Here is a 57671-nt window from a genome sequence, read left to right as displayed (position 1 = left end):
CCATATCCTGAACCGGCGCCGTATTTCGGGTCTTGTATACTTTGGTCGACGATTGGGTCGTGAGCAGCAGTCTGGCGTCTTCGGCGAGCTCGATATCCAGCTTGTACCGGTCACCGTCCACATACCCGCCGCCCGGGTTTAAAATATAGTAATGCGGCTGTCCGGATTCATCGGGATACAGTGGGCGAGTCAGCTTGAATGCATTTTCATAGTACAAATCCGTCGCTATGGTCTTCCCTTGCTTAGGTGCAACCGCCAGCCGCAGATATCCCGTCCATTCCATGGTTACTCCAAGCCTGCCAGCATGGCATTGTCCTTGATCCATTGGATTACTTCGTCGAGGCCCTTATTGTCCTTCAGATTGGTGAATACAAACGGCTTGTTCCCCCGGAACGTATGGGTGTCCTTAGCCATCACTTCCAGGCTTGCGCCGACATAAGGCGCCAAATCAATCTTATTGATAATGAACAGATCGGATTTGATCATGCCCTGTCCGCCTTTACGCGGAATTTTCTCGCCTTGCGCCACGTCGATAATATAGATGGAGAAGTCTACCAGCTCAGGGCTGAACGTAGCCGCCAGGTTATCGCCGCCGCTTTCCACGAATATAAGCTGAACGTCCGGATGCCGGTTCACAAGCTCATCAATGGCCGCGAAGTTCATCGACGCATCTTCCCGGATCGCGGTATGCGGGCAGCCTCCTGTCTCCACGCCAATGATCCGGTCTGTCGGCAGTACGCCGTTTTCCATCAGGAATTTCGCATCTTCCTTGGTGTAAATATCGTTGGTGACGACAGCCATGCTAATGTCTTCGCTCATGTAACGGGTTAATTTCTCGACAAGCATGGTTTTTCCGGCGCCGACAGGACCGCCGACTCCGATTCTGATTGCTTTCATATCCGTTCCCTGCTTTCTGTGATGGTATGATGTAACTGGCGATGTCTCTAGGACATAAACAATCGCACGTGCAGACGCTCATGGATCATTTGGGAGCATTCAAGGCCCGGAGATGCGATGCCCAGATCGTCCGGCTCTAATTGTCCGATTCTGTCGACCGCCTGGATCAGTTCTTCCTGAAGCTCATGAATGAGCTGCTGCCCGTCGGTTTGCCCAAGCGGAATGCCTCTGACGCCATTTTGAATTAAACTTGTCGTGCATGAGAATAAGTAAGACAGCAGCGCCTGGGATGGCGAAATTTCAAAATGCCTTGCTAGCAGAGCGAACACAATAGCCGGATGACCGAAGGAAAGCCGTGCCCGGACCCGCTGCTGGTAGTCAGCCAGAAGTGGCGACCGGTACAGATCGTTGCCAAGCTTCAGCATCCGCTCGCCCATTCGCTGGCTCGCCTCTCGAACCTCCTTCGGAAGAAGCTGGGCGAACAGGATGCGGTCAATCTCCCAGACCTTCTCCGGCTCGCCCGCCTGAAGCGCTTCGGATACAAGGCGGAAAGCCAGCCCATCTGAGTAGATGAGCTGCTCCCGAATATAGACTTCAAGCCACTTTTTGAAGCTGTGTTTGTCCGTAACCTTGCCTTCCTGCATATACGTTTCCAGCCCGAAGGAATGACTGAACGCCCCGGTCGGCAAATTCGAGTCACACCATTGAAGCAAAGTGAGCCATTGCTTATCCATGGCTGTGGCCGATATGGCGGAATGCCCGCTTGACCTGCGTCTTCTCGCGGGAAAATGGAATGCCCACCTCCTGCAGAAGCTCTTCCACCAGATAATCATATTGGATCAGCATCGCATCTCCTTCGAATTGAGCCGGCAGATGGCGGTTGCCAAGCTTATGGGCAATATCGCCCATCTCCTGCAGTGTCCGCGGACGGATGACAAGAAGATCATCCGGAACCACATCGATCATGATGAGGTTATGATCATCCATGTACAGAATGTCCCCGGCTACGAGGTCTTTCGCTTCCTTCAAGCGAATGCCCAGCTCCTTGCCATGGTCGGTTGTCACTCGTTGGATTCTTTTTACCAGATCGCTGCTTTCCAGATATACTTTTTCAATATGACGCTTCTTCAGCTCTTCGCTGCTTAGCTGATCAACATGGGTTACAACTTGTTCAATAATCATCGGGTTCACCTCAGAATAGGAAATAGCGCTGTGCCATCGGCACAACATCAACGGGCTCGCAGGTCAACAGCTCACCGTCCACGCGCACTTCATACGTTTGCGCATCCACCGTGATCTCCGGCGTTTCAGCGTTATGCTTCATATCTTTTTTGCTTACATGGCGAATGCCGTGAACCGGCAGCACCATTTTTTGCAAGCCCAGCTTTTCATGAACGCCAAGATCATAGGCTGCCTGGGACACAAAGGTGATGGAGCTGCTTTGCAGCGCTTTGCCGTAGGACGCAAACATGGGACGGTATAAAATCGGCTGCGGCGTCGGAATGGAGGCATTAGCGTCTCCCATCAAGCTGTGGACGACCATGCCGTTCTTCATGACCATCTCCGGCTTCACCCCGAAAAAGGCCGGTTCCCAAAATACGAGGTCCGCAATTTTACCTGCTTCGACGGAACCTACATAGCTGCCGATCCCCTGAGCGATAGCAGGGTTAATTGTATATTTGGCTATATACCGCTTGACCCGCTCGTTATCGCCAACGCCGGCATCTCCCTGCAGCTTGCCTCTTTGCTTCTTCATTTTGTCGGCGGTCTGCCAGGTCCGCATAATGACTTCCGCTACCCGGCCCATCGCCTGAGAATCGGAGCTCATAATGCTGATAATGCCAAGATCGTGCAATATATCTTCGGCAGCGATCGTCTCTCTGCGGATACGCGAATCGGCGAAGGCGATATCTTCAGGCACCTTGGGGCTTAGATGATGGCAGACCATCAGCATATCCAGATGCTCGTCGATCGTATTGACCGTGAACGGACGGGTCGGATTGGTTGAGGCGGGAAGGACATTGGCGTAGCCCGCCATCTTGATAATATCCGGGGCATGTCCGCCTCCGGCACCTTCCGTATGGAAGGTATGGATGACACGGCCATGAATCGCAGCAATCGTATCCTCGACAAAGCCGAACTCATTCAGCGTATCGGTATGGATCGCCACCTGAACATCATATTCGTCTGCGACACGCAGCGCATGATCGATGGTCGAGGCCGTTGCACCCCAGTCTTCATGGATTTTCAAGCCGATCGCTCCGGCACGCACCTGCTCGGCCAGCGGCTCTTCGGCTGATCCGTTCCCTTTGCCCAAGAAGCCGACATTGATCGGGAGACCTTCTGCAGCTTCAAGCATACGATAGATGTTCCACTCTCCGGGTGTGCACGTCGTCGCCTTCGTTCCTTCCGCAGGGCCTGTCCCTCCGCCGATCAGCGTAGTCAGACCGGAGGTTAGGGCAGCTTCGACTTGCATCGGGTTAATAAAGTGGACATGGGTATCGATGCCGCCTGCCGTTACGATTTTGCCCTCCCCGGCAATGATTTCGGTCCCTGCGCCGATAATAAGGTCCACACCATCCATCACCAAGGGGTTGCCGCTTTTGCCGATTCCGGCAATTTTCCCGTCGCGGATGCCAATATCCGCTTTATAGATCCCGGTATAGTCCACGATAATCGCATTGGTTATGACGACATCCATAACCCCTTCTGCGCGTACAGCCAGCGGATGCTGTCCCATACCGTCGCGTATCGACTTCCCGCCACCAAATTTGGCTTCTTCCCCGTACTGTGTATAATCTTTTTCGATCTCAATGAACAGCTCTGTATCCGCCAAACGGACGGCATCTCCAGTTGTCGGTCCGTACATATCTGCATATTGTCTTCTTGACATACTGAAACTCATGATTGTTCCTCCCTTATATTTCTGCTGTAAACTGTGCGATGCTGACCGCGTACGTCTATCTGTTCACTGAGCCTTCGGTTTTGTTATTGAAGCCATACACACGGCGTTCTCCGGCAAAGGGGATCAGCTCTATCGTTTTTGAATCGCCGGGCTCGAAGCGCACGGCTGCACCGGCCGGGATGTTCAGCCGCATGCCAAAGGCAGCTTCCCGATCGAATGTGAGAGCTGTGTTTACTTCATAGAAATGGTAATGAGAGCCTACCTGAATAGGACGATCCCCTGTATTAAGCACCTCGAGGGCGATACTCTTTTTTCCCGCGTTGCAAACGATGTCGTCATTCCGCAAAATATATTCCCCTGGGATCATATCCAATTCTCCTTCTCTTCCGAATGATGGATGGTTAGATTCAGATAAAACTATTTGATCGGTTCATGAACCGTTACAAGCTTCGTCCCGTCCGGGAATGTGGCTTCCACTTGCACGTCATGGATCATTTCGGGAACACCTTCCATAACATCCTCACGCGATAGCACCTTCGTGCCCTCTCTCATAAGCTGCGCAACGGTTTTCCCGTCCCGCGCTCCTTCCAGAATTTCATAAGTGATCAACGCGACCGCTTCGGGATAATTCAGCTTGAGCCCTCTCTCCTTCCGGCGCCTTGCCAAGTCGGCCGCTACCACAATCATTAATTTCTCCTGCTCTCGAAGCGAGAGTTTCATAGTCCATCCTCCTTGTGTGATGTCGAGCCTGATTGGAATGTTTTTCCTGTGAAACAAGATCATTCTAGCGCCGTGTTATTAAAATTAGATTAATGGAATATTATTCTAAGGTTAAATATTTACAATTAAATTAATTTTTTCACTTCTTCGACACAAAAGAGGGTGCCCCTCAGCCATTTTCATAGCTTTTGGAACACCCTCTTTTGCGTTACCGACATGATGCAAAATAACTTAGGCTTGCCGACGTATCCTTGCGTCGTTTACTTGATCTCGTGCCCTTTCAACGGATTGTAATTCGGATCCAACAAACGTGCCATGGATTCCAGAGAATACATGCTGGCGTAGCGAACTCCGAGCCCCAATGTTTCCCACACGTAGAACCGGCCGTCCTTCTTGCTCAGCGTATACAACACAAACCGATGCTGGTTCCGAAAATACGAAGTATCTGACGGTTTTTTCTTGTGCAGCACATGCCCCACCACATAATACACTCGGATAGTGTCCGTGCTGGCCAAAAGGTTGATTGGCACTGTGTTTGTTCCGAGAAAAGTAAAGTCCTCAGGGAACAGTTGGTACTCCAGATCGGCTTTTTTAAACTGTTCGGTCATTTCGATTCTCCTGGAGTTCAGGGAAGCAGGGTCGTAGGTTGCTTCAAAGGCTTTCATATCCTTGGCATCCATGGCGGATAACCTTGCCTCAAGCAGTTTACGAACCTCGCTTTTGTCCTTATCGGTAAAGGGTTCAAGTTCATAGCCGTCTTTGGAAATTGCACCATCCCAGTAGGGGTCAAGCTGGGAGAAGTCATTCCCTTCCATCTTCCAGTCGCCTTCGGTCGTCCGGACCAGCACATAATACAGCTCGTGCTTTCGCAGTTTTGAACCGATCCGGTACTGCTCTGAAACGGTAACGATTGCCATTCGATCGGTCATGTGAAGAAAAGCCATCTTCTCTGGCGTGACGTCTATTGGATGCGCCTGGAGATAGTCGGCGTTAGCCTTAGCAGCCTTCTGGTCGCTTGTATCGCTGATCGTGTTCAGGTAGAGGCCGGCATCTCCCTCACGAATCGCCTTCAGGTGGGTTGCGACCGTCGAAGCAATCTTGGACTCCTCACTCAGATCCATGCCTGCGGGAGGAGAGAGGCTGAGCCATCTTCCTTCTTCGTTAAAATACTTTAGCTCGATTTGGCCGGCGCCGTTCGCTTCGACGACAAAACCAGGATCAGGCTCGTTCACCTCATTGGGATTGGGGACCGAATATTGCTGAAGCAAGTGGTTCTCATACACGACTCGAATGTGTACTTCCTTCGCCCATTTTGATACTTTTCGATGCAAAGACATCGCTGTTTTGGGCAAGCGTTTTTCGGCGAGGGATATGTACTGAGCAAACGGATGGCTCACCCCTGCGGAGGAGCCGGACTTCAGACGACCGTCATTTAGCTCAATCGTAAACGTGATCAAGCGTCTTTGTTTGTCAAAGTCCATCGTCAGACTACGGTAGGGAAGCACACCTTGCTCTTCGTACCAATCCGGCTTGAGCATGTCGCTCAGCGCCTCCCCGAGCGTTTCGTCTGTAATATTTTGAATGAATACCGTTTTCGATGCGGCGTCCCACTTTACATGCTTGCCCGAAACTTCACCGACAAACCGCAAAGGCACATAGGTGTCGCCATCGATCAAGCGCGGCGGCAAGGACAAGGGAATCATTTGTTTATTGTCCAAAGACGCATAGGGCCAATCTATTCCCATACTGAGTGTTTTGCCTTGTTTTTCTGCGGAAATGACCTGCTTTTCCGGAAACCATTCTACACTATACCCGAGGTTCTCGAACAAAGTGCGCATAGGGACGAATACCGAGCCGTCGATGAGCACCGGGTCCGCAGGAAATGTCATTCGTTCTCCGTCCAGGATGACCTCGATCCGCTGTTCTTCCGCATGAGCCGTTCGCAGCGAATCCTCAAGCATGACCGACATCATGAAAATGATAAGTATAAAAAAATATCTCCGCATTTTTCTTGACCCGCCTATTCTTTTTTTGTCGAAGTTTGACATGATAGACTGTTTTCGACAAATTACCAAAAATTCCTTCATAAGATCGTGCTCAATAAAGCTTGTTTACAAGCCTTTTTTCCCATTCCCCTACTTTTTTAAGGTTCCTGTAAGGTTCCTATTAAAACGCTGTAAGGTGCGGCGAACTATAATCGTTCTTGTAGAGATACAAGGAGGATTGCTTCATGAAAACCATCTTACAAGCAAGCAACGTTCAAAAAATATACGGCACGAAGGAAAATCAATACAAAGCGCTGGAAGATATCGATCTGGAAGTGAAGGAAAGCGAGTTTATCGGCATCATGGGGCCTTCGGGGGCGGGGAAATCCACCTTGCTCAATATTTTGTCCACCATCGATACCCCGTCGTCCGGGGAAATCGTCATCGCCGGTCAACATATCGTGAAGATGAATGAGGAACAATTGTCGGACTTCCGCCGCAATCAGCTCGGCTTTATTTTTCAGGACTATAACCTTCTCGATACGCTGACGGTCAAGGAAAACATCCTGCTTCCGCTTGCCTTATCGAAGGTTCCGGCCAAGGAAATCGAAGCGCGCGTCCATGAAATCGCCGATACGTTCGGCATCCGGGATATTCTCGATAAATATCCCTATCACATCTCCGGGGGCCAGAAGCAGCGGACAGCCGCGTCGCGCGCCATTGTTGCCAATCCAAGCTTAATTCTGGCGGACGAGCCGACGGGCGCATTGGATTCGAAATCGGCCACCAGCCTACTCGAAAGCCTGACCATGCTCAACGAACGGCATCGATCGACGATCATGATGGTGACGCACGATGCGTTTGCCGCAAGCTTCTGCAAGCGAATCTTATTTATTAAAGACGGCAAAATGTACGCCGAAATTCATAAGCTCCAGCAATCGCGGCAGGAATTTTTCCAAAAAATATTGGATGTCCTCGCTTCGCTTGGAGGTGGGCGGTAAATGACGCTAATTCAGCTTGCCGGAAAAAACATCCGGAAAAACTTCACCAACTACTTCCTGTACTTTGCTTCGATGATTTTCAGCATCGTCATCTACTTTACGTTCGTTTCGTTAAAATACGATTCGACGATCTTGGCCACGTCGGACGCTTCGCCGAAAATCAGCTCCGCCTTTACCGGGGCTTCGGCGGTCTTGATGATTTTCGTCGCCATTTTCATCTGGTACTCCAATGCCTTCTTCACCCGCAAGCGTAAAAAAGAAGTCGGCCTATACTCGCTGCTCGGCGTGCGGAAGAAGCAAATCGGCCGGATGTTGTTCTACGAAAACTTGATGATGGGCCTCTTCGCCCTCGTGATCGGCATCCTGCTCGGGTCGTTATTGTCCCGAGGGTTTGTGACGATTTTGATGAAGGTCATGGGCTATGACGCGATGGCGAATTTTCATATTTCGCCGCAAGCGGTGATCAATACAATCGTCGTATTCACCGTAATTACCGTCATTACGTCGTTTCACGGGTACCGATTGATTTACCGGTTCAAATTAATCGAGCTGTTCCAGGCAGACAAAGAAGGGGAGCAAGAGCCAAAAGCCTCCCTAGCGATGGCGTTGTTAGCCGTACTCTGCATTGGCATCGGCTACTGGCTGGCGCTTCAAAACATATTGGAGTCCGCTGTTTGGCGAAAATTGGGCTTCATGGTGACGCCTCTCGTGATCGTTGTCACCGTAATCATAGGCACTTATTTACTGTACAGCACCTTCATCGTGTACCTGTTGAAGATGGCCCGGAAAAACAAAAAAAGATTTTGGAACGGCGTCCAACTCATCAGCACCTCCCAGCTTCTGTACCGCATGAAAGGAAACGCCCGCACGTTAACGATCATTGCCGTCCTGAGCGCGACGACACTGACGGCCGTCGGAACGGCGTACAGCTTCTATTACAACAACCGAAGCAGCGTCGCGCTTGCCGATCCGAACAGCATGATGTTTATAGCGAACGACCAGCGTACAACGAATGAAGTCCAAGACCGGATTTCGCGCGATCAGAAGCATGAGGTTGTTTATCATGAGCGCATTCCGGCTCTGCAAATGAAGGTAGATATTACGAGCCTTAACAGTAAAATTTCCAGCGATATTGTGAGCTATACCCTTATTTCCAATACAGCTTTTAACAAACTGGCGGAAATTCAGCAAAGAAAAGATTCGCTGTCGCTGAAAGGGCAAGAAGCAGCCGTATTGGATGCAGGGTATTACGAAGGACTCTCACCTGAATATGTAGGCTCGACGGTGTCCTTGAAGGCGAAGGAGCTTGCGGAGAACGTTACCTTCACAAACCTGAAGCAATATAACGTCCTCAATCTTCGGACGGCGAATACGACGGTCGTCGTTAGCGACGAGGTCTTTGCCAGATTACAAAAAGAAGCTCCCCTCGTTCATATGGAAGCTTACAAGATTACACACGAGGACGATGCGAAGTCCTTAACGAGCGAGATTCAATCCATGCTGCCGCGGGAAGCGCACTTTTCCAGCTTCTACACGGATTATGCCGCCGGTATGGAATCCACGGGATTAATCATTTTTATGGGCGGGTTTCTGGGATTGGTTTTTCTCGCCGCCACGGGAAGCATCATTTACTTTAAACAGCTCACGGAAGCCAACGCGGATAAGGACCGTTACATCATTCTGCACAAGATCGGCGTGAACAAAAAAGAAATTCGCAAATCGATCGCCAAACAAATCTTATTCGTCTTCGCCCTGCCGTTAATCGCGGGAATTGCGCATTGCGCCGTCGCATTAACTGCTTTATCCAGGCTCATTCAAACGAACCTGGTGATTCCCGTCTTGATCTGCATAGGCGCTTACGCTTGCATGTACATCGTTTATTACTTCTTAACCGTCAATACCTACTACAAAATTGTAACCAAATCGAATGCATAACAGGGAAGGGGAGAGAACTATGAAAAAAATAATCATTTCTTGCGTCGTCATCGCGGCTCTTTTACTCGGAGGCTTGTTCTTCCTACAGAACGTCAATCTGAACCGCTTAGGAGCGGATGTGTATTATACGCAGGTTCAAGGACAAGGAAAGAAGCTTGAAGATAAAATCGACAACGGAGAAATCATGGTCAGATACGAATACGAACTGCCAGCTTTTGACAAGAACGGGCAGCAAAAGACGTTTAAGTTCTCCGCCCCGAAACAGCTTCGGGAGAAAGCGTACCTTAGTTTGTTTGTGAAAGACGGAAAAGGCGTGACCTCCTACCAGGAAGTAACGAAAGAAGAGCTTCCGGGAAAAGCAAGTCAGCAATTGCAATAAATCGAACGATCGTAAGGAGCCAACCCATATGAACCCATCCATCTCTCAACAAGAAAGGATCGTAGCCCTAGATATTATTCGGGGGCTTGCGTTATTCGGAATCTTGTTTATCAACATCAAAGGATATATCGTCCTCACCGAAGGGATGATCATACCGGAGTATACCGGAATCAATCAAGCGATCGACACCCTGATTCTCATGTTCGTGGAAAAGAAATTTTTCTCCATCTTCTCGTTCCTGTTCGGCGTCGGCTTCTACATCTTCGCCTCGCGCGCCGAGCGCCGGGGGGACAAGCCGCTCTGGCGGTTTACCCGCCGCTTGCTGGTGCTCCTCCTCATCGGCATTATTCATGCCTTTATCTTCTGGGGCACCATCCTGCCCGTGTACGCGTTGATCGGTCTGCTGCTGCTTCCCTTTTACCGGGCCAAGGTGACGACGATCCGCAATTGGCTTGGCGGAATCACCGGTGTGTATTTGCTTGCGCTCATCTCGAAGCTCGCAATGGGAGCCGCGGTTCCTTTATCCAGTGTGGTCGATTTTGTGATCTCCGATACGACTTTAATCTTCATCATGTTTTTGGCCGGGTTCCTGGCGGCGAAGGCCGACTGGATCAGACGGATCGAAGAATTGAAAAAGCGGATTCGCTTGGTGCAGCTTGGGTCCTTGCCGATCTTTGCCGGGTTGTCGGTCTGGATCTGGACAGCGGCTCAGCATGGAACGGATGAGCTGAAGCTCATCATTTCCTTGAGCGCCATTCCCGGAGTCTTATTGTATGTGACCTCACTGTTTTTGCTGCTTGAGCACCGGCCAGCCCGGACGATCCTTCAGCCCTTCGCACGCGTGGGCCAGATGGCGCTGACGAATTACGTCGCCCAAAGCTTAATCGGATCGTTGTTCATCTCGCTCATGGGCCTGGAGACGGTATCTCCCGTCAATGTGGTCCTCATCGCCTGCCTGATTATGATCGTGCAGCTCGTCTACAGCAGCCTGTGGTTCCGCTTCTTTAAGATGGGCCCGCTGGAAAAAGCATGGCGGTTCATGACCTACGGCAAAAAGCAATCCCCCAAATAAATCCGGACAATGCGCAAAGAAGCTGATGCAGCATAGCTTTTTTGCGCATTTGTTTCATGCCGCTTGATAAATGAAAGAAAGTGCCGCATACTCACACATAACAAGAATTGCATTCCACACCTTTCCCTTCCCAGGAGGCACGATGACATGTCGATCAACAAAAAGGTTTTGATTATAGATGATGAGGAAGCCATATTGAAGCTTGTGGCTACGGTTCTGCGCAAAGAAGGGATCGAGCATGTCATCACGGCCACGACGGCGGAAGACGGTTTCGCTCAATTCCAGCTTAAGCAGCCGGATCTTGTGTTATTGGACATTATGCTGCCGGATGGGGAAGGCTATGACGTGTGCAGGCAAATTCGAGCGGTCTCGAAGGTTCCGATTTTATTTTTATCGGCCAAGACGGAGGAAATCGACAAAATTTTAGGCTTTGCCATCGGCGGCGACGATTACATCACCAAGCCGTTCAGCCCCAAAGAGCTGGCTTACCGCGTGAAAGCCCAATTGCGCCGAGCGGACTATATGCAGTCGGAGGCCGTGAAGGATACCGTCTTAACAGCGGGTCCCTTTGCGTTAGACGAACAAAAAGCGGAATTGCTAAAGAACGGGACGAGCATTGAATTAAAGCCCAAAGAGCTCAGATTAATGAAGTATTTTCTCCAGAACGTGAATAAAGTGATCAGCAAGGAAAGGCTTTACGACGCCGTCTGGGGGGAGGATTTTATCGGCATCGACAATACGGTCATGGTTCATATCCGGAGACTGCGGGAAAAAATTGAAGAGCAGCCTTCCCAGCCCCGCTATTTAGTTACCGTCAAAGGCTTGGGCTACAAACTGGCCGTCGAGGATGAATAGGCTATGAAATGGAAGTTAACAGTAAGATATCTGATCTCGGTTGTCTTCGTCGTCATCTTCATTATTTTCATAAACCTGTTCCTAACGCTTGGTCTGTTCACGGCTCAGTCTGTGTTCAATATCCCTATCTTTCAAGAAGAAGAGCACTCTCCCGAGCAATTTACACGACAGTTTGAGGATCGAATCACGATTTCCGGCGATGCGCTGACGATTGCCGATCCAGGCAAGGAAGAGCTAAGCAGCAGGAACGCATGGATTCAAATTTTGGATGAAACCGGCAAGGAGCTCTTCAGCTACAAGGCGCCGGAAGGGTTAAAGAAAAGCTACACGCCCTCGGAAATCGTGCAAATGTATAAGTACAAGGAAGTGAATGGCGAGACGACGGTTTTTGTCGGAGAAAAGAAAGCGGGCGGCCGCGCTTACAGCTATTTGATCGGGATGGAAAACCGCAATATCAACCGGTATTTTATTTTGTACGATAACCAATCGTTGTTTCGCACGGTGAAGGTCGGCGGCATCGTTTTGGTTGTTGATATTTTGATTACGTTACTGATCGGGTATTTCTTGAGCAAACGGCTGACCAAGCCGTTGTATACGCTAATCGACGGGATCAAACGACTGGCAAGCAATGAATATTTTCATGCCCGGCCGGCGGGCGTCTTTAAACAAGTATTCTCGAATATCAATCATTTGTCCAATCAGCTTAAGGCGAATGAGTCCGAACGAAAAAAATTGGACCGGATGAAAGAGGAATGGGTCACCAACATTTCCCACGATATTAAAACGCCTCTGGCCTCGATTCAAGGCTTTGCCGAAATGATGAAGGACCCGGATTACCGCTTTACCGAAGACGAAATCAGGGAATACGCCGACATTATCGAGAAAAAGTCGCTTTATATCAAAGAGGTCATTGAAGATTTAAGCTTAACGACCAGATTGAAAAACAAAGAGCTAAAGCTAAACAAGAAACAGGTTAATCTGGCCGCGCTCTTGCGAGATATCGTGATCGATATCGTCAATGACCCGAAATACGCCAAGCATCACATTGAATTCCATGCCGATCAAGAGAACATCCCGGCAGAGGTCGATGAAATTCTTGTGCGGAGAGCGATCCAGAATTTAATTTATAACGCGCTGATCCATAATGACGCCAACGTGAATATCGCCGTCCGGATTGAAAAGACCGATCGGACCCATATTGTCATCCAAGATAACGGCAAAGGCATCCGAAAAGAAGAGCTCGACAAAATCTTCGACCGCTATTACCGCGGCACCAACACGGGAGATGCGCATAAAGGCTCCGGACTCGGCATGGCGATAGCCAAAGATATTATCCAGGAGCACGGTGGAGAGATTGCGATTCACAGCGAGATCGGCCGCGGGACGACGATTGATATTCAATTGTAGATTCGGTTCGGTAACGAGGGGAAGGGAGCGCGGCATGGCCGGCTCCCTTATGGTTTATTTTACGAGGACTTTAAGCGGGGAAGATTTCGTCGTACCGAATGAGTTCACCAGCTCGCACGTATAAATATACGTTCCGGGCTTTTGGTTCGTGAAGGTTTTGGCCGCCGTCTGCGCTTGCGAGCTGTTGTCCGTCAGCTCTTCCTCGTAGACGAGCGTATCGTTTTCGTACAATCTCCACGTGTCGCCGTTATTGCCCCACCACATGTTCATCGTGATCGCATAGTTCTTCTCGTTGTTCCAATTATTGTGGCTCAGGCTGGGGGAGCCGGGAACGTCGGTCGCCTTCACCGATCCGCTCGCATTGCCGATTTTGACGCCGACCTTCATGGCGCTGCTTCCGGCACTGTTCACGTTTACGGAGACTTTCGTATCGGTGCCTTCATAAGTCGCGCTCGAAGGCTTCGTTTTCGGGCCGAACGACGTATTGAAACCGCTTGCGTAATAGTGGTCGTATGTGCCGCTCTTCTTCGTATCGAGCTGGCTGTAGCCGAGTGTGCCTTCGTTGGCTTCTTCGAGATCGACCAGCTTCCGCTGCTCATTCATATTGCCGCTCTGCGTCTCGTCCACGTGCCAGATCGCGATGCCCGGCTTGCCGCCCTTGAGCGACTTTTCCAGGGCCCGGTCATATCCCACAAAGCCGCGGTTTTCCAGCAGGAAAAACTGTCCCGGCGTGCTTGTGTTGATTTTGACGACGTTGTACGCATTCGGGTTGGACGGCTGAATCGTGTTGAGCGTATACGTATACGAGCCGTTCGCGCTCACTTCCGTCGGCTTCACCCACCCGAGCCGGTATTTGGACCAAGCGTCCATATGAACCGGTGTGGAACCCGCATAATTGTTCCCGTAAGAGCCCCATGACCCGCCGGCCATCAGGCTGTGCGGACCGACACCCATGGAGGAACTGTCCGTGTCATACAGATCGGGCAGACCGAACAAATGACCGGTCTCGTGCACGAGCACACCCATCGTCGCCATATGGTCGCCGTGGTTTTCGCCTTGCTGGATATACTCCAGGTTGACCGTTTTGCCGTCTCCCTGCCATGTTCCCGCCGACCAGCGGTGTGCCCACAGACTCGGCGTTCCGCCGGCACTGTAAGCGGCTTCATAACCTGCCGTGACGGTTACCAGAAACAGCTCGTCCCGTGTAACTTTACCATCGTTGTTCGTGTCGAAGCTGGCAAAATTGACGTACGGATCGGCAGCTGCTACGGCGTCCCTGACGATTTTTTGGTTGGCCGCTCCAGTGTTGCCCCCCGTATTCGGGTGAGGATAGCCGAGCTTGACACGAACGACGCCGTCGCCTGCCGAGCCGTACGATTCCGCCGCAGGGCCGATCGTCATTTTTCCTGCGCTGACCTCTTTGTAGTAGTGCTTGACCGTGCCTTCCTTATCGCCGAAGAATTTGTCGCTCCACTCGCTATCGGAATATTTCATGCCGATATCGGTGAAATCTACGAGCATCACTAGCAGCTTGCGGGAGCTGCCGGTGTTGATCGGCGCAAGGGACGGGCCAGGATCGGGCTCGCCGAGAAACGGCGCGACATTGGATTTGATCTTCTCCACGATCTGCTGTTCCTGCGCCCACTGCTTCACCTGCTCTTGCTTGAGCGTCTGATCCGGTTTCGGGTCAATGTTCACCCTTTTGCCGCTTGGTTTTAACGAGATTCCTTCAATTTCGGCATAATTCCAAAAACCGTTCTTGTCCTGCACTAATACGTCGTCATCCACCCCCTTCGTCCAGTTCAACCATTCGTCACCCTGCAGAGCCGCTTGAAACGTCTCCCCTGTCGGCTGCTTGAAGACTTCCGTTCCGCCATAAGCCGGAACTCCCAAGCTCACCGATGCGCTGCCGAAGTAGGCCAAACCGGAAATGATGAGACCGCATGTTAATTTCTTCAATTTACCATACCTCCCTTATTTTTACTTCGCTTTTAGTATAAGGGATACTCTAGCGGCTGAGATGAGTTGATAGAACTACTAGAGAGCATTTATTTTATACGCTAAATTGACTACTTTACCTTCGATTAATGGTAAATTTATCCTAAACTATCGACATCATGAGCGTTATCTGTCGCCTGAATGTCGAAAGAACCTATCGATTGTGTCGAAAAGGGATGGCCGACGGTCAATAAAAAAACCGGCCGCCTCCAATGGTCAAGGAACCATGGAAACGGCCGGCGGCGAAGGTCAAGCTGCGTGCCGGAAACGGGTATCGTTACGAAATGGAAAACTTGGCGGAGAAGTTCATTTTTTTCACAAAAGAGCTGTTCGCCCCGGCCTTAAACTGAACGTACAGCGGACCGTTCTTTTGCGCTGTAAAAATACGTCCGTAAGGGGTATTCGTATTATACGTGCCCAGCGCTTGACCGTCCGCGTCATACACAGTATAAGTAATGGGGAACCCCGAGTTATAGACGAAAACGGTGAGTTCTTCTCCTTGACTCAGGACAAAAGCTTCTTTTTCGGTTTCCTCGTAAGAAGCCAGCGAGTAATATTTTACAACCTCTCTTGCTTCCAAATTCGAATAGCCGCTAGACGCGGTTGTACCGGCAGTACTGATGTCCGTTGGACTGCTTGCCATAACCGAGGCGGAGAAGGACAGCACCAGGGCCGTCGATAATGCGGCAGATACAAGTTTCTTTTTCATAATTTCCCTCCAATGGATGATATTTGTAAATACAATCCTATTCTACCATTAACCTTTCTAGATTTCAATTTTTTGGTAGAAATTAGATCAAAGGAGGGAATTATGCATCCTGTCTGTCCGAGACTCCGGTCCCCGGCCGTTATTCACCCGTACGCTCCCCGTTACCCCGCCTGCTTGGCTTGAACCGCTCCTTGCCTTCTCTTGGCCGACCTCGCCCCGCGGATGGCGTCGAGGTTCACCAGCAGAATGCCGGCGATGATCGTGATACCTCCCGCGACGGCTTCCCAAGTGACCGCTTCCCCATACAGCAGAGCGCCTAACGCAAAGGCGATTAACGGCGAAATATAGAGCCACGTCGTCGGGAAGAACGGATTCGTCCGCGCCACGAGCCAGTAAAACAAGCTGTGTCCCATCATCGACCCGACCACGGTCAAATACAGCAGCGCTCCGATTCCTTGACCCGTGGCCAAAGCTTCCGTCGGCACCCGCTCCGTGAACAGGGACAAAGCGAGCAGCAGAATTCCCCCGTGCATCATTTGTATGGCATTCAACGCCAATGGCGACGTCTCCGGGTACCGCACGAGCGCCCGTTTGGCATAGAGCGCTCCCGACGCGTAGAACAGTTCCCCGACCAGAATCGCGGCGCAGCCCACCACCCAGAGCAGATTCGTCTCCACGGACAGGTTCGGCGCTACCAGCAGCCCCACTCCCACAAAGCCGAGCACGCATCCGCTAACGGAGCTGCGGCTGGCCTTGTTCCGAAGCACGATGCTTTGAATCAGCAATAAGAAAATCGGCCCCGTCGCGGATAAAATCGCCGCCAGCCCGGAGCTCACATACTGCTCGGCCCAATACAGCGTCGCGAACGTGCCGAACGTTAACCCAATTCCCGTCGGCAGCAGGTCCTTGCGCCAGAGTAACGAGAAGCGTACTTTTCCCGTCGCCAACGCCCAGACGAAAATCAGCGCGCCTGCAAGCAGGAACCGTACTCCGGCCGAGAAGAACGGAGGAAGTCCCGCGTCGATCCCTACCTTGATCATCAAAAACGTCGTGCCGAAAATCAAACACATGACAGTATAGCCCAACCACACCATGTCTCTCTCCTCCTTCTATTTCTCCATCATAGAAGAAGGGGCGCAGAACAGATCAACCATCGCAGAACAGATCACGAAAAAAAGTGCTACAATGGAGATAAAGAGAGGAGCGTGCGACGCGTGAGCAAAATTTACCCATCCGCCGCCCAGTCTGCCCGGCTGTACGAGAGCGTCTGCGACGATATCCTGAAACGGATCGACCGAGGGGAATGGACCGAGCGCGGCAAGCTTCCTTCGATCCGCGAGCTCGCCCAGGAGCTGGGCGTTCACCGGCTGACTGTATTCAAAGCCTACCAGTTGCTAAAGCAGAGCGGCAAAGCGTTCGTGAAAGACAAATCCGGCTATTATCTCAATACCGGCAGCTTGCCGTCCGACCTGACGGCGACGCCTGCCGTACATTCTCATATTCAGCAAAATCCGCTATCGGACATCCAGCGGGTTCCGGTGGTTTACCAGTTCTCCCAAGCGCTGCTTGATCCGAATCTGCTGCCGAATCAGTACCTCTCGGCCTACGTCAAGCAAGCCTTCGATCTGTATCCCAAAGTGCTCGGAACCTACGCGCCCGTTCAAGGCGATCAGGAGCTTCGCGAGGCGATGACCGAGTACTTGGCGGTCGAGCACCGCCTCGCTCTTACGCCCGGCGAGTTGCTGATCACTTCCGGGGCACAGCAAGCGCTGGACCTGCTGGCCAAGACACTGCTCAAGCCGCGGGATGTCGTGCTTGTAGAACGTCCGACCTACGGCGCGGCGATGGATATATTTCGCAGCTACGGCGCGCAGCTTGCCTCTGTGGATATCCATCCGCACGGCTATGATTTGGAGCAGGTGGCCAAGCTGATGAAGGAGCGCAAGCCCCGCTTCTTTTATCTCAACCCAACATTCCACAACCCGACGGGCTATACCGTGTCCGCAGAGCAGCGGAAGCGCCTGGTCGAGCTGGCGGCGGAGCACCGCTGTCTTCTGGTGGAGGACGATGCGTTTCACGACATCTACTTCAAGCAGCCGCCGCCACCGCCGCTGTTCGCCTACGATACGGAAGGGTATGTCGCCTACATTCGCAGCTTCAGCAAATATATCGCTCCCGGCTTGCGCATCGCCGCCGTGGCAGCCCGACAGCCGGTCATCGGCAATCTGCTGACCGCCAAGTCGCTCGCCGACAACGGCACGCCGCTGTTGAATCAAAAGATTTTTCTGCTGCTCTTCTTCTCCGACCGGATGCAGCGGCACTTGGAGAAGCTCCGCATCGCGCTGCACGTGCGGATGAACATTATGGAGGAAGCGTTGTCCGGCACCGGCTTGTCGTGGACCAAGCCCGCGGGCGGCTTGAACCTGTGGATCAAGCTGCCGGACGGGATCAAAGCGGGAACGCTGCTGGCGAAGGGCATCGAGCAGTCGCTCACGTTCGTGCCCGGCACGATCTGCGATCCGCTCGCAGAGTTCGACGACCGGATTCGCTTGAGCTATTCCTACGCCAATGAAAACCAGCTGCGCGAGGGAGTCCGGCTGCTGGCCGGGCTGCTGCGCTCCTTAGCCTGATGCGCGGCGTATAGTCAAAAACCCGCCGCTCCTCATTGGGAACGGCGGGTGAACCGGCGACATCGAAAAAAGATGACTCCTTGAATTCAGAAGTCATCTTTGGCCTTATTATTTAATTCGCTCCATCAATTACGGTGATATTGTTTTCAAAATTAACCGGCTGTTTCACGATTTCCCCTACAGCTCCGAGTACTCCGGACGTATTATTTCCCCAACCATAAACTTTGCCGTCGTTTTTAAGAGCGATAACAAAGTGATCTTTCACAACAATATCCGTGATGCCGGTTAAACCTGGAATTTTGGTTTTCACCGTTCTTTTCGTTGTGTCGCCAAGACCTAGTTGTCCATAATCGTTGCTTCCCCAAGACCACACCTCGCCGTTAGCATCCAAAAGATACATCGAGTTATCCCCTACAAATAATTTTGTGGTAGTGGGAGTAGGATTCGGAGTGACATCCGGAGCAACGAGATCCCCTGTTTCACTGATATCAATAGCGTCAATAACGAATAGCCCGTTATCATTCGACTGTACTTTGACTTTATGTTTGGCGTCGCTTAAACCCGTAACCTCAAAATTTAATACTTGTGCTATTAAACTAGAGGAGTACTGTGAGAAACTTCCTTTTAAGGCGCCGTCAATATACACTTCAATATTTGCCGACGTGCTTCTATTATTATAATTAGCGCCGATAAATCTCATTTTCGTTCCGGTAAAATAAAATTCGACCGAATCTTTACCCAAAACTCCGTAGCCGGTATCGTTATATAGTCCTTGTCCGCTGCTTTGATTTAGTGGAGTTCCATTATACTTAATCAACGGATTATGATCGTCAAACCTTTTCCAGCCTTGTTCCGGTGCTTTTAGTTGCTCTCCCACCGTAGCTGCTTTTGCCGTTGAAGCAAAACCAGGAAAAACTAAAATGCTCAAAACAATAAAAGATAATGCCATCAATAAAAGATATTACACCTCTTTGCTGTTTTTGATCATTATATACCATTTGTCCTATTTATTAAATGAAAAATAGTTCTTTTGTATTACAAATTACATTTTACTATACCTTACTTAATCTAAGATATTCCTCTATATCCTGCTGAATCTTTGTCATGGACTGCTGCCAAAATTCCGGTTGCACAAGATCGATATTGTACTAAGAAAACAGAACGGGCGATGAGCGCTTGTGGAAGAACATCGACATTTTTCGGATGTAACACCACTACGGGAAACAACAAAAAACCGCAGGGCGTGCCTGCGGTTGAGTGTGTTGAAAACCCTCGACAGGGTTCGAAGCCTTAACTGGGACGTTCGCAACCAAATCCAGGCTGCAATCCATCTCAGGCTTCATACACTTTAGCCCTCTCGTGCATCGTCTGGGAGTTCATTTTGCTTATTTCATCGAGGAGAGCTACACGGTAGCTGCCGTTTCCTTGTTGACCGGTTGTTTCATAAGCAATCTCCCCTGCCATACCCATGCACAAAATACCGGCGACGGCCGCCATGCGGTAATCCGCCGTAACGCCGCAGAAGGAGCCGATAAGGGAAGTGCTCATACATCCGGTACCGGTTATAGAGCCGAGCATGGGATGCCCGTTCTCCATACAAATTACGCTTCGGCCATCGGATACGATATCAGTCGCACCGGTGATTGCAACCGCACAGTGATATTGCTTCGCCAATTCGCTCGCAATATCGATTCCGCTTTGCAGACTGTTTTCCAAGTCCGCTTCGGAAGCGTCCACTCCTTTCGTTGTTGCGTGGAGCCCGGCGATATAACGAATTTCAGACATATTGCCGCGGATAACGCTGAATTGTAATTGTTCAAGCATCGTCCTAACCGTCTGATTGCGAAGCTTCGACGCGCCTGCGCCCACGGGGTCCAAAACGACGGGGATGCCCATCTCGTTTGCTTTCTTCCCAGCGGCAAGCATTGATTCCACGGTTCGGCTATTCAATGTCCCTATATTCAACACGAGCGCGGAGGATATTGCGGTGATGTCAGCGGCTTCCTCGATATCATCCGCCATGATAGGCGAAGCGCCGATGGCAAGCGTAATGTTGGCGCAGTCGTTGACGGTCACATAATTGGTAAGATGGTGAACCAAAGGCTTTGCTCGCCGGACGCTGCTCAATAAATCGCCGATATTTGAGATGAAGTTATTGTCCATTGCTGATCTCAGCTCCATTCTTTAAGCCGTTTTGGTAAAGCTCGTAAAAATGATGAGTCGGGCCGTGGCCCTTTCCGATTGACAAGGAATGCCGAATGGCGGTGGTGATATATTCCTTTGCCCGATGTACCGCTTCTTGTAAGCTGCACCCCAATGCAAGGTTGGAGGCAATAGCGGCTGAGTAGGTGCAGCCTGTGCCATGCGTATTTTTGGTCTCAATACGCTGTGCGTCGAACGTATAAAACCGCTCCCCGTCAAACAAAATATCCAGCGCGCTTCCTGACGCATGACCGCCTTTGACAAGGACATTTTTACACCCCATACGGTGAATCGCTTCGGCCGCTTTTTTCATATCTTCGATATTGTGAATGGGCATACCGGCGATTTTCTCCGCTTCCGGAATGTTGGGGGTCAGGAGGTCGGCGAACGGAATAACCTTTTGGATCAGTGTGTCTATGGCGCCGGGGTTCATAAGCGGGCAGCCGTTTTTCGCATACATCACAGGATCAAGAACAATATTAGCGGGAGCGTACTGTTTGAGCTTTCCAGCGACGGCCTCCATGCACTCGGGCTGTGAGAGCATACCGATCTTCACGGCGTCCACATCAATATCCTCAAAAATGGCATCAATTTGTTTTTCGATCATATCCGGCCTGACATCCTGAATGTCAATGACGCGGCTCGTATTTTCGGCGACCACCGAAACAATGACGCTCATGCCAAAAACGCCATGCGCCGAGAACGTTTTTAAATCGGCTTGAATGCCAGCGCCTCCACTGCAATCCGAACCGGCAATCGTCAATACTTTTTTCAAGTCTATCCTCTCCGCTCTGTTACATTGAAAAAATAAAAAGCCCTTGTCCTAAATCTGACAAGGGGAAATAACACGATGAATGGTTATTTGCTCCCTACGCCAGTATTAACTAACAGGTTCAAAGGGTCAGGTTTTAACCTTCTCAACTGCGAACAGTCCCCCCGCAAACAAAAAGCCATATTCAGTTCTAGCACATAAAAATAGAGCGCTCTCTCATTCGTGGGAAGCGCCCTAATCATATACATATAGAGATGTAATGATTCGCTTCCCTACGTCGGTATTAACCAACAGGTTCAAAGGGTCAGGTTTTAACCTTCTCAACTACCAAGTAGTCCCCCCGCAAATTAATTTCATTGAAACATACGCTTATCCAAAAGTCAAATGCATCGGACTTGTAACCTTCGAAGTGACGCAAATGGTACAGGCCTCTTAATCGTATATTATTTACAACCAATGGAGCAGGAGGGTGTGACCGTCCGTTGATCCAAATAGAAGAAGCAGTCTGGCCACTCCGGGCAAGTATCATATTAATTTTATGACCTTTCCTATGGACATGTGCTATAATGCAAAGAAGGATAACGGAGAACGATGGAGGAAGTGACCATGGCGCAGCCCCTCTGTAAAGGAGGTGATTGCTCTGGTCATTCTTGTGGCGCTGCTGGATATAGTCAAATGGATTGCAGCTATTCTCAGCTTATTGCTGAGCGGTAGGAAGCTTTTCAAATGGCTCAAACGGAAGCTAAGCAAGCGAAAAAACCACCGTCGTTAGGTTGGAGAGCCTGATCGGTGGTTTTTTCGCCTAGGTAATAACTTATGCGCGCCGTGGGATTCTTCCACAGCTTCGTTTATCCAAAGAGCCGTTTTAGTGTTCGCAGCACTAGCGGCTCTTTTTAGTATTCTCCGAATTTCCAAAAATCAGTATAACAAAGTACAACTCAGTATAACCCTTACTGATATCTATAATATCACGTATTCCCTGCATACGCCACATATTTAGTGTTTTCGAGACGCTCTTCTAACCTACGCTGGGGTCCTCCAAATTCAACCCGCCTCCTGCCCCCGTCCTCCGCCGGTGAACTGGCTGCGGTACAGCTCGGCGTAAAAGCCTCCTTGCGCGAGAAGCTCCTCGTGGTTGCCTTGCTCGATCACGCTGCCTTTGTTCATGACGAGAATCAAGTCGGCCTCGCGAATCGTGGACAAGCGGTGCGCGATGACGAAGCTGGTTCTGCCTTTCATCAGCTCGTTCATTGCCTTCTGAATATGAACCTCCGTCCGCGTATCGACGCTGCTGGTCGCTTCGTCGAGAATCAGAATCGCCGGGTCGGCGAGGATCGCGCGGGCAATGGTCAGAAGCTGCTTCTGGCCTTGCGAGATGTTCGACGCTTCCTCGTTCAAGACCGTATCGTAGCCGTCCGGCAGCGTCCGGATAAAATGGTCCGCATGCGCGGCCCGCGCGGCCTGCACGATCTCGTCCTCGCTTGCGCCTTCGCGGCCGTACGCGATGTTGTCCCGGATCGTCCCGTTGAACAGCCACGTATCCTGAAGCACCATGCCGAACAAGCTGCGCAGGTCGCCGCGCTTCATCTCCGTAATATTCGTGCCGTCGACGGTGATCCGGCCGTCGCCGACCTCGTAGAAGCGCATCAGCAGGTTAATCAGCGTCGTTTTGCCTGCGCCGGTCGGGCCGACGATCGCGATCGTCTGTCCCGACTTGACGTCAATGTTCATGTTGTCGATCAGCACGTCATCCGGCTTGTAGCCGAACCGAACGCCTTCGAACCGCACTTCTCCCTTCGCCGCGCCAAGGCGTTTCCCCTCGGCATGCTCCGGGTCTTCCTCCGGTTCGTCCAGCAGCTCGAACACGCGCTCCGCCGAAGCGATGGTCGATTGAATGACGTTGGCAATCGTCGCCAGCTGGGTGATCGGCATGAAGAACTGCCTGGAATATTGAATAAACGCCTGAATGTCACCGATCTCGATCGATCTTTTCGTAACCAGAAGCCCGCCGACCACGCTGACGAGAACGTAGCCGACATTGCCGATAAAGCTCATCATCGGCATGATGATCCCGGAAATAAACTGCGCCTTCCAGCCAGACTCGTAGAGCTTCTCGTTAATGCCGTTGAACGTATCGACCGACTGGCGCTCGCGGCCGAACGCTTTGACGATTTTGTGGCCCGTGTACATTTCCTCCACGTGCCCGTTAAGCTCGCCGAGCGCTTTTTGCTGCTCCTTGAAGTAACCTTGCGAGCGAGAGGCGACCGCTTTGGTCACGAGCAGGCTGCGCGGCAGCGTCAGGAACACGATCAGCGTCATAATCGGGCTGATCGTCAACATCATCGCGATGACGCCAACCAAGGTGATCAGAGACGTAATCAGCTGCGTCAAGCTTTGCTGCAGCGTGCTGCTGATGTTGTCGACATCGTTCACGACGCGGCTCAGAATTTCGCCGTTCGTCTTCGAATCGAAGAACTTGAGCGGCAGCCGCGCCAGCTTCTCGTTCACCTCTTTGCGCAGGTCGTACACCGTCTTCTGCGCTACGCCGGCCATCAAATACTGCTGCACATAAGCGAACGCCGCACTCACGATATACAATACCGCCAGCATCAGCAGAATATAATGCACATAGCCGAAGTCGATGTGCGCACCCGGCACGCCTTTCATTTTCTGCATCAGGCCCTCGAACAGCTTGGTCGTCGCCTGCCCCATCAGCTTCGGACTGACGATGCTAAATATGGTGCTGATAATCGCCGCAACAAACACGGCAAGCAATTGAAATTTGCGGGGCAGCACATACCGGATCAGCCGTTTCATTGTGCCTTTGAAATCCTTCGCCTTCTGCACCGGCATCCCCGGGCCTCTTCCGAACGGACCTCCGCCGCCGGGTCCCGGGGCTCTGCGTTGTTCATTCATCGGGCCTCCTCCTTTCCGGCGCGCAAAGCGACCGCGGCTTCATCCGTTTCTCCCGGTTCCTGGGCCGCGCCGCTTCCGGCAAGCTCGTCTTCGGAAAGCTGCGAGGATACGATTTCCCGGTACACCTTACAGGTGTCCAGCAGCTCCCGGTGACGGCCGATGCCCGCAATCCGGCCTTCGTCCAAGACGATGATCCGGTCGGCGTCGATAACCGTGCTGACCCGTTGGGCCACGATCAACACGGTAGCCTCTCCCGTCTCTTCCCGCAGGGCGGCCCGCAGCTTCGCGTCCGTCTTGAAATCGAGCGCCGAGAAGCTGTCGTCGAACACGTAAATATCCGGCTGACGCACCAGCGCGCGGGCAATGGACAGACGCTGCTTCTGCCCGCCCGATACGTTCGAGCCGCCTTGCGCGATAACGGACTCGAAGCCGTCCTTCATCTCGCTCACGAATTCCGTCGCTTGCGCGATGTCGGCCGCATAGCGAATTTCTTCCTCCGTCGCATCCTCTTTGCCGTACCGGATATTGTCCCGGATCGTTCCCGAGAACAGCACGGCTTTTTGCGGAACGAATCCGATCTTGGCGCGCAGCGCTTCCTGCGTCATCTCCCTGACGTCCGTGCCGTCCACCAGCACGCGTCCGCCGGCCACGTCGTAGAACCGCGGGATAAGGCTGATCAGCGTCGATTTGCCCGCGCCGGTACCGCCGATAATTGCCGTGACTTCGCCAGGACCGGCTTTGAACGTAATGTCCGAAATCGCCGGCTTTTCCGCGCCCGGGTAGCTGAACGACACCTGTTGAAACTCGACGTGGCCTTTCAGCGTCCCGCCGTTCTTGGCTTGCTCGGGGTCGTTCAGCGTGGGCACCATGTCCAGCACCTCGCGAATGCGAGCGGCGGAAACCGACGCGCGCGGAATCATGACGAACATCATGGACACCATCATCAACGAGAACATGATCTGCATCGCGTACTGCAGAAAAGCCATCAGCGAACCGACCTGCATATCGCCGCTATCGATGCGGAAGCCGCCGAACCAAATAATCGCGATGGTCGCAAAATTCATCGTCAGCATCATGACGGGCATCATGGCCCCCATAATCCGGTTCACCTTCAGCCCCGTCCCGGTCAGGTCGAGGTTGGCGTCGTTAAACCGCTGCTTCTCGTGCCCGGCACGGTTAAACGCCCGGATGACGCGAATCCCGGTCAGCCCTTCGCGCAGCACCAGATTCAGCTTGTCGAGCTTCTTCTGCATCTCTTTGAACAGCGGAATACCTTTGCTCGCAATGAGGAAAATCGCTCCGACCAGTACGGGGATAATCACGATCAGCACCAGCGACAGCTTGGCGTCCTGCGATACGGCCATGACAATCCCCCCAATACAGAGCATCGGCGCACTGACCATCATCCGCAGAATCATTGTAAGCACCTGCTGCACCTGCGTGATATCGTTGGTCGTCCTCGTGATCAGCGAAGCCGTGCCGATCCGGTCAAACTCCTGCAGCGAGAAATTCTCCACATGCTCGAACACGCTGCCGCGCAGCCGCTGGCCGAAGCCTGCGGCCACCTTGGAGGAGTAATAGCTCGCCACGACGGAACAGATCGTGCCCCCCGCCGCCACCAGCAGCATAAAGCCTCCGATCCGCAAAATATAAGGCGTATCTCCCTGCACGACCCCAATATCGACAATATCGGCCATGAGCGTAGGCAGATACAAGTCGGATAAAGACTGCAGGAAGATCAAAGCCAGCACGATAGCGATAGGCACACGGTACGGCTTCAAATAAGCAAATAACTTCAACATGCTTTATGATCATCTCCGCTCGCTTGGATCCGTCTCCGGCACCAGAAATGCCGGTTAGATAGATCGTTGAATATTTTAGACATCATTAATTAAACAATTTAATTTTATGCCTGGTTTTCGTCCATGTCAAATCCAAATTCGACTAAAAAAAAGAATGCCCCTCACCCGGTTCAGGCGGAACATTCTTCACTTACGACGATAGCCGAAGCACTATAATAATAGAAAAAAGGAGGGATTCGGATGCGGGACCGCACCGTGATCGTAACGGGGGCCAACTCCGGAATGGGGCTCGCGGCGAGTAAAACGCCGAGCGCCACGACCCACGTGACCCGTTTGATTAATTGCTGATGGTCTGACCCTTTTGCGGTAGCCATCCATTTCGTAGACGATGTCAACTTTTTTTACCGCCTTTTCACGTAATTTCAATACCCCTGTTTCGGCCGATGAAAAAAGCAGTGACGGGCCAGGCACCCGAAGGACCTGGACTACAACTGCTTTTATGGCGCTTATCGTTTCTATTAGAACGTCAACTATCCTTTTGATGTCCTCGAATGACCGCTTCTTCCGAGGTCATAGTGACAATTTGAAAGACTACGCCGAACTTGTCGATAACGACGGCAAGGCCAGGGCTAAAATGAGTTTGCTGCAGCGGCATCTCCACTTGACCTTCTTGCTTCAGCAATTCGTAAAACTTCTTGGTCTTCTCTATTTCGTCGGTCGTAATACAGATTTGAACTTGGTTTCCGCTTCGATGAGGGGTGCCAGGCTCCATATCGGCAACCATGATGTTTGCCATGCCGACTTTTAGAACGGCGTGCGACACGAAATCCTTCATATGTGCTGGCAGAGGGGATTCGGGGTTTTCCGGTGCGTCACCATACGTTTGGATGAAAAGGACGCTTGCCTCCAATGCTTCTTTATAGAACTCAATAGCTTGCTTTGCTTTTCCGTCCATCATTAAGAAAGTGGTCAATTGCACGGTCATCGTAAATACAACTCCTTTAGGTTTTGGGATATGTTCCAACACAGCTATCCAGTTGTTGGACTTGATTCTTATTGTAGCCTATAATAGTGACAACTATTGTCACAAATACAAAAATAAATCGGAGCCGGACCATGTCCAAATCGAAACGACTGATGGATCTGATGATGACCGTCAACCGAAAGAAGAAATTTACCGTCAAGGAGCTCGCGACCGAGTTTAACGTATCGACGAGGACGATTCTGCGCGATTTACAGGAATTGAGCGAGCTTGGGGTGCCGTTGTATTCGGAGGTGGGACCTCACGGCGGGTATCAGGTCTTGAACGAACGGATTTTGCCCCCGATCGCCTTTACCGAGGAGGAGGCTGTCGCGATCTTTTTCGCGTGTCATGCGCTGCGCCACTATGCCTACCTTCCCTTCGAGACGGAATCGTCCTCCGCCTTGAGCAAATTTTACTTTTACATGTCGGGGGATGTGCGCGACCGGATCGATGAGATGAAGAACCGGATCGATTTTGTGATCCCGTCGAGACAGGCGAAGTTCCCTTATTTATCGATCCTGCTGGACGGAGCCATCCGGCAAAAGGTGATCCGCATCGAATACGGATCGCGCGAAAGCGTGTCCGCCAGACTCATCCAGCCGGTCGGCATTTATGCCAGCAGCGGCTTATGGTACTGCCCCGCCTACTGCTTCCTTCGCGAAGATATCCGCTTGTTCCGGTGCGACCGGATCAGGTCAGCGGTGGAGGATACTTCCGGGACGCAGCCGCGCGACCTCCGGCATCTCCACCTCGGCAACCGGGAGGCGCTGCTCCCGTCGGAGCAGCAATTCACGAGTCTGTATGTGGAGCTGAGCGAGGAAGGTGTTCATCGATGCGAAGCCGAATATTGGTCGGCGACCAAGCTGCACCGCCGCGAGGACGGCACCGGGTGGCTGGAAGGCCGCATGCCGAAGGGGGACATTCCGTTTCTGGCGCAGTTTTTCATCGGTTTGGGCACGGATGCGACCGTGAAATGCCCGCCGGAGCTGATCGATGACATCAAGCGGAGGTTGGCTGAGCTGATGGCGAGGTACGGTTAGCCGGAAAAGGAAGAAGCGCTGTATTCTTCCATAAACTGGAGTTATAATCAAGAGACAGGAGGACGATAATCATGAAAAAGCTGCTGGATAAGTTATAACGTTTCGATCTAAAAGCATCCGATGTCGTCCGTATTCGCGGACCGCCTTCTTCGTTCGAATGCCGGACTCTGACTATATTCGATGGAGGTTGGAACGAGGATGAGAAGCGAACAGGAAATGATGAAGCTAATTCTGGATGTTGCTGTGAACGATAAGCGAATCCGGGCAGTCGGGATGAACGGGTCGCGAACGAATCCGAATGCGCCCAAAGATGTGTTTCAGGATTATGACATCGTGTTTATCGTTCATGATCTGCCTTCTTTTATGGAAGATAAGCAGTGGATCGACCGCTTCGGCAGCCGAATTATCATGCAGAAGCCGGAAGAGATGAAGCTTATTCCTCCCGAATTGGACGGAAAGTTCCCCTACCTGATGCTATTCACAGATGGCAACCGGATTGACCTGACCCTGTGTCCCTTTGAGCAGAAGGACAACTGGAACAGCGGCGATAAACTGGCTGTCGTTTTATTGGACAAAGACCATTGTCTTCCCAAGCTTCCGGCCCCGACAGACGAGGATTATTGGGTAGAACGCCCGTCGGCCAAGCTTTTTGCCGATTGCTGCAATGAATTTTGGTGGGTATCCACGTATGTCGCCAAAGGTTTATGGAGGCGAGAAATGCTTTATGCCCAGGATCATTTGAACGTGGCCGTGAGACCGATGCTTATTCAGATGCTTGAATGGCAGGTTGGCATCCGCACCGATTTTTTGATCAGCACAGGCAAAAACGGCAAATATCTGGAGAAGCATCTTTCGAGGGAGAGCTGGCACGAATTGATGTCCACCTTCCCGGACGCAACCTATGAAGGAGTCTGGCAGGCCTTGTTTGCCATGGGGGACTTGTTCCGCCGAACCGCGCAGGATGTGGCGAACCGCTTGAATTACGAATATCCTGTGGAAGACGATCAGCGCGTCACCGCCTATTTAAAGCATGTTCGGAATTTAGCTGCGGACGCTAGTGAAATTTTTTGATTGTTATGGGCTGAGCCTCCCGTCATGGGAGGCTTAGAGCTCGTTTAAATAATAAAAAAGTTTTGAATCCATTTAAAGAATTAAAATGGTTACGCCTGGGGCAACCTAATTCTAAAACGGAGGTTTTTTATGGAACTGTTTAGAGATGGCGAACCGCATCCTTTGTATGATGAGATTATGGGTTTGAAAGATGCAATAATGCGTAACGTTGCCATTAAAGCTGTTAATGGAGTAATTTTAGTATCTTACATTGACGATAAGTGGATTATCACTTTAAATGACCGCTTCCAGTTGGAAAGTGCTAATATTACCGAAATCATCGATCATGTGGACAAACTGCATGAAGATAATTCCAATGTATTCATTCGCTGAGTTGAGTTACAGAAAAAGACAAAGAAGGGGTAGAGGATGAATCTATCCTTTTTTGCTGTCCAAAGAAAAGGATTGGGGATTAAGCGAATGGGCAGCATTCCTGTAATGAATAAAAATCGTGTTTGAACATAAAAAGGGCCTCTTGGTATCATAAGTTTGTCCTGAGCTGGCCAGCAAAAAGGACGAAACTCATATACCAGGAGGCTGCTAAAATGAATTATAACCAAAATAACAAGATTGCTCAAATCACGCCACAAAAATTAGTTATTGGTGTGGATATTGCGAAGTACAAGCACGTAGCCCGAGCTCAAGACTTTAGAGGATTAGAGTTTGGGAAAGCCTTTCGGTGGGACTCCGTAGAATCACTGAACTGAAAGAAGCAGCCAAACAATCGATTGGCATTCGTGAAGGTTCAGTCATGGCAAAATTAGAGCTGCGCACGTTAATCGAAAAGTATGAACTGGTAAAACAACGGTTTGAAGAATTAGAATCGACCATAGATAATTTACTCGAACAGATCCCTGGTGTTCAGCAAATGCTGGCGATTACGGGAATCGGAAAAGATACGGTCGCAGGCTTCTTTTCCGAAGTGGGAGACCTTAGCTATTACTCCCATCCCAAGCAGATCATCAAGCTAGCTGGACTGAGCCTGAGGGAGAATACATCAGGAAACCACAAAGGACAAACTAGGATCACAAAGAGAGGGAGAAAAACACTCCGAGCTCTTTTATTTCGAGTAGCCATGCCCTTGGTGGCAAAGAACAGTGCATTTAGGGCTCTGCATCATTACTTTACTACACGATCAGACAATCCTTTGAAGAAGATGCAGTCCCTTATTGCCATATGTAATAAACTGATACGAATTTTATTTACCATCGGTACGAAACAATGTGATTTCAGTGAGGAACGAATGTTGCAGGACATTCCTCATTTGGCGGAACTTCCAAAAGCAGCTTAATTGATTTCTTAAGTGAAACGGCAAATCAGAAACATACATTTGAAGCACGGATTAGTCGGTAAAGCAACTATATTACGGGCATTACGACCCTGACGGGCAGCATGACCGACATCCACCTCATGGAAAGGTTGGACGAAGGAATTTAGGAGCGAAGACTCTGTGAGACTTGGGAGGGTTGACCTCCATGAGAGATGTGGACATCCACCAGTGCGACCATAACTGGACTTAACACCCACTTTTTTGGATACAAGTGGTATCATACCAATGAAGTCTTATTTTTCTCCAGTTCCAAAATTAACCTTAGTTACACCCTTATCCCAAACTTCAAATACTGAGAAACTGACTTCGCTACGAAAACTTAAGAAAACAAGAGAAAACGGGAGGTTCTGCTTTCTCCATAGAGGGAGAATAGCTGTGGGTACTGTTTCTCCATGTTCCCGAATGCTGCTGCGACTTAATCCAGCGCCTCGCTGACACTTGGTTGTATGCGCATTTAGGTATTTTCGTTTTATTTCGATGGCATATTAAGGTAAAATTTATCTATATTTCTAGGGGAGGGTTTCTTCGTGCGGGGTGTCAATCGTCCTTTGCGTTGGGAAATTGAAGACCAGATGAAACTGCACGGCTATAACCTCAATCAAGTGGCTGAGCTAACGGGGATCAACGCAGGAAATTTAAGCCGAGCCTTGAATGGTGTAGCCCGTTCGATCACAATCGGTCATTTGGATGCTTTGGCCAAGCTTTTTGGTAAAGCTCCCGGATGGCTGTACGAGCTGTATATAGAAGAATGCATTTCGGAGGAAAAATGGTCCCGGCGGCGGTTAATTCCTTATTTGGTACGATGTGCAGAGCTCGATCGTCATGATTGTATTGAACCGGTGATCTCCAAGCTTCTTGATAACCCGAAGAACGTATCCATTATTTTTGCCGTGGCAGAGCAGCTGTTCCAGACGGAGAGATTGCGGGAAGCAGAGCATTTCTACCAAGTCGTGATTGACGGGACCAAGGATAGCTTCTCCGAGATGCTGGCCGTGAGTCATTATCGATTATTTCTCATAGCTCAAGGTAGCGATGCGGAGAAGAATTGGAGAGCGGTCATTCGGTTTGAGCCGTTCCGAAAACGTCTGCCAGAGCATCACCAACTGGCAGCGCTTATGAAGCTGACTAAGGCCTGCTTTGCTTTGCAGAAGTGGGACGAGGTCGAGAAATTCGCGAATGAGCTAGCGGAGTTAAGTATGGCATTGTGCAGAACACGAGAGAAGATTGAGAGTGAGCGACATTTGATATACTACTACGGCATAGGACTCTTGTTTAAAAGCGTCGCATTAGAAAAGCAGGAGTTATACGATGATGCCAAAAAATATGTACACAGCTATGCTAATCTGGAGTGGCCGGAACCTCTCGATGAATCAGGTAAGAAAGAAGAAGAAACGTTTCGTATTTTTGCGAAAGCAAATTTATATACGCTTGAGGTGCTAACCGGGAACAAAGGCATTGTTGACGAATATGCCGATTATTTGGCGAGCCTTAACTGGTTTGAAGACATTCTGGCCGGATTAATCACGATCTTAAAATCAGCAAATACATTTGGTTTCTCTGTGGATCACGTACTGTCGCGTTTTTCTGAAGCCATTCATGCTTTTCATTCTTTTGACGACGATCTCATCCTTTCGGATCGACACATTCGTTTTCGGTATCATAAAGCTATGTATGAGTTCAGGTACGGACGAAACAAAGCAGGGCTGGATGAGACGTTACACTGTCTTTCCTTGGCCCACAAGATGAGCCGGAATGAGGATTATGTCCGCTGCACCGCCTTGTTTGAGCAATATAAGGACTATGCATCGGAACAACAAATAGAAAGCTTCCTCAAATATCCTATCAGAGCTGTTTAACGTTTCATTTAGACACTTTTGACAGCTGTTTTAGTAGCATTCGGGACGAAACGCTCCCGAATGCTTTTTTGTTGAAAAAAATTATTCCAAAAATCATAAATCCTGTACATGGAAAACGATCAATATAATAGGATTCGGGAATGGTTAATATGAATAAAAAGCGAAAACGGAAAATCAGGAAGCTGCGGCAGCGGTTGATGAGATTAGTTGAGCAAAAGCTTATTGTCAGACGAGGAGGAGTTCATCCGTTAATGAGTATCTGAATTTCCTAGAGCCTCTACACAGCTAAGAGATGATTCCTGTACTCGTCAGGGGTCATCTTTTTTTGATTCCGTTGGAACGCCCTGAAATCAGGTTACACATATATTCCATGGAAACCCTCGAAAAAAGGATGAGATGTAATGAAGGAACAAAACCCAGGTGAATATCGGTCCCAGACCGATGCTTGGAAACCGCGTCATCCCCAATCCTATTGGAGTGAGTTTTCGGAAGAACCGTTGGCGTGGTATTGGAAACTGTTGGGGTACGGGGGAAGAGGCCTAATCTATGCGCTAGGTGTCTGTTATGCCGCTCTTGCCATAGCCGCTATGTTCTATTATGTCATTGCGTTCGCTCGTTTCGTACTTCGTTAGCCATCCCCACCCGCAATGTCGTTTGCATTTCTCCATAGATTCACCGAAGGTTAATTTTAGTTTATTCCTCCCTAATTAAACCCAATCTATAAAAAAAGAGAAAAAATTCCTTTAAAATCAAGATTTCGCGAAAAGCAGCTAAAATTTTTTGATGAAAATTGTAAAATTAATCCTTATTTTCAACCAAACTATGAATATTTTCGTTTCATAGTAATGGTATATTGTGGTAAAATAAACTTATCAATTTGAGGAGGGCGCCTTTTATGCGGGTTGTTAACCGGTCTTTGCGCGTGGAAATTGAAGACCAGATGAAACTGCATGGCTATAACCTTAATCAAGTGGCTGAATTGACGGGGATTAATGTCGGAAATCTCAGCATGGCGTTGAATGGTGTTTCCCGCGCAATGACAATCCGTCAATTAGACGCTTTGGCAAGAGTGTTCGGAAAGGTTCCCGGATGGCTGTATGAGCTATATACGGAGGAATGCATTTCCGAAGAGAAATTGTCCCGGCCGCGATTAATTCCGTACTTGGTACGGTGTGCCGAGGTTGGCAGAAACGATTGTATTGAACCGGTAATCTCTAAGATTTTGGATAATCCGAAGAACGTATCCGTAATTTTTCCTGTTGCAGAAAAACTGTTTCAAAAGGCAAAATATAAGGAATCGGCACGCTTTTATCAACTTGTTGTCGACAATGTAAAAGATAGTTTCTCCGAGATGCTGGCTATGAGTCACTATCGATTATTTCTGATCGCTCAAGGCACAGATGCCGAGAAGAACTGGAAATCGGTTATACAATTTGAACCTTTTAGAAAACGCTTGCCGGAAAACCACCAACTCGCAGCTCTGTTAAAGCTGGCCAAGGTTTGTTATTCGTTGGAGAAATGGAACGAAGTCGAACGGTTTGCTGAAGAACTCACAGAACTAAGTTCTGTTCTTCATGAACTAAGAACAGTGGAAGAAGTAGCGATTGAGCGTCACCTAGTATATTATTTGGGCATGGGCCTTTTATTTAAGGGTGCTGTTTTAGAGGAAAAGGGCTTGTACGAAGAGGCTAAAAAAGTTGTACAAGATTACGCTCATCTTGAAAGGTTTGAACCTCTGGACAAAGAGGGATTGAAAGAGGTTGAAAAATTTAAAGTTTTCGCGAAAGCGAACCTCTACACCCTGGAAGTATTAACAGGCAATGATAGTATCCTGAACGAATATGTAGAATATTTGGAAGGGCTAGATAAACTTAATGAAATCTTGTCCGGACTGACTACCATTTTGAAATCAGCGAATACATACGGCTTTTGTATTGAACAAATACTTCAGCGCTTTTCCAGGTCTATCAACCGTTTCGATTCTTTTGACAACGATTTAATTAATTCCGGGAGACATCTTTGGTTTCGCTATCATAAAGCGGTTTATGAGTTCAGGAATGGGAGAATTGAACAGGGAATCGATGAGACTTTACGCTGCATTAGCTTAGCTAAAGAAATGAACCGACATGAGGATTTTGCCCGATGTGTTTCCTTATTTGAAAAATATCGAGGATATGCATCAAAGCGACAAATTAAGGATTACCAAGCAACAGTTATAAGAGAGGAGGTGGATAGAAAGTGAAAAAAATATTCCTGACTCTGGTTGTATGTTTCGGTTTGTTTAGTGGGTTGATAGGTCATCTCCAGACATCAAGCCCCGGTGAATTGATTATTAAAGCGCTTGTCCATGGCGTGGATTATTAGAACTATTACAATATTAAGCTTCGGATAAAGCATCCCAGTTGCTCTTGGGGTGCTTTTTGTCGAAAGCTTTGTTATTCAGCTAACAACAATTTCTCGAAGTAATACATCACAGAATAAAAGTACCCTTCCCAAGCCATCGTGAATAACCTATTTTATGCTTTGTGAAGGGAAGGAGTAAACCAAATGTTTTACTTTGAGTATATGTATCCATATCCCTACTACGTTAACGAACCAATGTATAGCTATGTAAGACAACCTGTGTACTGGGCGATTCCCCAAGAAATAGACCATTCATACCGATTCGGTCATCGGCAATCATCAAACATGAATGGCAGTATTGAGTTAAAAGATTATGGAAGAACACCATTTGTTGTGGATATTAACAAGGCTACCAAGCAAAACAATACATTTCGTACTGCCGTATGGACAGGGAAAAACTTACAAGTGACTCTGATGAGTATCAATGTCGGGCAAGACATCGGTTTAGAAGTTCATCCTACCGTTGACCAATTCTTGCGTATTGAAGAGGGGCAAGGTGTCATCCGCATGGGTGATACTAAAGATACCGTAAATTTTCAAAAAAGGGTATATGATGATGATGCAATCATGATACCTGCTGGTAAATGGCATAATTTAATAAACACGGGCAATACCCCGCTTAAACTTTATACGATCTATGCTCCACCTCAGCATCCATTTGGTACGGTTCATAACACGAAAGCAAACGCAATGGCTGCTGAATAGAACCATATACTTACAGAAGTTCTCTACTCTCATCCTCAATGAAACTTATTCCCACTTATTGGCGTTATGTTGGTGTAGGCCAATATGTTCATAGGGGGCATTATTTTGTCTAATAAATTTATGGGCTCAGCATCAGTAATATCGGATTCAGAAGGGCGCGTTTTGTTAGTAAAGCATAGCTACGGCAAGAACAATTGGGATCTCCCAGGTGGAAAAGCTGAAGTGAAGGAATCGGTCCAAGAAACCGCAAAGAGAGAAGTACTGGAGGAAACAGGGCTTGAAGTCGAAGTCGGTCAATTAACCGGCATCTATTATGACCCAAATCATGATATGCATCACTTTGTCTTTATAGCAACCAACAAACATAATAAAAGCCCCGAACCAAGCTCGCCTGAAATTTTGGAATGCAGGTATTGCCCGATTGACGATCTCCCCAAACCAATTAGTGACTTTACCGTGAAACGAATACAAGATGCCTTTAATCCGAATAGACAGCAACTATTTCACACCATAGGACCGAGACAATGGATTGAATGATAACCTCGCTTGATATTACCGCCTCCTCAAGGGGCGGTTTTGTTATGAGCGCAGACAAGGAAGCATTCTGGACAAAACGTACCAGGGTGCATTTTTTGTCGAAAAAAATATTTCTCAAATTCTAAGACCCTTAATATGGAAAAACGGCATTATTATAGAGATAAGGATGGTGGATATGTATGAGTATGAAACTAGAACAGAAAATCAGACAGCTACGGCAGCAGTTAGTGCGACTGGTTGAGGAGAAAGGTTCATTATCGCACGAGGAGGTGGTACAGCTAAGTCAACGTCTGGACCGGTATATTCTCATGGCTCAAAAGTCTTCTAAACTGAAAGTGTGTGGATGATACAATGCTGCATGATTATCTACTGGCTGGGGAAAGCGAGGAACGGATTCTCTATCTTGCCCGGATTGGCGCGATCTTTGAGAGACTATACGGCCTCAAGGATATACACGATGCTGAAAGCAGGGCGAGGGCGAATGCCGGTGTTACGGCCAAAATGCTGGCCGAGCTTGGTTATAGTAACGAGCAAATTGAAACCGTTTTGCGCGAGCGGCTGTTATTCCATAAGAAAAATAAAACGAACCACTAATATATCGATTCCAAAAGCAGCAAAACTCCATGCCATATTTCCAACGGAAAACAGCCGTTTAGTGCTGATTTAAAGGACCCTTGGAAGCAGGTCTTTGTGATTGGAACGGACTATGTGACTCCTTGGAGCTGATCTTTGGATCTTTAGGAGGATTCGATGAAATATATGAATTCTGCACAAGCCATTATGTTTTTGAAAGACAATCAGCCCTTTTCTAAAGATACGGAGGAAAAATTCGAAGTCATTAAGAAGTATAACGACGTGAGGGTACACTTCTTAAACCATCCTGATCCGCAGTGCATTCCATTATTTCTAAATTCATTTGGCGAAGGCAGCGGCTTCGGGGTCTATCAACTCATTGAAGATGTTTTGATGAAGTTTTCGATAGAACAGGTCGTTCCGCATTTAATTTCGGCACTAAAAAGTGAACATATCGGCGTCAGGTATTGGTGTACGCATATCGCTGCATCTTTTCCGACCCCAAGCTTAATTTCCCCTCTCAGCAATCTGCTTAGCGACCCCGATCCCGATATTAGATGTGCGGCGGTAACTGCCTTGTCCCAAATCGAGGATGACAGAACTATCGGCATATTAAAGGAAGTTCTGGAGAAAGAAGACGATCCAGACGTTCTTGATCTCATTCAAGAAGCTATGAATGAATCCAAAATCGATGCAGCCATACCCTAGTAACCTTGACTGGCATTTGCCCATCAAGGTTACTTTTTTTAAATAAAATTCACCAGATTTGATGCTAGGAATTTTTTTATTTCCCTGTTATTTTATGTTAATTCCCTGTTATGGTAGTATGGTTTTATAGATTTAGGGGAGGGTGTTCCGTGCGGATGGATGATCGCTCTTTGCGGCTGGAAATCGAAGACCAGATGAAGCTGCATGGCTACAGCCTAAATAAAGTAGCCGAACTGACGGGGATTAACGCCGGAAATTTGAGCATGGTTCTAAATGGCCGGTCTCGTGCCATGACAATCGGTCATTTGGACGCTCTGGCAGAAGTTTTTGGGAAGCCCCCCGGATGCTGTACGAGATCTACACGGAAGAATGCATCTCGGACAATAAGGTGTCCCGGCCGCGCTTGATCCCGTATCTGGTGCGATGTGCGGAGACTGGTCGAGTGGATTGTATTGAACCGGCTATTTCCAAGATTCTCGATAACCCCAAGAACGTGTCCATTATCTTCTCTGCGGCAGAGAAGCTTTTCGAGAACGGAAGGCTGGAGGAATCGGCGCGTTTTTATCAACTCGTGGTCGACAATATCAAAGACAATTTTCTTCTAAGCTGAAGCTGAAGGTGTGTGGATGATGCAGTATGAAAAGTTATTGGTCGGGGAAAGTCAGGAGCGGATTGTCTACCTTGCCCGGATCGGCGCCATCTTTGAAAAGCTTTACGGCATCAAGGATTTACATGACGCGGTCTACAGGGCATCGTCAGGTGCCGGATTTGCCGCCCGAAGATTGGCCGAGCTTGGCTATTCAGAGGAGCAAATAGAAAAACTTTTACACGAGAGAATGTTTTTTTATCGGGTGAACAAATTAGGAAACTAGACATTTAACTGAAACCATCTGCAATGCAGCTGTGATTAAAGACCTCCAACGCTTGTGGCTTTCGTGGCCGGGACGATCTTTCTATTCATTGGTAGACAATATGCCAATAGGAATTATTTCTAAGAAAATGAAACTTTTTCGTGCCGTCAATAAGACTGTAGAAAAGGTTCTACAAAAAAATCCAAGGAGATGAAAGTATGAAAAAAAAGATTTTTTTAATTACTTGCGCCCTCTCTATGATTACCGTTGCATCAGCTTCAGCATCTTCAATTAATTTAGAGCAGAAGCCAACAGAAGCATCAAAAAACGTAGTCCCGATGGATGTCCCGACTGGATATGGTGCAATGGGGTGGCAATGGCCAACTACTGTAACAACACTTTCTGACCCCTTTGGTTGGACGGGGAGGCGTTTTCATAAAGGGATTGACGTTTTAGTGTATAAACAAGATGTATATGCTACAGCAGACGGGGAAGTAATTGGTGTTGGTAAATATGGAAATGGGACAGAATATGTCACCATAAAGCATGACGACAAAGCCATTGAACCAGGAAAGACGAATAACAACCTCATCTCAAGATATCTACATCTAACCAAAGATTCCCAAAAGGTTAGTACGTATCAGAGAGTATCGAAAGGCCAGAATATTGCTGTATCAGGGAATACTGGGGCTGCAACTGGGGGTAAAGATAACAATTACCATTTGCATCTCGACATCAATAATGTAGCTAAGGATCTTCCTGCGGATAATGAAACGATAGATCCAATGCTATTTTACCCTAATCAGTTATCTTCCTTTAAAATGGACGGTAACGCAAGCAACGATAAGGAGCTCCATCTATATGAAGACGAGGAGCATTCTTTTGACGTGTCAATGATGAATCATGTTGGCAAGGAGAAATTCGACGCTTGGTTTGATAATCTTCAACCTCATGAGCGGACAAGAACTGCGTTTAAACAGCATTTCAATATTTCCGATCAACTATTAAACGAAATCTTGAAAAAAAATGATATAAGAAAAAGATAGTTGGTATAATGATACTAACTATCTTTTTCTTGTTATTTATGGAATTATACTTATGGAGGTGGATTATTGTGGGAATAAGGATGTTCTTATTGATAGCGTTCATGTGGGTATTAATTGGTTGTAATGCACAAAACGATTCGAGGGATCACAACGATAAATTAAAATCTCAGTCGATAGTAGCTATAAAAGAAGCGGCAATTAAGGGTCAAATGAAAGGTATGGAGGTCCCGTTAAAATCTACTTACTCAAAAGTTGTTGAAGTGTATGGGGAGCCTAAAGGAATCTCGAATGAAGAGTGCTGGACGTATTCGTTTGGTCATTCCAAAAGTGAGGCGGACTTTTATTTTAGTCATGATTCATGTGGCGAAGATCATAATGTTTTAAAACCGGAAACAATCCTTAACAAAATTTCAGTTCCGGTTGAGTCTCTTCAAATCCAGATGACGGCAGAGGACGTAAAGCTCGCATTAGGAAAACCCGACAAAGAGTATTGGAATGAAGCATATGATGGCTATTATCTTATATATGACTTAGATCAATACCATTTGGTGTTTTTTGCAAAAGAGAAGACCGATCCTATAAATATCAGCCGGGTGCAAGTAATCAGCACCAGCTAAAGTTATGACGCCCTTGGGGGATCTCCAAGGGCTAATTTATTTTCGATGGGGGTTACGGTGGGTTTCGCTTAGTTCATTAACTTTGCGCGCCCTGGGGATCGGCTGCATGAAATCGAGCTGTAAATGTCTATACCGGTGGTGAGTGAAGACGGCGAATCGATTAAGCCTCGGGCTCATGTTAATCGGTTGGAATGTGGTTCTGCTATCACAGAGCAATTTACGAGTTTACAAAAGAACGCTACGAAAACGGGATCAAGGAAACGATATTCTGCATTTCGCTATGCTTGGAGATGAAGCGATACGAGTACTTGGCCCGCTGCGTCGCTTTATTTGAGAAGCATCGGAATTATGCATCCGAAACCCAAATCCAGTATTACGAATCGATCAGGCTTTGGGTGGTTTAGCTGGGCAAAACGCCAGATTGGGTATCAATAGAATTATGTCTAAAGCATTCTGACGACAGGATGCTTTTTTATTGCGAAAAAATTTTCAAAAAACGAAGAACCCTTAAAATGGAAAATAAGTATTATTATTGATTCGAGGGGAGCGAGAATGAACACAAATTAAAACGGAATTCAGGAAGTTGCGCAGCATTTGGTTCCGAAAAAAAGGTTCATTCTCTGAAAAGGAGGTGGTACGTGCAATCAACGTTGAGATCAGATGCTTCTTCTAAGACTAAAGTGACGTGGATGATGAACTGAAGGATGACTACTTTTGTTCAAGACCGACAAAATAATAACCAAAACAATTCTAAAAACGGGAGTGAGAAGCTCTATGCTTAAGAAACGTATTTTAGGTGTAACCATGGTTGCAATACTCGCTTTATCCTCTGGACAGGCAATGGCTGCCAAAGAAGACGCAACGAGAGGTTCGGTAGATCTAACCAATGCCGATGTAACGCCGTTTGCCGTCTCCCCAATAACAATGGAAACCACTGAGAATGTTGGGGGCGGAACATGGGATTATGGTACTAAGTCGGAATGGCAGGGTTGGCTGGTGTGGAAAAAGCGAGTGTGGTCAAATTATAATCATCCGACCAAAGCTCATGCTTCCACAGCGTCGATAGGAACTCAGACTAACTTCAGCGGATATACATTATCTGGAACGACATCGTATGCTAGTGCTCTTGGAGATCTTTCTGCTCAAACGCACGCATACTGGCAAACATATGAATGATATGAAATAATATGGTATAAAATCATGAATTGGTAAAGAAAAGCATTATCATAAACTAAATAAGTTTATGGTAATGCTTTTTACAATATCATTCCTGGCCCGGCCTTCACCAGCGTTTTGGCGGGTTCTGCAGCAGTTTGCGGATGATGCAAACAACCTACTAAGGAGTTTGTTTAAATTGAAAAAAATCGTAGTAGCTTTTCTTATTATGGCATCCGTTCTCTCTTTTTATATCTCCTTCAAGCAAACCGATAATGAAGAAATCGGAACAATAGAATCGCTAGAGGAGAATATAGCAAAAGGATTCGTCATCCCGGATGACCCCATGCCGGGATCAGGCTCGTTCCAACTGGAGTCAGGGACGAAGGAGGCGGTGGCCTTGAGTCTTAAATATCCTTTGAGCTTCGGAATTGTTTTGGGCGTCATGCATTTCGTGTGGGGCTTGACGATTCCCGATGTTTGGAAAATCGTTTTAGCCGCTTGTTTAGTCATGGTGCTGGAATATCCTCTCGATAAAACGGGTATCACCAACCGTGTAATCCCGGTTCCTATGGGGATAGCGGCTTTCATCATGATCCCCATATTATTGTACATCATCACGCAATGAACGTTCGGCGGAACCAGTACAATATAACGGCCCTTGCCCGCAAACTTCGCGGCAAGAGCCGTTTGTTTAAACTATCTGTTATCCCGTTAACTACGCCTCGACCAGCAGCGGTACAACCTTGCCCGCGTTAACGTCGATCAGGCCCAGATCGGTAATTTTGAGCGCCGGGCTGACCGGGAGCGAGTGCGTGCTGATCGACATGATCGGGTTGTAGTGCTTATACCCGAGCGACTCCATCGCTCTTCGCAGCTTCTCCACTTCCTTCGCCGTCTCGTCGAGCGGCGCTTCGGTCAGGATGCCGCCGACGGGCAGCGGCAGGTGCGCCAGCACTTGGCCCGCTTCCACGACGCAGAAGCCACCTTGGCTGCGGATCACTTCGTTAGCCGCGAGCGCCATATCGGCCGGGTTGTGCCCGACCACGAGCAGATTGTGGTTGTCGTGCGAATACGTCGTCGCTACCGCTCCGCGCTGAATCGTATCGCCGCCGATCAAGCCGTACGCCCGGTTCCCGTTCTTGCCGTAGCGCTCGAACGTCGCGATGAGCGCGTACGGGCTTTCCTGCCAACACAGCTCGCCGTTCCGGATCTCGACCTCGCCTCGCACATCCTCCGTGAAGGTGGAGCCGTCCTTGACCTGCATCACGCGGCACGCATGGCGGCCGTCCGCCGCGCCTTCCGGCCGCACAACAAAGTCCGCTTCCGTCAGCAGCGGCAGCTGCACGCTATGGTAGTAGTGCGCCGGGAACGCGTGGCCGTTTTCCTTCGGAACATACGCCTCGCGCACGTCATACACCTTGCGGCCCTGCTTGTACACTTGATCGATCGTCAGCTCCCGCAGGTCCGACAGCAGCACGAAGTCGCCGATTTTGCCGGGAGCGATGGTGCCGCGGTCATGCATCTGCATCCGGCGCGCCGGGGTGAATGTCGCGGCGTAGATTGCCTTCTCCGGCGACATGCCCATGCGGATCGCTTTGCGGACAATATGGTCCAGATGGCCGCGCCGCTGGAACGAGTCGGCCATCACGTCGTCCGTCACGAAGCAGAAGTGCTCGGAGACGTCGTTTTGGATCAAATAGTTCATGACGTCATCGGTCATCGACTTTTCTTGAATCTCGATGAACATGCCCGCGCCGATGCGCGCTTCCATCCCTTCGATCGTCTGATGCGTGTGGTCCGAATCGACCCCGGCATAGATAACCCGGTGCAGATCCAGATCGAGCAGCTTCGGAACATGCCCCTCGATGACGAGCTTCGGATAATGCTTGCGGATATGCGCCAGAATCCGGTTCGTTTTGCAATCCGGGTCCGTGATAACGTCGACGTAGTTCATAATTTCGCCGAGACAAATGATGTCTTCCGTCCGCAGCAGCTCGTCCATGTCCTCGATCTCGATCGTGCCGCCGGTCGATTCCATCGACGTGGCCGGTACCGAGCTCGGAATCGCGTAGAACATGTCCGCCACGCAGTCGCGACTCGCCTCGATCATCTGCTTCACGCCGCTCAGGCCGAAGACGTTCGCCATCTCATGCGGCTCGGGGACGATGGTCGTCACACCGCTGCGGATCAGCCCGTACGAGAACGTCTCCGGCGTGACCATCGTGCTCTCGATATGCAAGTGAATGTCGACCAGACCGGGGATCATGTAGCGGCCTTGGCCGTCCACGATTTGACCTGCTTCGAACGTCTCTGTCCCGCGTCCGCCGATATAGAGGAACGATCCGTTCAAGACGGCGACATTGCCTTGAACGAACCTTTTAAAATAGCTGTTATATACGTGTACCTTCTCGATCAGTAAATCCACTCGCATGATGCCGGTACCTCCAAGTCGTCGTTAGTCTACCAGGACCAATTTGTCCGCCGGGAACAGCAAATGCACCTGCTGCCCGCTGATGTAAGGGACTTCCATCTCCTTGTTGACCGTAAAATCCCCAAGGTCCGTCTCGACGACGTACTGGTAGCTTCTTCCCAGAAACGTGCTTACCTTGATGCCGCCCCTCACCCGGTTCGGTCCGTGACCGATCTCCTCCGCGGTGCCGAGCTGCATATCGTCCGGGCGAATCGCGCCCTTCTTGCTTGTAGTTCCTTCCGCGCCGGGCTGTCGGGCGGCATGGAACGTATAGCCCTTCACCTTCAGCTCGATGCCGTCGCCGGCTTCGCGGCGTTCTTCGAACGTAATGAAGTTGTTGAAACCGATGAACCGGGCGACGAATTCGGTTTTCGGGTATTTGTAGATCGTGGAAGGCCGATCCAACTGCTCGATAATGCCTTTGTTCATGATCGCGACGCGGTCGGAGATGGAGAAGCATTCCTCCTGGTCGTGCGAAACATAGACCGTCGTAATGCCGAGCTCCTGCTGAATGCGGCGGATTTCGACGCGCATATTCACGCGCAGGTTCGCGTCCAGGTTGCTGAGCGGCTCGTCGAACAGCAGCAGATCCGGCTCGATGACGAGCGCGCGGGCAATGGCCACCCGCTGCTTCTGCCCGCCGGACAGCGCCTTAGGGAACCGCTGCTCAAAGCCCGACAAGCTCACGACCTCCAGGATGCGCAGCACGCGCTGCTTGATGTCGGCTTCCGGCACCTTCCGCAGGCGGAGGCCGAAGGCGACGTTATCGTATACGGACAGATGCGGGAACAGCGCGTAGCTCTGGAACACGAACCCGAAGTTCCGCTTGTTGACCGGCACCCGCGTGTAATCTTTGCCGTTCAGCATGAATTTGCCGTCTTTGGCTTCGAGGAAGCCGGCGATAAGCCGCAGCGTTGTCGTTTTGCCGCAGCCGCTTGGGCCGAGCAAGGAAATGAGCTGCCCCTTCTCGACCGTCAGGTTGAAGTTTTGCAGAATATATTGGTGATCATAGGCGACCGACACATTTTCCAAGGATAGCAATGCCATGGGTACGAGCCTCCGTTATCGTTTGGTAAAGTAAGAAAGGCCCATCAGCCTCTCGATCAGGAACATGAACACCGCCGTGAACAGCATGAGCAGTACGGAAATGGCGGCGATGGTCGGATCGAAATAATTTTCTACATAGGTCAGCATCTGAATCGGCAGCGTGCTGACGCCCGGGCCCGTCATGAAGACGGAAATGTCCACATTGTTGAACGACTCCAGAAAAGCGATCAGAATCGCCGCGATAATCCCCGACTTAATGTTCGGGAGGACGACCTTGAAGAACGTTCCGAGCCGTCCGGCGCCGAGACTAAGCGCAGCCTCTTCGATGGCGAAATCGAAGTTCGACAAGCTGGACGCGATGACGCGAATAATGAACGGAAGCATGATGACCGTATGACCGACGAGCAGCGCCGTGTAGAGCGGCAGATGATACGTGACGATCAGGTATTTCAGCATCGTAAACCCGAGCACAATACCCGGGATGAGCACGGGGGAAATAAAGAAGCCGTTCAGGGCGTCTTTTCCCTTGAAGTCGAAGCGGCTGAGCGCATAGGCCGCAGGCACGCCGAGCAAGAGCGCGAACAGGTTGCCGAGAATCGAGACGACGATCGACGTTTTGAACGTGCTCATGAACATTTCCACTTCGAAAATTTTCTCGTACCACTTGAGCGAAAAGCCCTGCGGCGGAAATTTCAGCACGGTTCCCGGCTCGAACGAAGCGAAGGCGATAATCACCAGCGGACCGAGCAAAAACATATAGACAAGCAGCGTAAACAGGCCGAGGCCCCGGTTGTTCTCCTTCATCCCTTCTACCCCTTCGGATTTAAAGTGTTGGCCAGTTTGTTCATCAGGCTGATAACCACGAACGTAATCGCCATCATGATCGTCGCGATGACGGAGGCCGAATACCAGTCATTCAGCGTAATTGCATTCTGGTACAGGAACGTCGAGATGACGCGCTGTTTCCCGCCGAGCAGCGCCGGAGTCGTGTACGCGGTCAAGCTGCCGACGAAGACGAGAATGCTCCCGATAATGAGACCGGGCACGCTGAGCGGGATCACGACTTTACGGAACGCGGTGAACCGGGACGCCCCAAGGCTCTCCGCCGCTTTGATCAGATCGGCATCGATGTTCTCCATGACGCCGACGAGCGTGATGATAATCAGCGGCAGAAACAGGTGGATCAGACCGATCATCATCGCGGTCGGCGTATACAAAATATCCAGCGGGTCCTGAATGATCCCCATCGCAAGCAGCGCCGTGTTGAGCAGCCCCTTCTTGCCGAGGACGATCATCCAGCTGAAGGAGCGGACGACCGAGCTGGTGAGCAGCGGGAAGATCGCGAGCGCGAGCAGCACGCTCTTTTTCTTCAGGCTCTGCCGGGAAATATAGTAGGCGACCGGAAAGCCGAGCAGAATGCAGATCGCCGTCGTCACCAGACTGACCTGCAGCGTCGTCAGCAAAATTTTGATAAAATACGGGTCCTTGAAGAAATGCAGGTACCCGTCGAACGTCACAGTCCCTTTCTGGAAAAAGGTGGACCCGATCGTAATGAGGATCGGAGCCGCCATAAATACCGTCAGGAACAACAGTCCCGGCAGCAATAGCAAATACAGATACGATTTCTTCATCGAACGGTTCTCCTGTTCCTGGATTGGGGGCTAACGGCTCAGCGTCTGGACGAACAGCCGGAGAAAAGCGTCCGCGTCCACATCGGTGCAGACCTGAACGTTCGGCTTCTGTCCGAGCCGGTTCTGAAAATCGCAGACCGTCTGGCCGTCGCACAGCTCGCTGCGGGTTTCCACATCGACGTAATAGGGCTTCGTCGTGACCACCTCACGGGTCAAGGCCACCCCGACGGCCAACGGATCGTGCAGCGCGCAGGCGCGGACGCCGTTGCGTTCGGCGTAGCGCTGCATGTAATCGGCCGTGCTCTCCTTCACGTAGCGGCCGATGGGCGTATCGCCGAGCGCGGCTATATGCTCGTCCTTGAGCAGCGCGCGCCGGGTCACATCCAGCCCGACAAGCGTCAAGGAAGGGAATCCGGCGCGCAGCACGAGCTTTGCCGCTTCCGGGTCGACATACATGTTGTACTCCGCCGTCGGGGTTACGTTCCCGAAGCCCGCGACGACACCGCCCATAACGACGACCTCTTTCACGTCGTTCACAAGGCCGGGATATTTCATCAACGCGAGCGCCAGATTGGTCAACGGAGCCGTCATAATCAGCGTCACTTCGCCCTGGTTTTCACGTACGCGGTCCACGATGTAGTCCGGCCCGAACCCCTTGGCCGCGCCTTGATGGACTTCCATGTCCCGCAGCGCCCCGCCGAGGCCGTCCGCCCCGTGAATCCGGTGTTCGAAATAATGGGGGCGCAGCAAGGGCCGATCAGCCCCCCGGATGACCGGGATGCTCGCTTCGGCGCCCAGCATCTGCAGAATTTTGCAGGTGTTGGCCGTCGCTTGATCCAGCGATACGTTGCCATTCACGGTCGTAATGCCGAGCACGTCGAACTGCCCGCTCTTGACCGCGAGCAGAATGCCTAACGCGTCGTCCACGCCCGTATCGACATCGAGGATTACTTTTCGTTTCATGCGCTCCGTTAGCTCCTTTCCATACTCCCGATATGAAAACAAGGGTACATGTCGGATCATATACCCTTGTCCAGCGTTTCGATTATGGTCATGCTATCGCGTTGCTTATTGCGTTACTTATTGTGTAACTTCGCGGTTCCAGCGGTCGATCCAGCCCTTGAGGTTCTGGTTGACGAATTTCATATCCAGCTTGCGCAGCTTGTTCACGACATCCGCGCCGTACGTAATGCCTTGCGCTTCTTCCGGCTTGAGCTGCAGCGTCGTGTTCACCGGCGAATCGATTTTAGACTTGGCCGATTTCTCCTGTACTTCCTTGCTCAGGTGCCAGTTGATGAAGTCTTCCGCCAGCTGCTTGTTTTTGCTGCCCTTCACGACGTTCACCGTGTTCATGATCGCGTACGCGCCTTCCTGCGGCGTAACGAACTTCGTATCCGGCACGGCGGCCTTCAGGTCCTTCACGTACATTTCCATGATCGGTCCGGCAGCGATTTCGCCTTGGGCGAACATGTTCACGAACTCGGACGTTTGACCGTAGTACTTCACGACGCTTTTATTCAGCGTCTTCAGCTTCGCGAATGCTTGATCCGCGTTGAATGTCGAGCTACCAGCCACAGTCGAAGCCGCATCCAGAATCATCGGGCCGCTCGTCGACGTAATGTTCGGCAGCGTCAGTTTCTTCGCCAGCTCGGGGCTCCACAGATCGTTCCACGATTTGATTTCCTTGCCCGTCGCTTTCGGGTTATAGGCGATGCCGAATTGTCCGATCGTATAAGCCGGACCGTAATCCTCGCCGAGCGGCGCTTTGGCGATGTCGTAAATATCCTTCAGGTTCGTGATGCGGCTACGGTCGATTTTCTCGAACAGCCCCGCTTCGATGCCCTGCTGCGCGTAATAGTCCGAGAGGTAGATCAGATCGACGTTCGAGCTGCCCTGCTTCACTTTATTCAGGCGCTCGGCGTTGTTGCCGATTTCCAGCACGATCTTCACGTTATGCTCTTTCTCGAATGGCGCGTATACTTCTTTCTTGAAGAAGTCCTCGGAGAAGCCCCAGGTGGAAATGACCAGCTTGGTCGGCTCCCCGCCGCCCGCTCCCGGTGCTGCGCCCTGCTCTTTGTTTCCTCCCGCTTGGCCGCATCCGGACAAAGCCAATCCAATCAGCGAAACGGAAAGCAAGCTGCGAATCATTCGTTTTTTCATCATCGTTCTTCATCCTCCAGTAGGAAACATTCCTGTATCCATGATTTAAGATTTGTAGAAACGTTTAGCAGTATACTCTCATCGGCATCGGTTCTTCTTGCATTTTATTTAAAAAAGAAAAAACGCCCTTAAATAGAAATAAATCTTCTACGTAAGAGCGCTTTTTCTTCGTAAACAAAGATAAGCGGCATCTATGGCAATGCATGCGGTCCGCTCGATGATAGATCAACGCCGCGGCTCCGGCCTGTTATTTCGGTTCGTGCAGAATCACATTCGTAATCGCCCATTGCGTCGCCGGGTCGTAATCCCTCAGCAGCGCTTCGATCTCCAGCCCGAATTCCTGCTCCAGCTTCTCACGAAGCTTCTTCTTATAGATCGAAGACATGTAAAAGTCGACCTCGTGCTTCAGCGTAGGCGCCTCGCCTTCGAGCGCATCCGAGCGCGGCGAACGACGATGCTTGGCATAATACGTGATGATCCGGTCGTCGATCGTAACCCGCAGCAATGTCGTTCCGAAGCCGAACAAGCTCTTCGAGATTTCGTTGTACAGGTGGCACAGCTTCTTTTTATTTTCATTCGTGTCGATCAGGGGCATTCGTTCACCTTCAAGAGCAACCGGCTTTTTGTGATGCGACGTAGTTTAATAATACATAAGAATTTGTAATTCTGCAAGCGATTGTTCGGATTTTTTGCCGGTAAAAACGATTTGAAATGCCTTTAATTAGCAAAAAATAGTCATTTTCCGAATAAGAGGTTAAACAGAATCAAGAGCCGAGTGCAATATATAATTTTTAATTTTTTTTATTAAGGTAAATAACAAGAAAATTAACTATCGACATTATCACTACTACAATAAACATAATAAAGGAAACAGGATCGCCACCGATTGCAAGTTCATCAGAAAGAATACCTATTTGATACGTCATATAAGCGGATACTACTAAACAAATAAATGAGATACTCGATATTGCCACTTCATTAATTGGTTTAAATTGTTTTTTCTGGGATATAGCCATGATCAATGAAATGGCTTGAATAATGATAAAGAAAATATATATTGGCCTAAAATTAGTAAAGATAATGACATCGTCCAATGCTATTCTCCCCCCTTAAAAGAGAAGTCCCATCCTATCATATATTATGGCATAGGGAGGGTACAACCGGCGAAAAAGCGCCGCGAGCCCTATTTCCAGGATTCGTGACGCTTGCTGCGGCGGGAGCGGCCCCCGCACGGTATGGGCCGTCCCGCCGACCGGCCGGCCTGTCTCCGCTAGTAAGACCTGACCGTCAGCTGGTCCAGGCTCTTGAATTCGTAGCCCTGCTGCCGGGCGCCGTCGATGATTCTTCCTAGCGCGTCCGCATTGTCCTTGGATACCGTGTGCAGCAGAATAACGGCTCCGGGGTGAAGCTGGGCCATGACTTGGTTGTAGGCGTAGTCGGCCCCCTTCTGCGCCCTCGTATCCCAGTCCTTATAGGCAACCGACCAGAACACGCTCGTGTACCCGAGCTCCTTGCTTACCGCGAGGCTGCGGTCGTTGAAGATCCCCCGCGGCGGGCGCAGGTAAATCATCGTCTGCCGTCCGGTAATTTGCGCTGCGTCCGCTTTTACCTTTTCCAGCTCGTCCTTGATTTTCCCGCTCGAAATCTGGGTCATGTCGGGATGGCTCCAGGAATGGTTGCCGATCAGATGGCCTTCGGCCGCCATGCGCCGCAGCAGCTCCGGCTGATCCTTGATGTAATGCCCGGTGACGAAGAAGATCGCGGGGACTTTCTTTTCCTTCAGCACGTCGAGCACGCGGGCAGTATACCCGTTCTCATAGCCGTTATCGAAGGTGAGATACAGCTCCTTCTGTGTCGTATCCCCTAGAAAAATAGCCCCGTGCTTCTCCACAATGGGCTTGAAGCCTTCTTCGTCGATGGAGGGACGGCTGCCGTTCTTGCTCTTCTTGAACCCGAAATGATAGGCGCCGTCCCCTGCGGCAGCCGCTTGGCCCGGGACGGCTGCCAGCAGACCGGCCAGCAGGATGGTAGCGATTGCGATACGTTTCAAGGGTTGGGCTCACTCCTTCTTCTTTTTGTCAGCTAGGAGTCATTATCCCTCGTCCCTCGAAAAATATGTGCACGAAATGTACAGCAGCCTTCAAACGACCCGAAGCGCGCTGAGGCTCTCCGCCAGCTTCCGGATCGGGTGCGTGCATTAGACCCTACGCTACTCCGCGATGACAAAAAAAAACCTTTGGCCGCAGGCTTTCTCAAGCCTTCGACAAAGGGGTAAAAACACGAAGATCCGCCATACCGGCCGGCTTTACAGCACGGCGTTTCCTCGGAGCAGCCGCTCTTGCAGCAGCTTCACGTCCAGCTCGCGGGCCGGCACGTCGAGTGTGCAGGCAAGCGCCGCCGCCGTACCGGCCGCCTCCCCGGTGGCCATGCAGCTCGGGGTCAGGCGCGTCGTCGCCAGCGCTTCATGCGTCGTCGAGATGCACCGGCCGGCTGCAAGCAGGTTATCCAGTCCCTGCGCGATCAAGCTGCGGTACGGGATGTCGTAAGCGCCGCTGCCCTTAATAAAAGCGGACGTTACGCCTTTCCCCGACGGATCGTGGAGATCGATCGGATAGCCGCTGCGGGCGATCGCGTCGTCGAAACGACGACCTTCGAGCACGTCTTCAATCGACAAGCGGTATAGCCCGTCGATGCGCCGTGTCTCGCGGATGCCGATCTGTGCGCCGACCGATGAGATGGACGCTTTGGCGAAGCCGGGAATGCTCTTTTGCAAAAACTCGGCCATCATGAGCACTTGCTTGCGGCCGATGGCCTCTGCCAGTGTCAAATCCTCAACGCTTGTGCCGTCCAACCCCTGCACCCGGGTGCAATTCACCAACACTTCGTCCTCGGCCGGTCCGGTAAAGAACAGCACCTGATCGCGGTTAATCGGGACTTGCCCCGCCTTCCATTCGGCATAAAAACCGGATACGCCGGTTAGCGGAAGGCGGTCGAGCTCGGCAAACGGCGTTTTGTGATAAAAGTTAGCCGGATTCTCGATCATCGCCCGCCGGACCGCTTCCAGGTCGACGCCACGCATACGGAATTTCATCGTCATCGGCTGCGTGCGCTGATCCTCCTCCCTGCCTTTCAGGGTCGGCGCTCCGGCCAAGTGCGCGATGTCGGCATCGCCTGACGTGTCAACGAACATGCGTCCGCGCACATCGATCCGGCCCGATTTGCCGGACAGCGATACGGAACGGATCTTGCCGCCTTCCACTTGAACCTCGTCCGCAAAGCTGTGGGCCAGCAGCTTCACGCCTGCTTCCTGGAGCATATCCACCGCGAGTACTTTGAAAATTTCCGGATGGTACGGTGTTACCGAATAGACGAATCCGACCGTGTCGCGCAGATGTCCCGGAGATCCGCCCCGCTCCATCAGCCGGTCGACGATTTCCTGCGCCAGTCCCTTGATCACTTGCTTGCCCTGCTCCGTATGAAACGTCATCCACGGGTAGACCGAGGCTGCCGTAGACATGCCGCCCAAAAATCCGTACCGTTCGATCAGCACGGTACTCGCGCCCTGACGACCCGCGGCAATGGCAGCGGCGATCCCGGCCGGGCCTCCGCCAACGACAACGACATCCGCTTCAAGCGTATGGTTCATTTTGCGTCCCTCTCCTTCATCTTTTCTGTACCGAACGCCGCTTTATTCTTTTAGTCCCGTCATCGCAACGCCTTCAATAAACTGCTTCTGCGCGAAAAAGAACACAATAAGCAGCGGCAGCGTCGCCATCACCGAAGCGCTCATCAGATGATGCCATGCGGTCCCGGCCTCGTCGGTAAACAAGGACAAGGCGAGCGGCAGCGTCATCAGCATCCGGTCGTTGATGAAAATAAGCGGATCGAAAAAATCGTTCCAGCATGTCAAAAAGGTAAAAATAACCAAAGTGGCAATCGCCGGCCTCGCGAGCGGCAGCATAATGTTGGCATAAATCCGTAGGCGCGAGCAGCCGTCGATCATCGCCGCTTCCTCTAGCTCCTTCGGAATGCCGAGGAAAAATTGCCGCATAATAAAGACGCCGAATACCCCGCCCGCCCCGAAGATCGGCAGCACGATCAGCGGCAAATGCGTGTTAAGGAACCCGATTTCCCGCATGAACAAAAACATCGGAATCGCGGTCACTTCGTTCGGAATCATCATCGTGCTGAGCAGCAGCAAAAACACGAGATTGCGTCCCCGGAACGGAATGCGGGCGAAGGAATAGCCGGCCAGCGAGGCAAAAAAGGCCGTACCGGCCGTCACGACGACGGCGATATAAGCGCTGTTCCAATAAAACAGATGAAACGGAATCGTTCGTAGCACTTCCGCATAATTCGCCCAGCGCACCGGCGAGGGAATGAACTCCGGCGGGAAGACGAAGATTTTGGCCGGTTCCTTCAGCGAAGTCGAGACCATCCAAAGGAACGGGACGATCATGACGGCGGATATGACGGTCAACAAGACGTAGTGGAGCATCAGGCCAAGACGCCCGCCGCTCTTTGCGGATAAGGAGTCAGCTCTCATGAATAACCCACCTTTTTCTCATCTGCCATTGGATTATCGTCAGAATCAAAATGATGACGAACAGCACATAAGCCAGCGCGGACGCGTAACCGAACTCGAACAGCTTGAACGCTTTTTCCCAAATGTAATAGACGAGCACCTTGGTGCTACCTGCCGGTCCGCCCTGCGTCATGACGTAAATTTGGCCAAATACTTTAAGCGACCCGATGATCGTCATCATGACCGTAAGAAAAATCGTCGGGGTAATCATCGGAACCGTTACTCGAAAGAACGTTGCCGGTTTGCTAGCGCCGTCGATTCTGGCCGCCTCATAGAGCTGGACGGGCACCTGCTGCAAGGCAGCGATAAACAGCACCATATTGAGCCCGACATTTTTGAGCACGCTGGTTACGATGACCGCAGGCATGGCCAGCTTCGTATTATAGAGCCACGCCGGACCTTGGATGCCGATCAGCTGCAGCAGCTGGTTGATAAAGCCCGAATCGGTGGCGAACATGTATTTCCACACGATGGACCATACAACAAGCGAAGTCATGACCGGAATGAAAATGACGGTCCGGTACATGCCCATTCCCGGCAGGCTCTTGGACAGCGGCACCGCCAGCAGCAGCGCCAATATGATGTTGAGCGGAACAAGACCGGCTGCAAAATAAACGGTATTGCCGAGTACCTTCCAAAATTCGATGTCCGTCAGAATCGTGCGGTAATTGTCCAAGCCCGTAAAGGTGGCCTCGCCGAGCAGCGGCCAATCCGTCAAACTCATATAAAATGCAGTAACGAGCGGAATGAGAAGCAAAGTGACGAAACCGAGCACCATCGGCGCCACGAACAGCCAACCGGTTAAGTTGGCTCCCCGGGCCAGCGGACTGGCGGAACGGGCGACTTGAAGCCTGGGCATTGCTGCCATGTCCATTCCCCCTCTTCTAGAAGTATGTGTCGTTCGTTACCGGTCGATCGCCTCGCGGAAGCCCGCAACAGCCCGGCGAACCTCGTCCGCTTGATTGCCGGTAACGACCGCGCCGATGAGCAATGCCTTCACGCCGCAATCCACAAGCGACGGGACGTCCTCCGGCACGATTTTTCGTTGGGACGGCACAATGACCGGAAGTCCCGAATGCTGCGCGAGCCAGCGGTATTTCAACAAGTCGGCGAAGCTGAGCGGAGACCCGTACTCTTCCCCTGGAATGACCGATGCTTCCAGCGCGTCGATCCGAAACGGTCCGGCCGCTTCGATCAGCCGCAGGTCGAACTCGCTGTTGATGGCGAACGTGCGCGCCAGCTTGGGAAAGCGCAGCAGGAAGGTCGGCATATGAAAGGCGTAAATGGAGAAAAAATCGAACCCGATGTCCGACAAGGCTTCAATTTCCTCCGGGCGAATATCCTGAAGCGAGCCTCCCGGGACGATGCCCAGCGGCCCGTCGAATATGCCGCGGATGCGCTCGAACGTTTCCCGGTAAGCGGCGAGCGGTCCGAAGCTGTTGCCGCTGGCCCGGTGGCTGACGTTCATATGCACCTTGATGCCGTCGGCTCCTTCTTCAATCGCCGCTTTGGCGAGCTCCTCATCGTTCGACGGCAGACTGACAAACAGCTGCAGCTTGTCGCGTTTCCATGCATTTTGCAGGCGATTCATCGTCATGGCTCCTCTCTTTGGTGTGCCGCATTCAGGAAGCAACGGTCCGTTGCCGAACCGTTGCACGTCAGTCACTTTTTATTTTTTCAGCAAAGGATTGACTTTCTCTTCGACCGACTTCAAGATTTTTTCCGGCTCGGCCACTTGGCCGAACAACTGATCGAAGCCGGCCAAAATTTCCGTGTCGATCTTCTGCCATTGGATATGGCCCGGCTGCACCTTCGCTTTCGGCATCTCGTCGATCACCGCTTGCTTGATGATGTCCGGGTCCGGATTGCCCGGCTGCTTCAGGAACGCATCGGAATCGAGCACCGATTTGCGCGGCGGCACGAAGAAGGTCGCGGTCGCCTGTATGCCTTCCTGGCTTGCGAAAAATTTGAGCAGCTCCTTGGCTTCCTTCGGATGCTTGGTTTCCTTGAACACCGCGTATCCGGCCTGTCCCATCATCGGCACGCTTCCCTTGGAGCCCGACGGCATCGGCGCGATACTCCATTTGAAGTCCTTGATTGTACGCGCTTTCGAGACATAGCTGTAGTTATCGAAGAACATGCCGATCTTGCCGGATTCAAAGCTGACCTGCTCGCCCGCTTTCGGATGCGATTGGTCGGTAAACATCATGGTTTGCAGCATTTTCAGCGCTTGTACCCCGTACTGGTCGCTCCAGGTGAATTTGCTCATGTCGTCGCTGAACGGCCCGCTGCCGTAAGACAAGGAATACGAGGCAAGCATGATCCATGTTTTCCAATCCCGGAAAAAGTTGGCGCCGTACGTCTTGTTGGCGCCGGAACCGCTTGAGAGCGTCTTTGCGGATTTGGCGAACTCCTCCCACGTCCATTTGCCCTGCTTCGCCAGCTCGTTCGGCGACGAAAGTCCGGCCTTATCGAACATGTCCTTGTTGTAGAACATGACGCTGGGGGGCGTAGAGAACGGCAATCCGTACAGCTTGCCGTCCTTTTGGAACAGCTGCAGGGTCGATGGGATGAAATCCCCGCTGTTGAAAGCCGAGTCCTTCGTAATGTCCGAGACGTCTTCGAGAATGCCGTTCTGCATAAACTGCGGCACCATGCGTTCCGCTACCCATGCCAAATCCGGCAGCTCCCGGCCGGCCGCGAGCACGGACATCTTTTGCTGGTATTCCGCGAACGGGATCGAATCGATTTTGACGGTAATGTTCGGATGGGTCTCTCTGAACTTGTCGACCAGCTTCTGATACACTTCCAGGTGGGCCTGGTTGCCCCAAGTGACGAATTTCAGCTCCACCGGCTTGTCGCCGCCCCCTCCGGCGGATGGGTTCGCCTTCTCTTCCGGCTTTCCGCCGCCGCATCCCGCGGAACCGGCCGCCAGTGCCATAACAAGCGTGCCCGTCAGCAACTTCTTCATGGTATCCCCCCGTTTTGTAATGGATCAATTGCTAGCTTCATTATATTGAAAGCGTTATCGGGAAAAAATCACGCGTCGTTTAGATTTGGTACGTTATTTTTGGAACTGATGTCCGGGAGCCGTCCGGCCTATACGAAAGTCTCAGCTGCCCGATTCGTCGCGAAAAGAGCCCGGCGTTCGCCCGACCTGCTGCTTGAACACCAGCATGAAGTGCTTGGGGCTTTGATACCCGGACAGCCGAGCCACGTCATAAATTTTAAGATCCGTATGCGTCAGCAGGTATTTCGCCCGGCTGATTCTCGCTTCCGTAATGAAGTCGGACAAGTTCATGCCTGTCTCCTGCTTGAACAACTGGCTCAAATAAGCCGGATTCAGATGAACGTAGTCGGCCAGCGTCTGGAGCCTCAGATCGCCTTCGGGATGGCCGTTGATATACTCTTTGACTTTGCGGATCAACCGGCGGCCGTCTCCGCCCGTCTGCGGCTCCGCTTGCGGACTTTCGCCCGCCGGCTCTTGGCTGACGCCGTCGCGCTTCAGCAGGAGCTGACGGATTTTGTCCAGCGCGGAGACGAACGCGGTCCGGTCGATTGGCTTCAGAAGATAGTCGAGCACGCCATGCCGCAGCGCCTTCTGCGCGTAAACGAAATCGCTGTAGCCGCTAATAATGAGCAGAGGCATGTCCTCGTACCGTTCCCTGATTTTTCCGATCAACTGCAAGCCGTCCATCTCGCGCATCCGAATGTCCGTAATGACCGCATCCGCGACGTTTCGGCTTAAATAGTCCAGCGCCTCCCGACCGTGTGAGGCCTCCTTCACCACGACAAAATCGCCAGACAGTTGACCGATCAACGTTCGGATTCCACTGCGTATCACTTCTTCATCTTCGACCAGAAGCACTTTAATCATCGTGTTCTCCCTCTTCCCTTATGGGGATCGTGATCGTAAACGCAGTTCCTTCTCCCGGGCTTCCGTCCACATGCAGCCCGTACCGCTCCCCGTACATCAACATGAGCCGTTGGTTGATATTATTCAGCGCGAGCCCATGCTCGCCTGCCGCTTCGGCGGCGGAGAGCGGCGGCGCGGCCAGCGACTGACGCAGCTGCCGCAGTTCGTCTTCCGACATCCCTTTGCCGTCGTCCCGTACGGTCAGCAGCAGCTCTTCTTCGAAGCGGACGACTTCGATCCAGATCGTGCCGCCCTCTTCGCGGTCGCCGATCCCGTGATAAATCGCGTTCTCCACCAGCGGTTGAAACAAGAGCTTCGGTACCTCGTGGCCGAACAGGCCTTCCTCCACGTCGAACATGACCTTCAGCCGCTCCCCGTAGCGCAGCTGCTGGATTTTCACATACGAAGCCGCCGATTCCAGCTCTTCGCGCAGCCGCACGAGTCGCTCGTTCCGGCCGACGGTATACCGCAAAAGCCGCCCGAGCGCGGATACCATGTCCGATACATCGTCGTTCTGCCGCTTCAGCGCCAGCATGTTGATCGATTCCAGCGTATTGTAAATAAAATGCGGATTGATCTGGCTTTGCAGCACAGCCAGCTCGGCTTCTTTCTCCCGAAGTCCGATCACGAACACCTCGTGAACGAGCCGGTCGATCTCTTCGACCATCCGGTTGAAGCCGCGGCTGAGCTGGCCGATCTCGTCCTTCGACTCGACCCTG

The 57671-nt window shown here is 50.8% G+C and carries 58 protein-coding genes, 1 pseudogene and 2 riboswitches (2 of these 61 running past the window's edge); of the genes and pseudogenes, 26 read left to right on the top strand and 33 right to left on the bottom strand.

Annotation, left to right across the window (positions count from 1 at the left end; all coding sequences use genetic code 11):
• The 8 genes from NI000_RS15895 to NI000_RS15860 all read right to left on the bottom strand — a co-directional run.
• On the bottom strand, positions 1 to 283 hold the beginning of the coding sequence (locus NI000_RS15895; RefSeq protein WP_253412108.1) for an urease accessory protein UreD. Its footprint begins 539 nt before the window's first position; 283 of the gene's 822 nt are visible here — the first part of the coding sequence; it begins with the start codon at positions 281 to 283; its stop codon lies beyond the left edge, outside the window.
• A gap of 2 nt (positions 284 to 285) precedes the next feature.
• A complete protein-coding gene (ureG, locus tag NI000_RS15890) occupies positions 286 to 897 on the bottom strand; it encodes an urease accessory protein UreG (protein ID WP_253412106.1) in 612 nt (203 codons plus the stop codon).
• 47 nt (positions 898 to 944) lie between these two features.
• Positions 945 to 1631 (bottom strand): urease accessory protein UreF, encoded by a 687-nt coding sequence (locus tag NI000_RS15885; protein ID WP_253412104.1) that lies wholly within the window; start codon positions 1629 to 1631, stop codon positions 945 to 947.
• Positions 1624 to 2079, bottom strand: coding sequence for an urease accessory protein UreE (gene ureE, locus NI000_RS15880; protein WP_253412102.1), 456 nt, complete (start codon positions 2077 to 2079; stop codon positions 1624 to 1626). Before ureE ends, NI000_RS15885 begins: the two co-directional genes overlap by 8 nt.
• Positions 2080 to 2089: 10 nt before the next feature.
• A complete protein-coding gene (ureC, locus tag NI000_RS15875) occupies positions 2090 to 3802 on the bottom strand; it encodes an urease subunit alpha (protein ID WP_253412100.1) in 1713 nt (570 codons plus the stop codon).
• Between the two features lie 55 nt (positions 3803 to 3857).
• Entirely contained in the window at positions 3858 to 4169 is a 312-nt protein-coding gene (locus NI000_RS15870) for an urease subunit beta (protein ID WP_253412098.1), read from the bottom strand.
• 50 nt (positions 4170 to 4219) lie between these two features.
• Positions 4220 to 4522: an urease subunit gamma gene (locus tag NI000_RS15865; RefSeq protein WP_253412096.1), complete on the bottom strand. Its 303-nt coding sequence runs from the start codon at positions 4520 to 4522 to the stop codon at positions 4220 to 4222.
• Between the two features lie 260 nt (positions 4523 to 4782).
• A complete protein-coding gene (locus NI000_RS15860; protein ID WP_253412094.1) occupies positions 4783 to 6495 on the bottom strand; it encodes a copper amine oxidase N-terminal domain-containing protein in 1713 nt (570 codons plus the stop codon).
• Between the two features lie 257 nt (positions 6496 to 6752).
• On the opposite strand from NI000_RS15860, the gene NI000_RS15855 reads away from it, so the two are divergent.
• From NI000_RS15855 to NI000_RS15830, 6 genes are all read left to right on the top strand, one after another.
• Complete coding sequence (locus tag NI000_RS15855; protein WP_253412092.1) at positions 6753 to 7508, top strand: ABC transporter ATP-binding protein; 756 nt, start codon at positions 6753 to 6755, stop codon at positions 7506 to 7508.
• Positions 7509 to 9443: an ABC transporter permease gene (locus tag NI000_RS15850; RefSeq protein ID WP_253412090.1), complete on the top strand. Its 1935-nt coding sequence runs from the start codon at positions 7509 to 7511 to the stop codon at positions 9441 to 9443. It abuts the gene before it with no gap.
• Between the two features lie 19 nt (positions 9444 to 9462).
• Positions 9463 to 9822: a YxeA family protein gene (locus NI000_RS15845; protein WP_253412088.1), complete on the top strand. Its 360-nt coding sequence runs from the start codon at positions 9463 to 9465 to the stop codon at positions 9820 to 9822.
• A 28-nt stretch (positions 9823 to 9850) separates the two neighbouring features.
• On the top strand, positions 9851 to 10894 hold the full coding sequence (locus NI000_RS15840) for a DUF418 domain-containing protein (protein ID WP_253412086.1): 1044 nt from the start codon (positions 9851 to 9853) through the stop codon (positions 10892 to 10894).
• Between the two features lie 147 nt (positions 10895 to 11041).
• Positions 11042 to 11749: a response regulator transcription factor gene (locus tag NI000_RS15835; protein ID WP_253412085.1), complete on the top strand. Its 708-nt coding sequence runs from the start codon at positions 11042 to 11044 to the stop codon at positions 11747 to 11749.
• 3 nt (positions 11750 to 11752) lie between these two features.
• Positions 11753 to 13156: a sensor histidine kinase gene (locus tag NI000_RS15830; RefSeq protein ID WP_253412084.1), complete on the top strand. Its 1404-nt coding sequence runs from the start codon at positions 11753 to 11755 to the stop codon at positions 13154 to 13156.
• 54 nt (positions 13157 to 13210) lie between these two features.
• Here the strand turns inward: NI000_RS15830 and NI000_RS15825 are convergent, their stop codons facing one another.
• The 3 genes from NI000_RS15825 to NI000_RS15815 all read right to left on the bottom strand — a co-directional run bounded on the left by NI000_RS15825 (position 13211) and on the right by NI000_RS15815 (position 16957).
• Entirely contained in the window at positions 13211 to 15115 is a 1905-nt protein-coding gene (locus NI000_RS15825; RefSeq protein ID WP_253412083.1) for a M6 family metalloprotease domain-containing protein, read from the bottom strand.
• Between the two features lie 316 nt (positions 15116 to 15431).
• A complete protein-coding gene (locus NI000_RS15820; protein ID WP_253412082.1) occupies positions 15432 to 15863 on the bottom strand; it encodes a hypothetical protein in 432 nt (143 codons plus the stop codon).
• 161 nt (positions 15864 to 16024) lie between these two features.
• On the bottom strand, positions 16025 to 16957 hold the full coding sequence (locus tag NI000_RS15815; protein WP_253412081.1) for a DMT family transporter: 933 nt from the start codon (positions 16955 to 16957) through the stop codon (positions 16025 to 16027).
• A 120-nt stretch (positions 16958 to 17077) separates the two neighbouring features.
• Here NI000_RS15815 and NI000_RS15810 point away from each other — a divergent pair, with 120 nt between their 5' ends.
• Positions 17078 to 18493: an aminotransferase-like domain-containing protein gene (locus NI000_RS15810; protein WP_253412080.1), complete on the top strand. Its 1416-nt coding sequence runs from the start codon at positions 17078 to 17080 to the stop codon at positions 18491 to 18493.
• A gap of 112 nt (positions 18494 to 18605) precedes the next feature.
• On the opposite strand, the gene NI000_RS15805 is transcribed toward NI000_RS15810, so the two are convergent.
• The 6 genes from NI000_RS15805 to NI000_RS15780 form a co-directional block, all read right to left on the bottom strand.
• Positions 18606 to 19442 (bottom strand): RCC1-like domain-containing protein, encoded by an 837-nt coding sequence (locus NI000_RS15805; RefSeq protein ID WP_253412079.1) that lies wholly within the window; start codon positions 19440 to 19442, stop codon positions 18606 to 18608.
• Positions 19443 to 19825: 383 nt separating this feature from the next.
• The gene (gene thiM / locus NI000_RS15800; RefSeq protein WP_253412078.1) at positions 19826 to 20656 is read right to left on the bottom strand and encodes a hydroxyethylthiazole kinase; all 831 of its coding nucleotides are present in this window, start codon (positions 20654 to 20656) and stop codon (positions 19826 to 19828) included.
• The gene (thiD, locus tag NI000_RS15795; protein WP_253412077.1) at positions 20646 to 21470 is read right to left on the bottom strand and encodes a bifunctional hydroxymethylpyrimidine kinase/phosphomethylpyrimidine kinase; all 825 of its coding nucleotides are present in this window, start codon (positions 21468 to 21470) and stop codon (positions 20646 to 20648) included. Before thiD ends, thiM begins: the two co-directional genes overlap by 11 nt.
• Before the next feature lie 74 nt (positions 21471 to 21544).
• Positions 21545 to 21643: riboswitch (TPP riboswitch) on the bottom strand.
• A gap of 75 nt (positions 21644 to 21718) precedes the next feature.
• Positions 21719 to 21819: riboswitch (TPP riboswitch) on the bottom strand.
• A gap of 692 nt (positions 21820 to 22511) precedes the next feature.
• Complete coding sequence (locus NI000_RS15790) at positions 22512 to 24383, bottom strand: ABC transporter ATP-binding protein (protein WP_253412076.1); 1872 nt, start codon at positions 24381 to 24383, stop codon at positions 22512 to 22514.
• Complete coding sequence (locus NI000_RS15785; RefSeq protein WP_253412075.1) at positions 24380 to 26185, bottom strand: ABC transporter ATP-binding protein; 1806 nt, start codon at positions 26183 to 26185, stop codon at positions 24380 to 24382. Before NI000_RS15785 ends, NI000_RS15790 begins: the two co-directional genes overlap by 4 nt.
• A gap of 526 nt (positions 26186 to 26711) precedes the next feature.
• The gene (locus tag NI000_RS15780; protein WP_253412074.1) at positions 26712 to 27170 is read right to left on the bottom strand and encodes a VOC family protein; all 459 of its coding nucleotides are present in this window, start codon (positions 27168 to 27170) and stop codon (positions 26712 to 26714) included.
• 131 nt (positions 27171 to 27301) lie between these two features.
• Here NI000_RS15780 and NI000_RS15775 point away from each other — a divergent pair, with 131 nt between their 5' ends.
• The 19 genes and pseudogenes from NI000_RS15775 to NI000_RS15685 all read left to right on the top strand — a co-directional run bounded on the left by NI000_RS15775 (position 27302) and on the right by NI000_RS15685 (position 41768).
• Positions 27302 to 28249 carry a helix-turn-helix transcriptional regulator gene (locus NI000_RS15775; protein WP_253412073.1) on the top strand — a complete coding sequence of 316 codons (948 nt, stop codon included), beginning with the start codon at positions 27302 to 27304 and terminating at the stop codon, positions 28247 to 28249.
• A gap of 198 nt (positions 28250 to 28447) precedes the next feature.
• Positions 28448 to 29320 carry an aminoglycoside 6-adenylyltransferase gene (locus NI000_RS15770; RefSeq protein WP_253412072.1) on the top strand — a complete coding sequence of 291 codons (873 nt, stop codon included), beginning with the start codon at positions 28448 to 28450 and terminating at the stop codon, positions 29318 to 29320.
• Positions 29321 to 29449: 129 nt separating this feature from the next.
• Positions 29450 to 29692, top strand: coding sequence for a hypothetical protein (locus NI000_RS15765; protein ID WP_253412071.1), 243 nt, complete (start codon positions 29450 to 29452; stop codon positions 29690 to 29692).
• A 212-nt stretch (positions 29693 to 29904) separates the two neighbouring features.
• On the top strand, positions 29905 to 30066 hold the full coding sequence (locus NI000_RS15760) for an IS110 family transposase (protein WP_253412070.1): 162 nt from the start codon (positions 29905 to 29907) through the stop codon (positions 30064 to 30066).
• Positions 30036 to 30650: pseudogene (locus NI000_RS15755) on the top strand (transposase); the annotation flags it as partial. The gene NI000_RS15760 and the pseudogene NI000_RS15755, both read left to right, overlap by 31 nt.
• A 566-nt stretch (positions 30651 to 31216) precedes the next feature.
• Positions 31217 to 32545: a helix-turn-helix domain-containing protein gene (locus NI000_RS15750; protein ID WP_253412066.1), complete on the top strand. Its 1329-nt coding sequence runs from the start codon at positions 31217 to 31219 to the stop codon at positions 32543 to 32545.
• An 895-nt stretch (positions 32546 to 33440) separates the two neighbouring features.
• Positions 33441 to 34787 carry a helix-turn-helix domain-containing protein gene (locus NI000_RS15745; protein WP_253412064.1) on the top strand — a complete coding sequence of 449 codons (1347 nt, stop codon included), beginning with the start codon at positions 33441 to 33443 and terminating at the stop codon, positions 34785 to 34787.
• 305 nt (positions 34788 to 35092) lie between these two features.
• Positions 35093 to 35653: a cupin domain-containing protein gene (locus NI000_RS15740; RefSeq protein ID WP_253412062.1), complete on the top strand. Its 561-nt coding sequence runs from the start codon at positions 35093 to 35095 to the stop codon at positions 35651 to 35653.
• 105 nt (positions 35654 to 35758) lie between these two features.
• Positions 35759 to 36190: an NUDIX hydrolase gene (locus tag NI000_RS15735; protein WP_253412060.1), complete on the top strand. Its 432-nt coding sequence runs from the start codon at positions 35759 to 35761 to the stop codon at positions 36188 to 36190.
• A 179-nt stretch (positions 36191 to 36369) separates the two neighbouring features.
• Positions 36370 to 36537 (top strand): aspartyl-phosphate phosphatase Spo0E family protein, encoded by a 168-nt coding sequence (locus NI000_RS15730; protein ID WP_010503758.1) that lies wholly within the window; start codon positions 36370 to 36372, stop codon positions 36535 to 36537.
• Entirely contained in the window at positions 36530 to 36784 is a 255-nt protein-coding gene (locus tag NI000_RS15725) for a hypothetical protein (RefSeq protein ID WP_253412058.1), read from the top strand. The genes NI000_RS15730 and NI000_RS15725 overlap by 8 nt, the downstream gene beginning before the upstream one ends.
• Before the next feature lie 156 nt (positions 36785 to 36940).
• Positions 36941 to 37471: a HEAT repeat domain-containing protein gene (locus NI000_RS15720; protein WP_253412056.1), complete on the top strand. Its 531-nt coding sequence runs from the start codon at positions 36941 to 36943 to the stop codon at positions 37469 to 37471.
• A 110-nt stretch (positions 37472 to 37581) separates the two neighbouring features.
• Positions 37582 to 37878, top strand: coding sequence for a helix-turn-helix domain-containing protein (locus NI000_RS15715; RefSeq protein WP_309247901.1), 297 nt, complete (start codon positions 37582 to 37584; stop codon positions 37876 to 37878).
• Positions 37815 to 38081, top strand: a complete 267-nt coding sequence (locus tag NI000_RS15710) for a hypothetical protein (RefSeq protein ID WP_253412147.1) — start codon at positions 37815 to 37817, stop codon at positions 38079 to 38081. Before NI000_RS15715 ends, NI000_RS15710 begins: the two co-directional genes overlap by 64 nt.
• Positions 38082 to 38097: 16 nt before the next feature.
• Entirely contained in the window at positions 38098 to 38343 is a 246-nt protein-coding gene (locus tag NI000_RS15705; RefSeq protein WP_253412055.1) for a hypothetical protein, read from the top strand.
• Between the two features lie 197 nt (positions 38344 to 38540).
• The gene (locus tag NI000_RS15700; RefSeq protein WP_253412053.1) at positions 38541 to 39368 is read left to right on the top strand and encodes a M23 family metallopeptidase; all 828 of its coding nucleotides are present in this window, start codon (positions 38541 to 38543) and stop codon (positions 39366 to 39368) included.
• Positions 39369 to 39469: 101 nt separating this feature from the next.
• On the top strand, positions 39470 to 39985 hold the full coding sequence (locus tag NI000_RS15695) for a DUF4309 domain-containing protein (RefSeq protein WP_253412051.1): 516 nt from the start codon (positions 39470 to 39472) through the stop codon (positions 39983 to 39985).
• A gap of 714 nt (positions 39986 to 40699) precedes the next feature.
• A complete protein-coding gene (locus NI000_RS15690; RefSeq protein WP_253412049.1) occupies positions 40700 to 41161 on the top strand; it encodes a lactococcin 972 family bacteriocin in 462 nt (153 codons plus the stop codon).
• 178 nt (positions 41162 to 41339) lie between these two features.
• Complete coding sequence (locus NI000_RS15685; protein ID WP_253412047.1) at positions 41340 to 41768, top strand: hypothetical protein; 429 nt, start codon at positions 41340 to 41342, stop codon at positions 41766 to 41768.
• 90 nt (positions 41769 to 41858) lie between these two features.
• Here the strand turns inward: NI000_RS15685 and NI000_RS15680 are convergent, their stop codons facing one another.
• The 16 genes from NI000_RS15680 to NI000_RS15605 form a co-directional block, all read right to left on the bottom strand.
• On the bottom strand, positions 41859 to 43574 hold the full coding sequence (locus NI000_RS15680) for an adenine deaminase (RefSeq protein WP_253412046.1): 1716 nt from the start codon (positions 43572 to 43574) through the stop codon (positions 41859 to 41861).
• Between the two features lie 24 nt (positions 43575 to 43598).
• Positions 43599 to 44660 carry an ABC transporter ATP-binding protein gene (locus tag NI000_RS15675; protein ID WP_253412044.1) on the bottom strand — a complete coding sequence of 354 codons (1062 nt, stop codon included), beginning with the start codon at positions 44658 to 44660 and terminating at the stop codon, positions 43599 to 43601.
• A 15-nt stretch (positions 44661 to 44675) separates the two neighbouring features.
• On the bottom strand, positions 44676 to 45464 hold the full coding sequence (locus tag NI000_RS15670; protein ID WP_253412042.1) for an ABC transporter permease: 789 nt from the start codon (positions 45462 to 45464) through the stop codon (positions 44676 to 44678).
• A gap of 5 nt (positions 45465 to 45469) precedes the next feature.
• Positions 45470 to 46291 carry an ABC transporter permease gene (locus tag NI000_RS15665; RefSeq protein WP_253412040.1) on the bottom strand — a complete coding sequence of 274 codons (822 nt, stop codon included), beginning with the start codon at positions 46289 to 46291 and terminating at the stop codon, positions 45470 to 45472.
• Positions 46292 to 46321: 30 nt separating this feature from the next.
• Entirely contained in the window at positions 46322 to 47254 is a 933-nt protein-coding gene (locus tag NI000_RS15660; protein ID WP_253412038.1) for a nucleoside hydrolase, read from the bottom strand.
• A gap of 117 nt (positions 47255 to 47371) precedes the next feature.
• A complete protein-coding gene (locus tag NI000_RS15655) occupies positions 47372 to 48454 on the bottom strand; it encodes an ABC transporter substrate-binding protein (protein WP_253412036.1) in 1083 nt (360 codons plus the stop codon).
• A gap of 244 nt (positions 48455 to 48698) precedes the next feature.
• Entirely contained in the window at positions 48699 to 49046 is a 348-nt protein-coding gene (locus NI000_RS15650; RefSeq protein WP_010500265.1) for a hypothetical protein, read from the bottom strand.
• A 196-nt stretch (positions 49047 to 49242) separates the two neighbouring features.
• Positions 49243 to 49545 (bottom strand): hypothetical protein, encoded by a 303-nt coding sequence (locus NI000_RS15645; protein ID WP_253412034.1) that lies wholly within the window; start codon positions 49543 to 49545, stop codon positions 49243 to 49245.
• A 176-nt stretch (positions 49546 to 49721) separates the two neighbouring features.
• Positions 49722 to 50501 carry a delta-lactam-biosynthetic de-N-acetylase gene (gene pdaA, locus NI000_RS15640; protein WP_253412032.1) on the bottom strand — a complete coding sequence of 260 codons (780 nt, stop codon included), beginning with the start codon at positions 50499 to 50501 and terminating at the stop codon, positions 49722 to 49724.
• 255 nt (positions 50502 to 50756) lie between these two features.
• Complete coding sequence (locus NI000_RS15635) at positions 50757 to 52097, bottom strand: FAD-dependent oxidoreductase (protein WP_253412030.1); 1341 nt, start codon at positions 52095 to 52097, stop codon at positions 50757 to 50759.
• Positions 52098 to 52139: 42 nt separating this feature from the next.
• The gene (locus NI000_RS15630) at positions 52140 to 52997 is read right to left on the bottom strand and encodes a carbohydrate ABC transporter permease (RefSeq protein WP_253412028.1); all 858 of its coding nucleotides are present in this window, start codon (positions 52995 to 52997) and stop codon (positions 52140 to 52142) included.
• Complete coding sequence (locus NI000_RS15625) at positions 52987 to 53904, bottom strand: carbohydrate ABC transporter permease (RefSeq protein WP_253412026.1); 918 nt, start codon at positions 53902 to 53904, stop codon at positions 52987 to 52989. The genes NI000_RS15630 and NI000_RS15625 overlap by 11 nt, the downstream gene beginning before the upstream one ends.
• A 36-nt stretch (positions 53905 to 53940) precedes the next feature.
• A complete protein-coding gene (locus tag NI000_RS15620) occupies positions 53941 to 54627 on the bottom strand; it encodes a hypothetical protein (RefSeq protein WP_253412024.1) in 687 nt (228 codons plus the stop codon).
• Between the two features lie 78 nt (positions 54628 to 54705).
• Positions 54706 to 56007, bottom strand: a complete 1302-nt coding sequence (locus NI000_RS15615) for an ABC transporter substrate-binding protein (RefSeq protein WP_253412022.1) — start codon at positions 56005 to 56007, stop codon at positions 54706 to 54708.
• A 141-nt stretch (positions 56008 to 56148) separates the two neighbouring features.
• Positions 56149 to 56913 carry a response regulator transcription factor gene (locus tag NI000_RS15610; protein ID WP_253412020.1) on the bottom strand — a complete coding sequence of 255 codons (765 nt, stop codon included), beginning with the start codon at positions 56911 to 56913 and terminating at the stop codon, positions 56149 to 56151.
• Positions 56906 to 57671, bottom strand: partial view of a cache domain-containing sensor histidine kinase gene (locus NI000_RS15605; protein ID WP_253412018.1) — the 3' portion only. Its footprint extends 1076 nt past the window's final position; the window shows 766 of its 1842 coding nt (coding positions 1077-1842); its start codon lies beyond the right edge, outside the window; it ends in the stop codon at positions 56906 to 56908. Before NI000_RS15605 ends, NI000_RS15610 begins: the two co-directional genes overlap by 8 nt.

It is taken from the genome of Paenibacillus tyrphae (assembly GCF_024158745.1).
Lineage (GTDB): Bacteria > Bacillota > Bacilli > Paenibacillales > NBRC-103111 > Paenibacillus_G > Paenibacillus_G tyrfis_A.
This window is presented reverse-complemented; position numbering and strand designations above follow the sequence as displayed.

Excerpts from the sequence above, each read along its gene's own strand:
- ureG (WP_253412106.1), bottom strand. The coding sequence starts at position 897 with ATGAAAGCAATCAGAATCGGAGTCGGCGGTCCTGTCGGCGCCGGAAAA.
- NI000_RS15885 (WP_253412104.1), bottom strand. The coding sequence starts at position 1,631 with ATGGATAAGCAATGGCTCACTTTGCTTCAATGGTGTGACTCGAATTTG.
- ureE (WP_253412102.1), bottom strand. The coding sequence starts at position 2,079 with ATGATTATTGAACAAGTTGTAACCCATGTTGATCAGCTAAGCAGCGAA.
- ureC (WP_253412100.1), bottom strand. The coding sequence starts at position 3,802 with ATGAGTTTCAGTATGTCAAGAAGACAATATGCAGATATGTACGGACCG.
- NI000_RS15870 (WP_253412098.1), bottom strand. The coding sequence starts at position 4,169 with ATGATCCCAGGGGAATATATTTTGCGGAATGACGACATCGTTTGCAAC.
- NI000_RS15865 (WP_253412096.1), bottom strand. The coding sequence starts at position 4,522 with ATGAAACTCTCGCTTCGAGAGCAGGAGAAATTAATGATTGTGGTAGCG.
- NI000_RS15860 (WP_253412094.1), bottom strand. The coding sequence starts at position 6,495 with ATGATGTCGGTCATGCTTGAGGATTCGCTGCGAACGGCTCATGCGGAA.
- NI000_RS15855 (WP_253412092.1), top strand. The coding sequence starts at position 6,753 with ATGAAAACCATCTTACAAGCAAGCAACGTTCAAAAAATATACGGCACG.
- NI000_RS15850 (WP_253412090.1), top strand. The coding sequence starts at position 7,509 with ATGACGCTAATTCAGCTTGCCGGAAAAAACATCCGGAAAAACTTCACC.
- NI000_RS15845 (WP_253412088.1), top strand. The coding sequence starts at position 9,463 with ATGAAAAAAATAATCATTTCTTGCGTCGTCATCGCGGCTCTTTTACTC.
- NI000_RS15840 (WP_253412086.1), top strand. The coding sequence starts at position 9,851 with ATGAACCCATCCATCTCTCAACAAGAAAGGATCGTAGCCCTAGATATT.
- NI000_RS15835 (WP_253412085.1), top strand. The coding sequence starts at position 11,042 with ATGTCGATCAACAAAAAGGTTTTGATTATAGATGATGAGGAAGCCATA.
- NI000_RS15830 (WP_253412084.1), top strand. The coding sequence starts at position 11,753 with ATGAAATGGAAGTTAACAGTAAGATATCTGATCTCGGTTGTCTTCGTC.
- NI000_RS15820 (WP_253412082.1), bottom strand. The coding sequence starts at position 15,863 with ATGAAAAAGAAACTTGTATCTGCCGCATTATCGACGGCCCTGGTGCTG.
- NI000_RS15815 (WP_253412081.1), bottom strand. The coding sequence starts at position 16,957 with ATGGTGTGGTTGGGCTATACTGTCATGTGTTTGATTTTCGGCACGACG.
- NI000_RS15805 (WP_253412079.1), bottom strand. The coding sequence starts at position 19,442 with ATGGCATTATCTTTTATTGTTTTGAGCATTTTAGTTTTTCCTGGTTTT.
- thiM (WP_253412078.1), bottom strand. The coding sequence starts at position 20,656 with ATGGACAATAACTTCATCTCAAATATCGGCGATTTATTGAGCAGCGTC.
- NI000_RS15790 (WP_253412076.1), bottom strand. The coding sequence starts at position 24,383 with ATGAATGAACAACGCAGAGCCCCGGGACCCGGCGGCGGAGGTCCGTTC.
- NI000_RS15785 (WP_253412075.1), bottom strand. The coding sequence starts at position 26,185 with ATGTTGAAGTTATTTGCTTATTTGAAGCCGTACCGTGTGCCTATCGCT.
- NI000_RS15780 (WP_253412074.1), bottom strand. The coding sequence starts at position 27,170 with ATGACCGTGCAATTGACCACTTTCTTAATGATGGACGGAAAAGCAAAG.
- NI000_RS15775 (WP_253412073.1), top strand. The coding sequence starts at position 27,302 with ATGTCCAAATCGAAACGACTGATGGATCTGATGATGACCGTCAACCGA.
- NI000_RS15770 (WP_253412072.1), top strand. The coding sequence starts at position 28,448 with ATGAGAAGCGAACAGGAAATGATGAAGCTAATTCTGGATGTTGCTGTG.
- NI000_RS15765 (WP_253412071.1), top strand. The coding sequence starts at position 29,450 with ATGGAACTGTTTAGAGATGGCGAACCGCATCCTTTGTATGATGAGATT.
- NI000_RS15760 (WP_253412070.1), top strand. The coding sequence starts at position 29,905 with ATGAATTATAACCAAAATAACAAGATTGCTCAAATCACGCCACAAAAA.
- NI000_RS15745 (WP_253412064.1), top strand. The coding sequence starts at position 33,441 with ATGCGGGTTGTTAACCGGTCTTTGCGCGTGGAAATTGAAGACCAGATG.
- NI000_RS15740 (WP_253412062.1), top strand. The coding sequence starts at position 35,093 with ATGTTTTACTTTGAGTATATGTATCCATATCCCTACTACGTTAACGAA.
- NI000_RS15730 (WP_010503758.1), top strand. The coding sequence starts at position 36,370 with ATGAGTATGAAACTAGAACAGAAAATCAGACAGCTACGGCAGCAGTTA.
- NI000_RS15720 (WP_253412056.1), top strand. The coding sequence starts at position 36,941 with ATGAAATATATGAATTCTGCACAAGCCATTATGTTTTTGAAAGACAAT.
- NI000_RS15715 (WP_309247901.1), top strand. The coding sequence starts at position 37,582 with ATGGTAGTATGGTTTTATAGATTTAGGGGAGGGTGTTCCGTGCGGATG.
- NI000_RS15710 (WP_253412147.1), top strand. The coding sequence starts at position 37,815 with ATGCTGTACGAGATCTACACGGAAGAATGCATCTCGGACAATAAGGTG.
- NI000_RS15705 (WP_253412055.1), top strand. The coding sequence starts at position 38,098 with ATGATGCAGTATGAAAAGTTATTGGTCGGGGAAAGTCAGGAGCGGATT.
- NI000_RS15700 (WP_253412053.1), top strand. The coding sequence starts at position 38,541 with ATGAAAAAAAAGATTTTTTTAATTACTTGCGCCCTCTCTATGATTACC.
- NI000_RS15695 (WP_253412051.1), top strand. The coding sequence starts at position 39,470 with ATGTGGGTATTAATTGGTTGTAATGCACAAAACGATTCGAGGGATCAC.
- NI000_RS15680 (WP_253412046.1), bottom strand. The coding sequence starts at position 43,574 with ATGCGAGTGGATTTACTGATCGAGAAGGTACACGTATATAACAGCTAT.
- NI000_RS15675 (WP_253412044.1), bottom strand. The coding sequence starts at position 44,660 with ATGGCATTGCTATCCTTGGAAAATGTGTCGGTCGCCTATGATCACCAA.
- NI000_RS15670 (WP_253412042.1), bottom strand. The coding sequence starts at position 45,464 with ATGAAGGAGAACAACCGGGGCCTCGGCCTGTTTACGCTGCTTGTCTAT.
- NI000_RS15665 (WP_253412040.1), bottom strand. The coding sequence starts at position 46,291 with ATGAAGAAATCGTATCTGTATTTGCTATTGCTGCCGGGACTGTTGTTC.
- NI000_RS15660 (WP_253412038.1), bottom strand. The coding sequence starts at position 47,254 with ATGAAACGAAAAGTAATCCTCGATGTCGATACGGGCGTGGACGACGCG.
- NI000_RS15655 (WP_253412036.1), bottom strand. The coding sequence starts at position 48,454 with ATGATGAAAAAACGAATGATTCGCAGCTTGCTTTCCGTTTCGCTGATT.
- NI000_RS15650 (WP_010500265.1), bottom strand. The coding sequence starts at position 49,046 with ATGCCCCTGATCGACACGAATGAAAATAAAAAGAAGCTGTGCCACCTG.
- NI000_RS15635 (WP_253412030.1), bottom strand. The coding sequence starts at position 52,097 with ATGAACCATACGCTTGAAGCGGATGTCGTTGTCGTTGGCGGAGGCCCG.
- NI000_RS15630 (WP_253412028.1), bottom strand. The coding sequence starts at position 52,997 with ATGAGAGCTGACTCCTTATCCGCAAAGAGCGGCGGGCGTCTTGGCCTG.
- NI000_RS15625 (WP_253412026.1), bottom strand. The coding sequence starts at position 53,904 with ATGGCAGCAATGCCCAGGCTTCAAGTCGCCCGTTCCGCCAGTCCGCTG.
- NI000_RS15620 (WP_253412024.1), bottom strand. The coding sequence starts at position 54,627 with ATGAATCGCCTGCAAAATGCATGGAAACGCGACAAGCTGCAGCTGTTT.
- NI000_RS15615 (WP_253412022.1), bottom strand. The coding sequence starts at position 56,007 with ATGAAGAAGTTGCTGACGGGCACGCTTGTTATGGCACTGGCGGCCGGT.
- NI000_RS15610 (WP_253412020.1), bottom strand. The coding sequence starts at position 56,913 with ATGATTAAAGTGCTTCTGGTCGAAGATGAAGAAGTGATACGCAGTGGA.